The sequence below is a fragment of the Thiofaba sp. EF100 genome (assembly GCF_039822285.1).
In the GTDB taxonomy this organism is placed as follows: domain Bacteria; phylum Pseudomonadota; class Gammaproteobacteria; order Halothiobacillales; family Halothiobacillaceae; genus Thiofaba.
Genome location: NZ_JBAJEY010000005.1, coordinates 164,366 through 216,735, shown reverse-complemented (window position 1 = coordinate 216,735; position 52,370 = coordinate 164,366). Strand labels below are relative to the sequence as shown.

59 protein-coding genes (1 of these 59 cut by a window edge) are annotated in these 52,370 nt (G+C 66.5%); 26 read left to right on the top strand and 33 right to left on the bottom strand.

Annotated features, from left to right (window positions below; genetic code table 11):
• Positions 1 to 283: Uma2 family endonuclease (locus V6D91_RS10075; protein WP_347320127.1), on the top strand; the 283-nt coding region annotated here is incomplete at its 5' end.
• A 37-nt stretch (positions 284 to 320) separates the two neighbouring features.
• Here V6D91_RS10075 and V6D91_RS10070 read toward each other — a convergent pair.
• The 5 genes from V6D91_RS10070 to V6D91_RS10050 all read right to left on the bottom strand — a co-directional run bounded on the left by V6D91_RS10070 (position 321) and on the right by V6D91_RS10050 (position 5,566).
• Positions 321 to 1,841 carry a hypothetical protein gene (locus tag V6D91_RS10070; RefSeq protein ID WP_347320125.1) on the bottom strand — a complete coding sequence of 507 codons (1,521 nt, stop codon included), beginning with the start codon at positions 1,839 to 1,841 and terminating at the stop codon, positions 321 to 323.
• Between the two features lie 2 nt (positions 1,842 to 1,843).
• Positions 1,844 to 2,473 carry a fused MFS/spermidine synthase gene (locus V6D91_RS10065; protein ID WP_347320123.1) on the bottom strand — a complete coding sequence of 210 codons (630 nt, stop codon included), beginning with the start codon at positions 2,471 to 2,473 and terminating at the stop codon, positions 1,844 to 1,846.
• Entirely contained in the window at positions 2,449 to 4,146 is a 1,698-nt protein-coding gene (locus tag V6D91_RS10060; protein ID WP_347320121.1) for a phosphoethanolamine transferase, read from the bottom strand. The genes V6D91_RS10065 and V6D91_RS10060 overlap by 25 nt, the downstream gene beginning before the upstream one ends.
• Positions 4,147 to 4,214: 68 nt before the next feature.
• Positions 4,215 to 4,652 (bottom strand): pilin, encoded by a 438-nt coding sequence (locus V6D91_RS10055; protein WP_347320120.1) that lies wholly within the window; start codon positions 4,650 to 4,652, stop codon positions 4,215 to 4,217.
• Positions 4,653 to 5,029: 377 nt separating this feature from the next.
• The gene (locus V6D91_RS10050; RefSeq protein ID WP_347320118.1) at positions 5,030 to 5,566 is read right to left on the bottom strand and encodes a hypothetical protein; all 537 of its coding nucleotides are present in this window, start codon (positions 5,564 to 5,566) and stop codon (positions 5,030 to 5,032) included.
• Here V6D91_RS10050 and V6D91_RS10045 point away from each other — a divergent pair.
• Positions 5,566 to 5,769 (top strand): hypothetical protein, encoded by a 204-nt coding sequence (locus V6D91_RS10045; RefSeq protein ID WP_347320117.1) that lies wholly within the window; start codon positions 5,566 to 5,568, stop codon positions 5,767 to 5,769. The two genes, V6D91_RS10050 and V6D91_RS10045, sit on opposite strands and share 1 nt — an antisense overlap.
• A 241-nt stretch (positions 5,770 to 6,010) precedes the next feature.
• On the opposite strand, the gene V6D91_RS10040 is transcribed toward V6D91_RS10045, so the two are convergent.
• From V6D91_RS10040 to hemC, 12 genes are all read right to left on the bottom strand, one after another.
• Entirely contained in the window at positions 6,011 to 6,439 is a 429-nt protein-coding gene (locus V6D91_RS10040; RefSeq protein ID WP_347320115.1) for a DUF86 domain-containing protein, read from the bottom strand.
• Positions 6,429 to 6,827, bottom strand: a complete 399-nt coding sequence (locus V6D91_RS10035) for a nucleotidyltransferase domain-containing protein (RefSeq protein WP_347320114.1) — start codon at positions 6,825 to 6,827, stop codon at positions 6,429 to 6,431. The genes V6D91_RS10040 and V6D91_RS10035 overlap by 11 nt, the downstream gene beginning before the upstream one ends.
• Before the next feature lie 18 nt (positions 6,828 to 6,845).
• Positions 6,846 to 7,055 carry a DUF2283 domain-containing protein gene (locus tag V6D91_RS10030; RefSeq protein WP_347320113.1) on the bottom strand — a complete coding sequence of 70 codons (210 nt, stop codon included), beginning with the start codon at positions 7,053 to 7,055 and terminating at the stop codon, positions 6,846 to 6,848.
• A 2-nt stretch (positions 7,056 to 7,057) separates the two neighbouring features.
• Positions 7,058 to 7,312: a DUF4258 domain-containing protein gene (locus V6D91_RS10025; protein WP_347320112.1), complete on the bottom strand. Its 255-nt coding sequence runs from the start codon at positions 7,310 to 7,312 to the stop codon at positions 7,058 to 7,060.
• A gap of 210 nt (positions 7,313 to 7,522) precedes the next feature.
• The gene (locus tag V6D91_RS10020) at positions 7,523 to 7,825 is read right to left on the bottom strand and encodes a HigA family addiction module antitoxin (protein ID WP_347320110.1); all 303 of its coding nucleotides are present in this window, start codon (positions 7,823 to 7,825) and stop codon (positions 7,523 to 7,525) included.
• A 20-nt stretch (positions 7,826 to 7,845) separates the two neighbouring features.
• Positions 7,846 to 8,124, bottom strand: a complete 279-nt coding sequence (locus tag V6D91_RS10015) for a type II toxin-antitoxin system RelE/ParE family toxin (protein WP_347320109.1) — start codon at positions 8,122 to 8,124, stop codon at positions 7,846 to 7,848.
• Positions 8,125 to 8,170: 46 nt separating this feature from the next.
• Positions 8,171 to 9,634 (bottom strand): 4-hydroxy-3-polyprenylbenzoate decarboxylase, encoded by a 1,464-nt coding sequence (gene ubiD, locus V6D91_RS10010; protein ID WP_347320107.1) that lies wholly within the window; start codon positions 9,632 to 9,634, stop codon positions 8,171 to 8,173.
• Positions 9,634 to 10,269, bottom strand: coding sequence for a Uma2 family endonuclease (locus V6D91_RS10005; RefSeq protein WP_347320105.1), 636 nt, complete (start codon positions 10,267 to 10,269; stop codon positions 9,634 to 9,636). The genes ubiD and V6D91_RS10005 overlap by 1 nt, the downstream gene beginning before the upstream one ends.
• 156 nt (positions 10,270 to 10,425) lie before the next feature.
• Entirely contained in the window at positions 10,426 to 11,619 is a 1,194-nt protein-coding gene (locus V6D91_RS10000; protein WP_347320103.1) for a heme biosynthesis HemY N-terminal domain-containing protein, read from the bottom strand.
• Between the two features lie 3 nt (positions 11,620 to 11,622).
• Positions 11,623 to 12,690, bottom strand: a complete 1,068-nt coding sequence (locus tag V6D91_RS09995; RefSeq protein ID WP_347320101.1) for a uroporphyrinogen-III C-methyltransferase — start codon at positions 12,688 to 12,690, stop codon at positions 11,623 to 11,625.
• A gap of 152 nt (positions 12,691 to 12,842) precedes the next feature.
• Positions 12,843 to 13,664 carry a uroporphyrinogen-III synthase gene (locus V6D91_RS09990; protein WP_347320100.1) on the bottom strand — a complete coding sequence of 274 codons (822 nt, stop codon included), beginning with the start codon at positions 13,662 to 13,664 and terminating at the stop codon, positions 12,843 to 12,845.
• A 17-nt stretch (positions 13,665 to 13,681) separates the two neighbouring features.
• Entirely contained in the window at positions 13,682 to 14,635 is a 954-nt protein-coding gene (gene hemC / locus V6D91_RS09985; RefSeq protein WP_347320097.1) for a hydroxymethylbilane synthase, read from the bottom strand.
• Between the two features lie 34 nt (positions 14,636 to 14,669).
• Here hemC and V6D91_RS09980 point away from each other — a divergent pair, with 34 nt between their 5' ends.
• From V6D91_RS09980 to mtgA, 3 genes are all read left to right on the top strand, one after another.
• A complete protein-coding gene (locus V6D91_RS09980; protein WP_347320095.1) occupies positions 14,670 to 15,134 on the top strand; it encodes a thioredoxin fold domain-containing protein in 465 nt (154 codons plus the stop codon).
• A 134-nt stretch (positions 15,135 to 15,268) separates the two neighbouring features.
• Positions 15,269 to 16,678 carry an argininosuccinate lyase gene (gene argH / locus V6D91_RS09975; RefSeq protein WP_347320094.1) on the top strand — a complete coding sequence of 470 codons (1,410 nt, stop codon included), beginning with the start codon at positions 15,269 to 15,271 and terminating at the stop codon, positions 16,676 to 16,678.
• A 64-nt stretch (positions 16,679 to 16,742) separates the two neighbouring features.
• Positions 16,743 to 17,450, top strand: a complete 708-nt coding sequence (gene mtgA, locus V6D91_RS09970; RefSeq protein ID WP_347320092.1) for a monofunctional biosynthetic peptidoglycan transglycosylase — start codon at positions 16,743 to 16,745, stop codon at positions 17,448 to 17,450.
• Between the two features lie 15 nt (positions 17,451 to 17,465).
• Here the strand turns inward: mtgA and V6D91_RS09965 are convergent, their stop codons facing one another.
• The 7 genes from V6D91_RS09965 to V6D91_RS09935 all read right to left on the bottom strand — a co-directional run bounded on the left by V6D91_RS09965 (position 17,466) and on the right by V6D91_RS09935 (position 23,029).
• Positions 17,466 to 18,386 (bottom strand): 5'-3' exonuclease, encoded by a 921-nt coding sequence (locus V6D91_RS09965; RefSeq protein ID WP_347320091.1) that lies wholly within the window; start codon positions 18,384 to 18,386, stop codon positions 17,466 to 17,468.
• On the bottom strand, positions 18,379 to 19,620 hold the full coding sequence (locus tag V6D91_RS09960) for a malic enzyme-like NAD(P)-binding protein (protein ID WP_347320090.1): 1,242 nt from the start codon (positions 19,618 to 19,620) through the stop codon (positions 18,379 to 18,381). Before V6D91_RS09960 ends, V6D91_RS09965 begins: the two co-directional genes overlap by 8 nt.
• A 6-nt stretch (positions 19,621 to 19,626) precedes the next feature.
• The gene (locus tag V6D91_RS09955; protein WP_347320088.1) at positions 19,627 to 20,415 is read right to left on the bottom strand and encodes a thermonuclease family protein; all 789 of its coding nucleotides are present in this window, start codon (positions 20,413 to 20,415) and stop codon (positions 19,627 to 19,629) included.
• Positions 20,415 to 20,657 (bottom strand): type B 50S ribosomal protein L31, encoded by a 243-nt coding sequence (locus V6D91_RS09950; protein WP_347320086.1) that lies wholly within the window; start codon positions 20,655 to 20,657, stop codon positions 20,415 to 20,417. Before V6D91_RS09950 ends, V6D91_RS09955 begins: the two co-directional genes overlap by 1 nt.
• A 110-nt stretch (positions 20,658 to 20,767) precedes the next feature.
• Positions 20,768 to 21,052 carry a hypothetical protein gene (locus tag V6D91_RS09945; RefSeq protein ID WP_347320084.1) on the bottom strand — a complete coding sequence of 95 codons (285 nt, stop codon included), beginning with the start codon at positions 21,050 to 21,052 and terminating at the stop codon, positions 20,768 to 20,770.
• Between the two features lie 113 nt (positions 21,053 to 21,165).
• The gene (hemW, locus tag V6D91_RS09940) at positions 21,166 to 22,332 is read right to left on the bottom strand and encodes a radical SAM family heme chaperone HemW (protein WP_347320082.1); all 1,167 of its coding nucleotides are present in this window, start codon (positions 22,330 to 22,332) and stop codon (positions 21,166 to 21,168) included.
• A gap of 97 nt (positions 22,333 to 22,429) precedes the next feature.
• On the bottom strand, positions 22,430 to 23,029 hold the full coding sequence (locus V6D91_RS09935) for an XTP/dITP diphosphatase (RefSeq protein ID WP_347320080.1): 600 nt from the start codon (positions 23,027 to 23,029) through the stop codon (positions 22,430 to 22,432).
• Between the two features lie 373 nt (positions 23,030 to 23,402).
• On the opposite strand from V6D91_RS09935, the gene ykgO reads away from it, so the two are divergent.
• Complete coding sequence (ykgO, locus tag V6D91_RS09930) at positions 23,403 to 23,528, top strand: type B 50S ribosomal protein L36 (protein ID WP_347320078.1); 126 nt, start codon at positions 23,403 to 23,405, stop codon at positions 23,526 to 23,528.
• Between the two features lie 148 nt (positions 23,529 to 23,676).
• Positions 23,677 to 24,606 (top strand): DnaJ C-terminal domain-containing protein, encoded by a 930-nt coding sequence (locus V6D91_RS09925; protein WP_347320076.1) that lies wholly within the window; start codon positions 23,677 to 23,679, stop codon positions 24,604 to 24,606.
• Here the strand turns inward: V6D91_RS09925 and V6D91_RS09920 are convergent.
• Positions 24,581 to 26,698 carry an EAL domain-containing protein gene (locus tag V6D91_RS09920; protein ID WP_347320074.1) on the bottom strand — a complete coding sequence of 706 codons (2,118 nt, stop codon included), beginning with the start codon at positions 26,696 to 26,698 and terminating at the stop codon, positions 24,581 to 24,583. The genes V6D91_RS09925 and V6D91_RS09920 overlap by 26 nt on opposite strands.
• Positions 26,695 to 27,036 carry a hypothetical protein gene (locus V6D91_RS09915; protein ID WP_347320072.1) on the bottom strand — a complete coding sequence of 114 codons (342 nt, stop codon included), beginning with the start codon at positions 27,034 to 27,036 and terminating at the stop codon, positions 26,695 to 26,697. The genes V6D91_RS09920 and V6D91_RS09915 overlap by 4 nt, the downstream gene beginning before the upstream one ends.
• A 180-nt stretch (positions 27,037 to 27,216) precedes the next feature.
• Here V6D91_RS09915 and V6D91_RS09910 point away from each other — a divergent pair, with 180 nt between their 5' ends.
• Entirely contained in the window at positions 27,217 to 27,921 is a 705-nt protein-coding gene (locus V6D91_RS09910) for a flagellar regulator YcgR PilZN domain-containing protein (protein ID WP_347320070.1), read from the top strand.
• Between the two features lie 105 nt (positions 27,922 to 28,026).
• Here the strand turns inward: V6D91_RS09910 and V6D91_RS09905 are convergent, their stop codons facing one another.
• From V6D91_RS09905 to V6D91_RS09885, 5 genes are all read right to left on the bottom strand, one after another.
• Positions 28,027 to 28,929 carry a D-hexose-6-phosphate mutarotase gene (locus V6D91_RS09905; RefSeq protein WP_347320068.1) on the bottom strand — a complete coding sequence of 301 codons (903 nt, stop codon included), beginning with the start codon at positions 28,927 to 28,929 and terminating at the stop codon, positions 28,027 to 28,029.
• A 60-nt stretch (positions 28,930 to 28,989) separates the two neighbouring features.
• Positions 28,990 to 29,298, bottom strand: coding sequence for an isoamylase early set domain-containing protein (locus tag V6D91_RS09900; RefSeq protein WP_347320066.1), 309 nt, complete (start codon positions 29,296 to 29,298; stop codon positions 28,990 to 28,992).
• A gap of 271 nt (positions 29,299 to 29,569) precedes the next feature.
• Positions 29,570 to 29,902 carry a hypothetical protein gene (locus tag V6D91_RS09895; protein ID WP_347320064.1) on the bottom strand — a complete coding sequence of 111 codons (333 nt, stop codon included), beginning with the start codon at positions 29,900 to 29,902 and terminating at the stop codon, positions 29,570 to 29,572.
• A gap of 2 nt (positions 29,903 to 29,904) precedes the next feature.
• On the bottom strand, positions 29,905 to 30,132 hold the full coding sequence (locus tag V6D91_RS09890) for a MoaD/ThiS family protein (protein WP_347320062.1): 228 nt from the start codon (positions 30,130 to 30,132) through the stop codon (positions 29,905 to 29,907).
• A 309-nt stretch (positions 30,133 to 30,441) separates the two neighbouring features.
• On the bottom strand, positions 30,442 to 31,509 hold the full coding sequence (locus tag V6D91_RS09885) for a DUF2333 family protein (RefSeq protein WP_347320060.1): 1,068 nt from the start codon (positions 31,507 to 31,509) through the stop codon (positions 30,442 to 30,444).
• Positions 31,510 to 31,587: 78 nt separating this feature from the next.
• Between V6D91_RS09885 and V6D91_RS09880 the strand changes: the two genes are divergently transcribed.
• From V6D91_RS09880 to gspD, 18 genes are all read left to right on the top strand, one after another.
• Complete coding sequence (locus V6D91_RS09880; RefSeq protein WP_347320058.1) at positions 31,588 to 33,969, top strand: AsmA family protein; 2,382 nt, start codon at positions 31,588 to 31,590, stop codon at positions 33,967 to 33,969.
• The gene (mutY, locus tag V6D91_RS09875) at positions 33,969 to 35,006 is read left to right on the top strand and encodes an A/G-specific adenine glycosylase (RefSeq protein ID WP_347320056.1); all 1,038 of its coding nucleotides are present in this window, start codon (positions 33,969 to 33,971) and stop codon (positions 35,004 to 35,006) included. The genes V6D91_RS09880 and mutY overlap by 1 nt, the downstream gene beginning before the upstream one ends.
• Positions 35,003 to 35,272 carry an oxidative damage protection protein gene (locus V6D91_RS09870; RefSeq protein ID WP_347320054.1) on the top strand — a complete coding sequence of 90 codons (270 nt, stop codon included), beginning with the start codon at positions 35,003 to 35,005 and terminating at the stop codon, positions 35,270 to 35,272. The genes mutY and V6D91_RS09870 overlap by 4 nt, the downstream gene beginning before the upstream one ends.
• A gap of 125 nt (positions 35,273 to 35,397) precedes the next feature.
• Entirely contained in the window at positions 35,398 to 36,624 is a 1,227-nt protein-coding gene (locus V6D91_RS09865; RefSeq protein ID WP_347320052.1) for a SpoIIE family protein phosphatase, read from the top strand.
• 36 nt (positions 36,625 to 36,660) lie between these two features.
• Complete coding sequence (locus V6D91_RS09860) at positions 36,661 to 37,215, top strand: SiaB family protein kinase (protein ID WP_347320050.1); 555 nt, start codon at positions 36,661 to 36,663, stop codon at positions 37,213 to 37,215.
• A 15-nt stretch (positions 37,216 to 37,230) separates the two neighbouring features.
• Positions 37,231 to 37,611: a DUF1987 domain-containing protein gene (locus V6D91_RS09855; protein WP_347320048.1), complete on the top strand. Its 381-nt coding sequence runs from the start codon at positions 37,231 to 37,233 to the stop codon at positions 37,609 to 37,611.
• 12 nt (positions 37,612 to 37,623) lie between these two features.
• Positions 37,624 to 38,340, top strand: a complete 717-nt coding sequence (locus V6D91_RS09850; protein WP_347320046.1) for a GGDEF domain-containing protein — start codon at positions 37,624 to 37,626, stop codon at positions 38,338 to 38,340.
• A 106-nt stretch (positions 38,341 to 38,446) separates the two neighbouring features.
• A complete protein-coding gene (gene gspE / locus V6D91_RS09845; protein WP_347320044.1) occupies positions 38,447 to 40,177 on the top strand; it encodes a type II secretion system ATPase GspE in 1,731 nt (576 codons plus the stop codon).
• 1 nt (position 40,178) lies between these two features.
• Positions 40,179 to 41,375, top strand: a complete 1,197-nt coding sequence (locus tag V6D91_RS09840) for a type II secretion system F family protein (protein WP_347320042.1) — start codon at positions 40,179 to 40,181, stop codon at positions 41,373 to 41,375.
• 19 nt (positions 41,376 to 41,394) lie between these two features.
• Positions 41,395 to 41,853 (top strand): type II secretion system major pseudopilin GspG, encoded by a 459-nt coding sequence (gene gspG / locus V6D91_RS09835; RefSeq protein WP_347320040.1) that lies wholly within the window; start codon positions 41,395 to 41,397, stop codon positions 41,851 to 41,853.
• 3 nt (positions 41,854 to 41,856) lie between these two features.
• A complete protein-coding gene (locus tag V6D91_RS09830) occupies positions 41,857 to 42,309 on the top strand; it encodes a GspH/FimT family pseudopilin (protein WP_347320038.1) in 453 nt (150 codons plus the stop codon).
• Positions 42,296 to 42,688, top strand: coding sequence for a prepilin-type N-terminal cleavage/methylation domain-containing protein (locus V6D91_RS09825; RefSeq protein WP_347320036.1), 393 nt, complete (start codon positions 42,296 to 42,298; stop codon positions 42,686 to 42,688). The genes V6D91_RS09830 and V6D91_RS09825 overlap by 14 nt, the downstream gene beginning before the upstream one ends.
• A complete protein-coding gene (locus V6D91_RS09820; protein WP_347320034.1) occupies positions 42,685 to 43,278 on the top strand; it encodes a prepilin-type N-terminal cleavage/methylation domain-containing protein in 594 nt (197 codons plus the stop codon). The genes V6D91_RS09825 and V6D91_RS09820 overlap by 4 nt, the downstream gene beginning before the upstream one ends.
• Positions 43,275 to 44,201, top strand: a complete 927-nt coding sequence (locus V6D91_RS09815; protein ID WP_347320032.1) for a hypothetical protein — start codon at positions 43,275 to 43,277, stop codon at positions 44,199 to 44,201. Before V6D91_RS09820 ends, V6D91_RS09815 begins: the two co-directional genes overlap by 4 nt.
• Positions 44,198 to 45,301, top strand: coding sequence for a PilN domain-containing protein (locus V6D91_RS09810; RefSeq protein ID WP_347320030.1), 1,104 nt, complete (start codon positions 44,198 to 44,200; stop codon positions 45,299 to 45,301). The genes V6D91_RS09815 and V6D91_RS09810 overlap by 4 nt, the downstream gene beginning before the upstream one ends.
• Positions 45,301 to 45,885: a type II secretion system protein GspM gene (gspM, locus tag V6D91_RS09805; RefSeq protein ID WP_347320028.1), complete on the top strand. Its 585-nt coding sequence runs from the start codon at positions 45,301 to 45,303 to the stop codon at positions 45,883 to 45,885. Before V6D91_RS09810 ends, gspM begins: the two co-directional genes overlap by 1 nt.
• On the top strand, positions 45,882 to 46,430 hold the full coding sequence (locus V6D91_RS09800) for a hypothetical protein (protein WP_347320026.1): 549 nt from the start codon (positions 45,882 to 45,884) through the stop codon (positions 46,428 to 46,430). Before gspM ends, V6D91_RS09800 begins: the two co-directional genes overlap by 4 nt.
• A 72-nt stretch (positions 46,431 to 46,502) precedes the next feature.
• Complete coding sequence (gspD, locus tag V6D91_RS09795) at positions 46,503 to 48,710, top strand: type II secretion system secretin GspD (protein WP_347320024.1); 2,208 nt, start codon at positions 46,503 to 46,505, stop codon at positions 48,708 to 48,710.
• Positions 48,711 to 48,915: 205 nt separating this feature from the next.
• Here gspD and V6D91_RS09790 read toward each other — a convergent pair whose 3' ends face one another.
• On the bottom strand, positions 48,916 to 50,943 hold the full coding sequence (locus tag V6D91_RS09790) for a hypothetical protein (protein ID WP_347320022.1): 2,028 nt from the start codon (positions 50,941 to 50,943) through the stop codon (positions 48,916 to 48,918).
• A gap of 259 nt (positions 50,944 to 51,202) precedes the next feature.
• Positions 51,203 to 52,370, bottom strand: partial view of a hypothetical protein gene (locus V6D91_RS09785; RefSeq protein ID WP_347320020.1) — the end only. Its footprint extends 1,673 nt past the window's final position; 1,168 of the gene's 2,841 nt are visible here — the last part of the coding sequence; its start codon lies beyond the right edge, outside the window; the stop codon is at positions 51,203 to 51,205.

Here is a 52,370-nt window from a genome sequence, read left to right as displayed (position 1 = left end):
AGGATCAGAAATTCTTGAGCCTTTTACAACCGTCCGTGAAAACGGGGTAGAACCCTCCCCCTCCACTGCGCGCATTGACCTGTTCGAGAAACGGTTCAACTACGCCCGCCTCTCAGGGCTGAAAGAGTACCTCGTGATCAATCCCGACCGCCGCAGGGTCGAGGTCTTCCGCTACCCCGGAGCGACCCATGAGCTCTACCTTCAGGGGCGGTTTTATCTCGCCTGTCTTGAGATGGAGCTTGAGGTCGAAAGTCTCTTTGCTGACTTGAGCGAAACACCGTAGCCCGGATAGAGCGCGAGCGGAATACGGGATGTGACAATTACCACCACACCACGCGACCATAGCGGTACTCAGTGATCATGTTTTGATCGGTAATCACCTCAAGCGGCCGCCCTGCAAGTCTCTCCTCATCCTCGACGTCAATCCACCCCTTGGACAGCAAGGTGCTGACCGCTTCTGATGCGTGCGCGCTGTCATGCGCGCGATTGATCTGAAGGTTGGAAAGCACCTCGCTCAGACGATTCCGTGCAAGGATAGGATCGGGGGTGGTGAAGTTATGGTCGCTAGCGTAGACGAAATTGCTGTCTTTCCACCGATAGGCAAACGAAAACACTGCGGCAGCTGTTTTAAGTGCGTCGGGTGAGCCGGTAGCATTGAATGCGAGAATACCGCCAGGTTCGAGGTGGGTGCGAGCTAAATTGAGGAAGTCTGATGAAAGTAGGTTTGTTATCAAGGCGCGCCAGTGAAATGTTGTATTCATGACGATAAGGTCGAAACGCTCGGCTTCGTTTCGGCGCAGCCAGCGGCGACCGTCATCGATGTGAATATGCACACGCGAGTCACGCAAAATGGGTGCCACTTCTGGGCGTCCGCGTATGAGTGTGATATAGCCTGGATTGATTTCGATGACATCGATACGCTCGACGGACGGAAAGGCCGCGAGCACACGCGTCCACGAGCCGCCGGATAAACCAATAACCAGTATCTTGCGTGGTTGTGGGTGCAAGGCGGCTAGCAGGTATACGCGGTCGATTCTGTTGCTGTTATCGATAAGGCCGATATTGATCTTGCCGTCGTAAATGTTGCCGCCATAGACGGCCTCATCGGTGTCAGGGCGGACTAGGGTATGAATGATGCCGTGCCTGTTCTCAAGTAAGAATCCGATTGACTGTCCGGGCGAGGGGGCGGCAAGAGCTTCCAGCAGTGCGGTCTGCCGGGGCATCAGGACCGTTGTGGACAGCACGGCTAGCCCCGACAGGGCCAGCGTTAGGCGCCATGAGAATTGGGGGGCCATCATGCCCCCAGTAGCGAGCATGATGGCCCCAAGTGCGAGCATCAGTGACTGGCTCGTCATCAGATCAAGCCACCAGAATCCAATAAGCAAAGGGGCTAGGGTTGCGCCGACGATGTTGGCGAAATAGACCCGCGCGATGGAGCGGCCAGTGTCCGCGCTACCGAGGTGCCCCCCCAAGTGGTGAACGACTGGAAAGAGGGCAGCTTTGCTGGCGGCTGTGGCAATAATGAGGCAGCTCATGAGTGGCGTGAGAAAAAGCCCGCCAGCCGCCTGCATGACCAACCAGGGGGTGGCGAGGTCGATGATTCCAGAGAGAACCAGACTGCGTGCACCAAAGGTGCGGATGGCTGTCAGCAAACGGTTTTCGCAGGCGCGCTTCCCGGCGAGCGACCCAAGAACGATGCCGAAGAGAAAGAGACTCAAGACGAGGGCGAAGGTCTGTGGCGAATTGCCATTGGCGAATCCGGCAATCCGCACCCAAAGAATCTCCTGACCGAGGCTGGCAAAACCGACCAAAGCCGACGTCAGCCAGGCAAGCGTAGTCATCCTCATGGGGCTACCTTGCTTTGATTTGGATAGGTGAGGAGAAGTACGGATACCCCAGCGGCGACGGAGAGATTGCCCAACGCAGCGAGGCGAATGGCCGTGTCCAGCGTGAGCCAGTAGAACAGGGCGAAGCCGGCGAGCAGTGCCCCAATGGTCGCACCAAGAGTATTGCTCGCATAAAGTGCGCCGGTTGCCTTGCCGATGTTCGTCCAGCGCCGGGCGAGGTCGGTCACCAGGATCGGCAGCGTGGCTCCCATCAGTAGCGTCGGGAGCAAAACAAGGGCAAAGTTCACTGCTGCGATGGCAGGCAGCGGGGCGTGAATCATGGCCTCCCCTGCCCAGCGCAGCAACTCTGGACTGAGGAATCCGAATACCCCCACGCCCCCCTCGGCAAGGGCGAAGAGCAGCAATGTGCGGGAGGGGTGACGGTCGGACAGCCAACCTCCCGCCAGCGCGCCGACGCCAAGGCCAAGCATGAAGGCGGCGACCACGATGGTTACAGACTCCAGGTCGGCGCCGAATGATGCAAACAGGATGCGCTGCCAGGCGACCTGATAGACCAGCGCGCAAGCGCCAGAAATCAGGAACAACGCGCCCATGGCTGCGATCAGGGCATCTTGAGTTTGCCGCATGGCTCCATCCTCATGGCATGGTCAAAATCAGGTACCGCCAAGGTCCAGCGTGGGCCTGGTGCGAAAGCCTCCGAGACCCAGCTCAGTCTATGATCATGAGCTGGATGCTCGATGTGCGCGATATCCGCCAAGGCGTGGAACACGCCCGCTGAATAAAGTGGTGCATCGATCCGCTCCTGCAGGCGCTTCATGATATCCGGGTGCGCGTTCCTATAGCTGTTGGAAAACCATGCGAGAGCGCTGACCCGGAAATCGGCTTCATTGTCGTGGCCATGTCCGCTCGTCGTGCATGCGCCTTGAGGAATGTTCTCTCCATGGTCGGAGACATAGGTCAGCGCTGCGTAGCTGTTGGGACGTGCTTGCAGCTGCTGGATGAGCTTCGAAAGGATGTGATCGGTAAATAAGATCGTGTTGTCGTAAGTATTGGTCACTGTTTCCGCGCGCTCATCGGAAGGATCCTGCTTCTGCGAGGGGCGGAACTGGTCATAAGTTTCCGGATAACGCTGGGCATAGGCCTTATGACTGCCGAGGAGATGGACGACGAAAAACTTGCGCTGTTCCGGCTCCTGAAGGAAACGCTCGAAAATGGGCAACAAGGCATCGTCGTGGTTCCCCTGTTGCGTGTAGTCGACACCGTTGGTGTAGAGCACTTTGTCGGCCTCGTAGGCGTGCACGGCGATGATGGAGTCATGCAGCCCAAGTGGGGCTTGATTGGAGATCCAGTAGGTTTTGAATCCTGCTTGCTTAAAAAGGCTCACCACAGAGGCCTGGCCGAGGGGGGCGCGATGGGTGAAAGGATCCTGCTTGCCGGTCAGAATGATGGGTACGGCGAGGCGGGTGGCGGAGAAGGGTGATACCACATTGCGGAAGCTCACCAGGTTTTCTGTTGCCGCAAGCTTGGGGGTGGTATTGCGCTCATACCCATTGATGCCCCAATGCGCGGGGCTGGATGATTCACCGATCACCAGTACGTAAACCTCGTCAGCATCCACTTCAAGGGTGCGCTGGGGATGGAAGTCCCAGTACTTGATCTGCTCGCCGGCTGCGCGCAGCCGGACGCGCTCGGCAAGGTAATCGCGAACGCGGAAAATTACCCCCAACGGGTAGCTATCACTCAAGGTGGCGCCGAGCGGTGAGGCCAGCTCGGTGGTCATGAGCGACTCCAGGGAGGTTTGCGCAGCCTGTGCGTCGAAGACTGGCTTCTTCTGGGCCCAGTCCCACTCCAGCCAGGCGTACTGGACCATGGGCACCAGGCTTGCAAGCGCAAGCCATCGCAAATAACGGGAGGGAGGGATGGTCGGTGTTTTACTCGCTAGCCTCAGCGTGGTGAAGAACAGGACGAAACCGCTGGCTGAGCAGGCAAGCATGGGCAGTAGGCCCAGGTATTCGATGGCCTCAATGGGATTCGACTCACTAACCACGGCGAGAATATGCGGTGTCGTGGGTTGTCCGAATTCGATGATGTAGGAAAGCTCGAAGGGCAGAAGGAGGTAGAAGGGGCTGAGTAGCCTTAAGACCCAGGCCGGGCGCCGAGTCCAGGCAAGCAGCGCTGTAACGAGGGCGAGGGAGGCCGGCAAGCTGCGGATGATTGCATCGACAGGGTCATCGGCGATCGCACAGAACACCAGGTTGGGGGTTAAAAGCAACGCCAACCAGAGCAGTGCCGTTTTCATGGCATCTCAATCACGAAAAAACCCCGCCGAAGCGGGGTTGTCGAAGGTTAAAGCTGCATCGACAGGGGTTAGACGCGGCACTCGGCCGGAACGTACTTGTTGTTTGCGGCGGAACTCACGGCGCACGTCCAGTTGACCACTCCGTTCGCGGTCAGGGTGGGGGTAAGGGTAAGGACTACGCCTTTTGCAGCAGTTGTGCCAGTGAGTGTGATTGCACCAGTAGTGTCATTGCAAGCAAGGGACAGGAGGCTCTTCAGACCATCTCCTGATCCAATGGTGGTAACCCCCCGGCAGCTTCCTGCCTGAATTGCGCCGAGGTTGGCAATATTCTCACCTACAGTGGCTTTAGCAGCTGCGCCGCCAGCCATAAGCTCGGATACACGAGCACGCACGGTGTAATCCTGATAAGCCGGCAGGGCGATGGCCGCCAAAATACCAATGATCGCAACCACGATCATCAGTTCGATCAGGGTGAAGCCTTGTTGGGCCTTTTTCATCATGTTCATGGTGTGCCTCCGTTGGGATGGTTTGGGTTGGCATGAGGAATCATGCACAAGCCATGCCAAGTGTGGTGGTTCTGTTTGACGGTTTGATGAAGGGTGCATGGGACTGGGGTTTGGAGCGCTGGGGCGTGTGCGCTGTGTAGGTGCGCGGTGAGGTGGATGTGACAGGGTTTGTCAGAATTTGACCATGACTTTGTCATGGTTTGACGGAGCGCCGTGAGCGGGCCTTGGCCGACGCGCCTGATTCGCCCTTGTAGGAGAGGCGTGTCGCCGCGACAGGCGTGCCACACAGGTGTCGGCCCGAGGGCGGGCCTCCTACGGGGGGCGTGTCCGTGCGAGGGTTCCCGGATTCCGGCCTGTGGCTTTTCCTTCGAGTGACGTTAGGTGTTGCTCAGGGTGATGGTGTTGAACTCGGAGGCAAAATCGCCCCGTGCTGGGGTGAGGTGGAGGTGTTGCTGGCACATACGGACGAGTCTTCCGGCCGTGGCGTAAAGGACAGGGGCCAAGGCGTGTAAGGCGTTGAAGTGTTCAGCAATCTGTTCGTAATCGGTTTCGTAGTCGTGGGCGGCGAGATTACGCGCGGTGCGAAGGAGTTGCCACTGTTCAATCGAATCAATGACCCGCTGTTTTTCGAACCAGGCGAGCACTTGAAGGAAGGTGTCGGTGGGCTCGCCCATGAGCAAAGCGGTATGGCGCATGGCGGAGGCAAGGATGTCCTGAAGCTTGGCGAAGCGCTCGTTCATGGCGGCCAGAGTCTCAAACCATTCGGCGTTTTTCTTTTGGGCTTCCAGGAGGGGTGCGGTCAAAGGCCAGGGAAGCCGTTGCTCCGTGGCATGAAGGTAATAGGTGCTGCGTTGGATGGCGTCGAGCAGTTGGGCAAGGTGGGTGCGTTGAGCCTGGAGGATGGCTTGGGTCATTGCAGTTCAACCCCTTGGAGTCTGGCGAGCTGCTGAAAAGGCGTGGCGGGACGATCAAGCGGGTGAATGACAAGATCGACCGGTCGGCCCAGGGCGCTTTCGAGAGCGAGCTTGAGTTGTGCGCGTTGGAGGAGCGGGGGCATGGTGGGGGGTTCGAGCAGGAGGTCGATATCCCCACCGTGCCGCTGGTCGTCAAGCTGTGAGCCGAAGAGGATGGTGCGGGTTTCCGGTCCAAGGCGGCTATGGACGGATTGGAGAATGAGTTCGCGTTGCTGTTGGGTCAGGCGCATGGGGGGATGGCCTTTGATGGAGTGAGCTCGGCGGCATGAATGATGGGTGATTACAAGTGTAGCCCGGATGGAGCGCAGCAAAATCTGGGGAAGGCGTGGTCCAAGGGAAGATGCCCCCGGACCCGGCCTTTGGCCTTCATCCGGGCTACGCTGGCTAGGGATGGGGTGATGTGTTTGGGGGCTTGCGCATGAGAAAGTCGACGACGAACCGAAACTCGCCGCGCTGGATGAGGCCGTGCAGGCGCGCCAGGTCAATGTTCATGTAGTCGTGGACGATGCGGTTGCGCAGACCCACGAGCGCGTTCCAGGTGTTCAGGTCTTCAGCGGGAATCATCCCGGCCTCGGCAAGGGCGGCAAATGCATCGTAGGCGGACACAGGCACGGCGCGTCCTGATGCCTTGAGCCATTGCTTGGCCTTGCCGATGGCGTTTTCGATCAGCACTTGCAGGGCGTGCAGGATGCCGCTTTCCTCCAGCAGCGTGAGTTGGCGCCCAGAGTTCAGCAGGGCTCGGGCCTGTTCGAGGATGGTGGCCTGGCGCTCGGCCTGGCGTTCGGTCTCGGCTTGGTAGAGGTCAAGCCGCATGCTCGCGCTCCCAGTAGAAGTCTTCCAGCTCTCGCCAGGTACGGCGCAGGAAACGGGCCCAGGCGGGGTGGTCTTCGCCCCATAGGGGGATGCCTTCCTCGGCCACGGCCGCCCGCATGGCAAGGTTGGCCTGGGCCAGGTCAATGAGGTCGATGCGATCCTCGGGCAGGCTCAAGGCCTGGGCCAGGGCGCGGCGCAGGGTTTCGGTGCGGGCGATGCGCGTGAGCCAGTCAAGACCTGGCGCCCAGCTTAAAGCGATATCCCAGTCGCTGTCGGGGCGCGCACGCCCTTGAGCACGGCTGCCCACCAGGACGGCGAAGTCCAGTCCCTCGTGCTGGGCGAGGACCTGTTGGATGGCTTCCAGAGGAATGTCGTGATGTGCTGTCACGCCGTACGCTCCCTTCCATCAAGCGGCTTGGCACCGGGGTGTGTCGGGGCCGGCCTGAAAGGGGATCAGTCCGGAGGCGACGGCATCCAGGATGACGATCTCGACCACGGAGCCGTCCTCGGCATAGCTGATATGGATATTCCAGTCTTGGGATGTTTCGCGCACGATGGGTTTGTCGGAAAAGTGCAGAACAAGGATGTCATCCTGCGGATGGTAAACGGCTTGCATGCTTAGGGCTCCCAGGTGAAGTGGTGCATGACGGTCTTGACGATCAGGGCGTTTTCAAGCGCGACGGCGGCACAGATTAGATTGTCCGTCCGGCCTGGAATGCTTTTGGCAATCCAAAGGCGCCTCTCATCCTTGTAACGCTCTTCACCCGTTTCGATCAGCTCCAACAAGAGTGCGTCGCTGATGCATCTCTCCTGCATGCGTTGGCGAGCATGCAGGGTGACGATGATGATGCGACCGAAGCGTAAGCTGAGCATGGTGGGATTTGACGGCCCGGATAAAACAAGTGTAGGGCACCTCGAAAAACCTACTGAGTGCGAAGCTGGCAAAGCCCGCTCACCCCTCGCCTATCGATCGGATAGGTGTCGGGGGTTCGCTGCGGGGCGCCTTGCACTCCGCCCGCTCGTGACGATTTTTCGAGGTGCCCAATGGCCTATTCTGGTCTTGATGTGTGCCACGCGAGGTGATCAGGCAGCGACCTTGACGGGCTCTATTTTGGCGGAAGGCTTCTGCGAAGCCATCCATAGATCGTAGTCCATTTGCTGTCCAAGCCAGAGCTCGGCGCGGCCGCCATGCTCTGGGGTGAGCCAAGCTTCAAGGCGTAGGGCCAGTTCAGGGGTGATGCCGGCACGGCCGTGCAATACCCGTGAAAGCTGCACACGGGAGATGCCGAGCTGTCGCGCGGCTTCGGTCACGCTCAGGCCAAGCGCAGGCAGGATGTCTTCACGCAGAGTTTCTCCCGGATGAGGGGGGGCATGCATGCGCGACATGGTGTTGGCCTCGTGCTAAGTCAATGATAGTCCTGATAATCGATCAAGATGACGTCCTCTCCTTCGAAGGCAAAGGTGAGTCTCCAGTTGCCACTTACCCAGACCGACCAGTGCCCATCGAGGTCCCCGCTCAGGGGGTGGAGCTTCCAGCCGGGGACGTTCATGTCTTCAGGGCGACAGGCGCGTTGCAGGCGGGCCAGTTGCCGGGCGAGCTTGGGCGCATGCGCCGGCTGGATGCCCGCCTTGGAGCCGGTTTCAAAGAACTGCTGCAATCCCTTGTGGCGGAAGCTCTTGATCATGAAGTGAGTGTATCGTTCGAAGATACATCCCGCAATCAAGTGGGCCTCAAAGCCCCAACGTCTCCCACAGCGCATCCACCCGCCGCTTCACCGCTTCATCCATGACGATCGGCCGCCCCCATTCGCGCATGGTTTCGCCCGGCCATTTGCTGGTGGCATCCAGGCCCATCTTGCCGCCAAGTCCCGAGGTGGGGGAGGCGAAGTCGAGGTAGTCGATGGGGGTGTGGTCGATGAGTACGGTGTCGCGCACCGGATCCATGCGGGTGGTGATGGCCCAGATCACATCCTGCCAGTTGCGCGCGTCGATGTCCTCGTCCACCACGATGACGAACTTGGTGTACATGAACTGGCGCAAGAAGCTCCACACCCCGAGCATGACGCGCTTGGCATGGCCAGGGTACTGCTTTTTGATGCTGACCACCGCGAGGCGGTAGGAGCAGCCTTCGGGCGGCAGGTAGAAGTCCACGATCTCCGGAAACTGCTTCTGGATCAGCGGCACGAATACCTCGTTGAGGGCAAGGCCCAAAATCGCTGGCTCATCCGGCGGGCGGCCGGTGTACGTGCTGTGATAGATCGGCTCGCGGCGGTGGGTGATGCGCTCGATGGTGAAGACGGGGAAGTCGTCCACCTCGTTGTAGTAGCCGGTGTGGTCGCCAAAGGGGCCTTCAGGGGCCATCTCGCTGGGGTGGATCACGCCCTCGAGCACGATCTCGCTGCTGGCCGGGACGGTGAGCTCGCTGCCGAGGCACTTGACCAGCTCGGTGCGCGCGCCGCGCAAGAGCCCCGCGAAGGCGTGTTCGGAGAGGGTGTCCGGCACCGGGGTGACGGCGCCGAGGATGGTGGCGGGGTCGGCGCCGATGGCCACGGCGACGGGGAAGGACTGGCCGGGGTGAGTGCGCTGCCAGTCTTGATAGTCCAGTGCCCCGCCGCGGTGGGCGAGCCAGCGCATGATGACCTTGTTGGGGCCGATGACCTGCATGCGGTAGATGCCCATGTTCTGCCTGGGCTTGTTCGGGCCCTGGGTGTGCACCAGGCCCCAGGTGATCAAGGGCCCCGCGTCCTCCGGCCAGCAGGTCTGGATGGGAAAGCGCCCAAGATCGACCTCCTTTCCTTCGAGCACGACGTCCTGACAGGGGGCGCGGCGCACGGTCTTGGGCGCCATGTCCAGCACCTTCTTGAAGATCGGCAGCTGCTGCCAGGCGTCCTTGAGCCCCTTGGGCGGCTCGGGCTCCTTGAGGAAGGCGAGCAGACGGCCGATCTCGCGCAGGTCCTCAAGCGACTGCCCCCCCATGCCCAGCGCCACACGCTCGACGGTGCCAAACAGGTTGGCGAGCACGGGGATGCTGTGCCCCTTGGGGTTTTCAAACAGCAGGGCCGGGCCGCCCTGGCGCAGCACGCGGTCAGCGATCTCGGTCATTTCAAGCCGGGGGTCGACCTCGGCCTGGATGCGTCTGAGCAGGCCGCGGGTTTCGAGGTCGGCGATAAAGGCGCGCAGGTCGGAGTGGGGCATCAGCTTGGGAGGACGTCTTCGTAAAGGGTTTCGATGGGCAGTCTAAGCCCCACTGAGGCCAATTCGACCTCCTCGCCAGGCCCAAAGGGGTAGAGCACCCAGTGATCCGTGGCGTCCTTGCGGAAGACGTCCACCGAGTAACGCTCAGAATCAATGAGCACGTATTCCTGAAGGCTGGGAAGACGGCGGTAGGCAGCAAATTTCTGGCCGCGATCATAGGCGGCGGTGGAGGGGGAGAGGACCTCGATCACGAGAATCGGCGAGGTTTTATAGTCCTTGCGCGCGGCGTCTTCGGGCGCACAGGTGACGAACACGTCGGGGTAGAAGAAGGTGTCCGCCGCCTCGACCTTGAGCTTCATGTCGCTGATGAAGGTGCGGCAGGGGGTGCCGCGCAGGTGAGTGCGCAGCAATGCAAAGGCATTGCTATTGACCAGGACATGACTTTCTCCTGCGGCAGAGTCCATCCCTGGCCTCTGCCCTACGGGGAACGCTTCGCGTTCCAACAGCGCTCCCGGCGCTGTTGTTCCCGCCATGGCGTAGGCAATGCCATCCGCAAATTCATGTTTGATGTCCTGGGTTGCCTCCCAGGCCAGGAAGTCTTCGGCACTAAAGTGCAGCTTTTCGGCGGCGGTCATGGAAGGCTCCTTGCATGGTCTATGTTGCCCCGGATTTCGCTTGCGTTCCATCCGTACTACGTGGGTTTCACCCTCTCCCCCAGCCCCCTCCCCCTTCGAGGGGGAGGGGAGTGCGCCGCGATCGAGCGCGGGGACATCGGCCCGGGGGCGGGCCTCCTACACTGTGCCCTGGTCGAGCCCCTTGAGGGCGTGCTCCAGGGCTTGCTCCCGGTGGCCTTCCCGTTCCAGCGCCCGGGCGAGCAGGGCGTGGGCCTCGGTGCTGGGGGCCCGGGCCAGCGCGGCCTCGGCGTGGCTGCGGGCTTTGCCCCAGAGGTCGAGTGTCCAGGCCTGGCGGGCGGCGAAGAGGTGCAGTGGGGCGGCGAGGGGTGAGTCTTCGCCGTGGCGCTGGAGGAGGGCCTCGGTGGCCTCCAGGGCGGACTTGGGTTGGGTTGGTTGCAGCTGGGGCAGCACGCTTGCCAGGCGTGTGCTCGGGCGCTCGCGCAGGGCCTTGAGCAGAAGCTCGCAGGCGGCCTGGGGGTGGCCCGCGGCGGCGAGGGCCAGAGCGTAGGCGGCAAACAGGCGCTCGCGGCCGCGCAGGCTGCGGCGGATGTCGTGCCAGAAGGCGTCGATGGCCTCGCGCCCTTGGGGGATGAGTTGGGCCAGGCGGCCCTCGACGGCCTCTTCCTCGAGTTCCAGCAGGCGCTCCTCCGGCAGGGCGCGCAGGCGGGTGAGTTCGGGCAGGCGTTGCAGCACGGCGTCCCATTCGCCCCGGCGGCGGTGCAGTTCGGTCAACAGGCGCAGTACATGTGGTTGACGCGGGGCCTCGGCGTGCAGGGCCTGCAACAGGCTCAAGGCGCCCTCGTCACGTCCTTCGTGCAGCAGCATCTCGGCCTGGAGCAGGCGCAGCGCCGCGGTGGCCTCGGGGTAACGCTGTTCGGCCAGGCGCAGGGTGTCGTCGCGGCGCGCGCTGGCACCCTGCCGGTGGGCGGCGAGGGCGGTGCCGATGAGCCAGACGAGTCCGCCCTGGGCATCCTCACCATGACGCTTGAACAGCTGTTCTGCGTCGCGCCACGCCCCTTCAATCAGGCTGATGACGCCTTGGGTGAGGTCGCGCAGGGCACGTTCCTGGCGGCGGCGGGCCTGGCGCTGGCGAAGTAGCGTGGGGGCGCGCAGGAGCAGGCTCAGCAGGCGCAGGATGAGTCCGATCAACAGCATGACCATGACCGCGATGCCGAGCAGGGCAATGAGCGAGGTCTGCACCTGCCAGTCGCCCCAGTGGAGGGTGGCCTGGCCAGGGTCGCGCCAGGCCAGCAGGGCGATGGCGCCGGCGCCGAGGACGACGAGCAGGAGGGCGATGAACAGGCGGCGCATGGGTCAGTTCCCCTGGAGGGTGGTGGCCTCGCCGGCCGCGCGCAGGGCGCGCAGGGCGGTGAAGGCCGGGGTCAGGTCGACCATGGTCGGGGCGGGGCGGGCCAGCTCGGTGGTGATGTCGGCCAGCTCGTCCAGCGCGCCGAGGGCGCGGGTGTCGTGCCCATCGAGGCGGGCGCTGGCAGCCTCCGCTGCCTGACGCACGAGCTCGAGGGCCTGGGGGGTGTCACGCGCAAGCAGGGCGCGGCGGGCCTGGAGCAGTTTGTTCGCGGCCTCGAGCAGGGCCTGATCGCGCTCGGCGGCCGGAGCGGTCTTGCGCTCGATGTGCAGCCAGCCGCCCACCCAGGCCTTGGCGCGCGGCCACCAGCCTTCGGCGGGGGCGTTTTCGGCGTGCTCGGCCGAAGGCTTGATGCGCGGTAGTTCGGGCAGGGTCTCGGCCAACTGGGTGAGGCGCAGGGCGAGGCCTTCGCGATCCAGATGCGCACCGTTCAGGCCGGAGGCGATCTGTTGCAGCGCCTCGCGCAGGGGCAGGACCTCGCCGCCGAGCGGGGCGGCGGTGCGGTCAGCCTCCTGCAGCAGCAGGCGGGCGGTGGCGGTGTCGTCGAGCAGGCGCAGGCGGGTCTGTGCGGCGGTGAGCAGGCGCTCGATCTCGCCCAGACGCCACAGCCGCTCGTCGCGTCCGGTGAGGGCGCGCAGGGCGTCGAGGGCCTGCTGCTGGGTGGCAAGTTCGGCACGCAGGGCCTCGAGGCGCTGGGTGGTGTCCTGGGTGAGGCTCTGCTGCTGGGCCTCGAGCGACTGGCGGAGGCTGTCCAGCTCCTTGCGTAAGAGGCCTAAGGCGTCGAGTGAGGCGCGTTGGGCCAGTTGCTCGTTCATGCCTCGCTCGAGGTCGGCGATGCGGGCTTCGAGCGTCTGGTGCTGTTGCCAGGCGTAGAACCCCGCACCGCCTGCGCCGGCCAGGGCGAGGAGGGCGACCAGCAGGGCGAGGCCCGCGCCGCGGGGGCGGGGCGGTTTTTCCGCACCGGGCGACGCGGGTGTGGCGGTGTCGGTGTCCGGGGTGCTGGGTTGCTCCATCATGGCGGGACGCTCCGGGGGTGGCGAGTATGGAAAAGCCTGCGATAGGGCAGGTTTCCCCCCCTAGTGGGGGAGGGTTAGGGAGAGGGGGTAACGACTTATCACCCTCTCCCCCCAGCCCCTCCCCCTCGAGGGGGAGGGGAGAATCATGATGTTCAGCGCTTGTTTTGGGCAAGGCCGAGGAGCGCGGTGAGGAGCGCGTCGTCGGCAGGGCTGTCTACGATGATGCCACGAAGCAGGCCGAACGCGCGCCCCGTCTCGGCGATACGGGGGTGGCCGAAGACGAAAATCTGCTCTCGCAGCCAGTCCAAGGAGGCTTGGTCACGGGCGGCGTTCACCAGCACCTGCAAAGCCTCCGAAGAGGTGATGACGAAGGTGACGGCCCCCCTCCGGCGCAAGGCGGTCAGGTCCGGCGGAAGGGGGAGGCGGCGGTAAACCACGGCGTGGTCTACCTGGGCGCCGCGCGCGGCGAGGGTGTCGGCCAACAGCGTGCGCCCCCCCTCGCCGCGCACGATCAGGATGCGTTGGCCGCGTACCGCGCACAGCTCGGGGAGGGCGAGCAGGGCCTCGCTGTTCGCCCCGTCGCTGGGTACGAGGACATCGCCAAAGCCCGCTGCGTGCAGGGCACGCGCCGTGCCCTGACCGACGCAGGCCAGGCGCACGCCGGGCGGCCAGTGGGCCCGGGAGAGGATCTGCAGCGCCATGCGCGCGGCATTGGGGCTGATGAAGGCGATGAGGTCAGCCGCCTGGCATTGGCGTTTCAGCGCATCGGGGCTGATGGGGGTGGCCGGCGGGGCGATCTTGAGCAGGGGCAGGGGGATGGCCTCGCCACCCAGGGCCTGGATGCGCTTGAGCAGGGGCGCGGCCTGGCCGACCGGGCGGGTGATGGCGATGTGCTGGCCGGCGAGTGTCACCCCCTCTCCCCGGCCCTCCCCCACCAGGGGGGAGGGGGGCTGGCCGAGCGTTTGACCGGACATCACGCTCCAGCCCGTGCCTAACCCGCGTCGATCCCCACCGCGGCCAGGATCGCATCCGCCCCCTGGGCAAGCAGATCCTCCGCCACCCGAACGCCCAGGGCCTGGGCCTCGGATCGGTGGGCGCGGCCCTCGGCGCGCAGCAGCTGCTGGCCATCCAGCGAGCCGACCAGCCCGCGCAGCCAGAGCATGTCGCCCTCCAGCACGGCGAAGCCCCCGATCGGCACCTGGCAGCCGCCGTTGAGGCGGGTGTTCATGGCGCGCTCGGCCATCACGCAATCAAAGGTGTCCGGGCAGTTGAGCGGGGCGATGAGGGCCTCGATGGCCGCATCACCCTGGCGGCACTCGATGCCGACCGCGCCCTGGCCGATGGCGGGCAGGCTGACCTCTGGCGGCAGGGCTAGGCGGATGCGCTCGGCAAAGCCGAGCCGCTTGAGGCCGGCGCAGGCGAGGATGATGGCGTCGTACTGTCCCGCATCCAGCTTGGCGAGGCGGGAGTTGACGTTGCCGCGCAGGACCTCGACCTTGAGGTGCGGGAAGCGCTGCAACAGCTGCATCTGCCGGCGCAGGCTGGAGGTGCCTACCACCGCGCCCGCGGGCAGCTCCTCGGGGCTTGCGTAAACATTGGATACAAAGGCATCGCGCGGGTCCTCGCGCGCAAGGATCACCGACAGGTGCAGCCCCTCCGGGAAGGCCATGGGCACATCCTTCATCGAGTGCACGGCGATGTCCGCCCGACCCTCCAGCATGCCGACCTCCAGCTCCTTGACGAACAGGCCCTTGCCGCCGATCTTGGCGAGCGGGCTGTCGAGCAGCTGGTCGCCCTGGGTGGTGAGCTTCAGGTACTCGACCGCAAGGCCCGGGTGCAGCGCCGTCAGGCGGCGCGCCACGTCTTCGGTCTGCCACATGGCGAGCGGGCTCTTGCGGGTGGCGATGCGGAGGGTTTGCATGGTCATGTCGAAATCGGGTCTCATGGAAGCCTGTCATCCTATGCCGGAGCCTTTGCGCGTGCCAAGCATCCTCCTCCGTCTGTGCCTCGTCCTGCTGCTGGGGCTGGCCCCTCTGGCCCATGCCGTCGAGGTCCCCCCGCTGACGAACCTGCGCGCCGACCTCGCCGAGGCGGGGCAGCACAGGCTGCCCGTCCTCCTGCTGTTTCACACCCATGGCTGCGGCTATTGCCATTATGTGATCGAGGATCATCTCAAGCCCATGATCATGAGCGGGCAGTACCGGCAGCGGGTGCTGATCCGTCAGCTGGAGGCCCATGGTGGCGAGCTTGTGGATGCGGATGGGCGGATGATCGAGCCCGCCGCGCTCATGCGCCGCTACAAGGTGCGTTTCTTTCCCACCCTGATGCTGCTGGGGCCGGAGGGGGAGGTGCTGGCCGAGCCCCTGGTGGGCGTGGCCAACATCGACCTGTACGGCACCCAGCTTGAGAGCGCGCTACAGAAGGCCGAGGCGCGGCTTCGGTAGGAGGCCCGCCCCCGGGTCGATGAACCTGCGCTCATTCGCGCCGGGGGCGGCGCTCCTACATGGGTGGCCGCTCCATCCAGGCTATCCGCGCGGGTATACTTGCCGCCATCCTCAAGCCTTCCGGGAAACCAGTCATGAGCCTTGCCGACGATCTGACCAACGACACCACCAAGGAGATGTGGGGCGGCCGTTTCACCGAGCCGGTGGACGAGTTCGTCAAGGCCTTCACCGCCTCCGTGACCTTCGATGCGCGCATGTACCGGCAGGACATCGCCGGTTCCAAGGCGCACGCCCGCATGCTGGCCAAGGTGGGGGTGCTGACGGCCGAGGAGTGCGAGCGCATCGTCAAGGGGCTGGACGACATCCTGTTCGACATCGAGCGGGGTGACTTCGCCTGGTCGGTGGACCTCGAAGACGTGCACATGAACATCGAAGCCCGCCTGACCGAGCGCATCGGCGAGGCGGGCAAGAAGCTGCACACCGGCCGTTCGCGCAACGACCAGGTGGCGACCGACATGCGCCTCTACCTGCGCGACGAGATCGACGGTCTCACCGGGCAGATCCGTGCGGTGCAGAAGGCGCTGGTGGAGCTGGCCGAGCGCGAGGCGGACACCATCCTGCCGGGCTTCACCCACCTTCAGGTGGCACAGCCGATCAGCTTCGGCCACCACATGCTGGCCTGGTTCGAGATGCTCGACCGCGACCACGACCGCCTGCTCGACTGCCGCAAGCGGGTGAACGTGATGCCGCTCGGCTCCGCCGCCCTCGCCGGCACCAGCTATCCGCTGGATCGGGCCTACACCGCTGAACTGCTGGGCTTCGAGCGCCCCTCGCGCAACTCGCTCGATGCTGTCTCCGACCGCGACTTCATCATCGAATTCCTGTCCGCGGCGAGCCTGATCATGGTCCACCTCTCGCGCATGGCGGAGGAGCTGATCCTCTGGTCGTCCGCCCAGTTCGGCTTTGTGGACCTGCCGGATCGCTTCTGCACCGGCAGCTCGATCATGCCGCAGAAGAAGAACCCGGACGTGCCGGAACTGGTGCGCGGCAAGAGCGGGCGCGTGGTCGGTGCCCTGGTCAGCCTCCTGATGCTGATGAAGAGCCAGCCGTTGGCCTACAACAAGGACAACCAGGAGGACAAGGAGCCGCTGTTCGATGCCGTGGATACCCTGAAGGGCTCCCTGCGGGCCTTTGCCGACATGCTCCCGCACCTGATCGTGGACCGCGCGCGCATGCGCGCCGCCGCCCTGCGCGGCTTCTCCACCGCCACGGATCTTGCCGACTATCTGGTGCGTAAGGGGCTGCCCTTCCGCGATGCCCATGAAGTGGTGGGCAAGGCCGTGCGCTTCGGCGTGGAGACTGGGCGCGACCTGTCCGAGATGTCGCTCGATGAGCTCCAGCGCTTCGATGCCCGCATCGAGGCGGACGTGTTCGAGGTGCTGACCCTGGAAGGCTCGGTGGCGGCGCGCGACATCGAGGGCGGCACCGCGCCGAACCAGGTGCGCCGCCAGGTGGCGGCGGCGCGGGCGCGTCTGGGGTTCTGATCGTCTGGGTCGAGCCACACCGCCCCTGCCGCGCGGTGCGGGGTGCCCACGCCGGGATTAACGCATGGCGAGGAAGCCGTCTGTCTTCCGGCGCTGGCTGCTGCGCGGCCTGCTGGTCCTGTTCTTGCTGTTCCTGCTGCTGCAGGGCTGGTATTTCGCCCACATCGTGGCCTGGCGCTGGGTCGATCCCGGCTCCACGGCCTTCATGGACGCCCGTCTCGCACAACTTCGCGAGACCACGCCCGAGGCCCGCCTGCGCCAGCAGTGGGTGGACGATGCGGCCATCTCGCCCCACCTCAAGCGCGCCGTCCTCGCCGCCGAGGATGCGAAGTTCCTCGAACATGAGGGGTTCGACTGGGAAGGCATGCAGAACGCGCTGGAGAAGAACCTGCGTCGGGGGCGGGTGGTGGCGGGCGGCTCCACCATCAGCCAGCAGCTCGCCAAAAACCTCTTTCTCTCGAGCGAGCGCTCCTTCGTCCGCAAGGGCCAGGAGGCCCTCATCACCCTCATGCTGGAGGGCGTGCTGCCCAAGCGGCGCATCCTCGAGCTGTATCTGAACCTGATCGAGTGGGGCGATGGCGTGTTTGGCGCGGAGGCGGCGGCGCGGCACTACTTCGGGGTGCCGGCCGCGCAGCTCTCGCCTTCGCAGGCGGCCTGGCTGGCCGCCATCGTGCCCAATCCGCGCTACTACGATGGTGGGCCCGCCACGGCCGCGCTGAAGAGGCGCCTTGAGCGTATCCAGCGGGACATGGGGGCGGTGAAGGTGCCTTAGGCGGCGACGAGCCCCCTACGACGGATCCAGCAGCCTGATCCAGCGTTGCCGGAGGTTGAGCGGCAGTCTCATCGCCTCGAACAGAGGCTCCACCTGCCCCGGCCTGGGCCGCTGCCAGTGGGTGCGCACCGCGCTCCCCAGCGGCACGTCACACACGATGCCGGTCAGCCGGCGCGCCAGGCGTACGGTCTCCTCGTGCTCAAGCATCAGCCGTTGCGCCCGCGGCGCGCCGCGGAATTTCTGCGCGCCGATGGCGTGCAGGTTGGTGAGTACCCCGTCCAGGCTGCCCCATTTGCGCAGCATGCGCGCGGCGGTGGTGCGGCCGATGCCGGGCACGCCGGGGATGTTGTCGACCGCATCGCCGGTGATGGCGAGCAGGTCGGCGATGAGTCTGGGCGGCACGCCCCACACACGCTCCACGCCGCGCGCATCCAGCACCTCGGTGCGGCCGTGGTTCCACCAGCGATCTTGCCCCTCGAGCAGCTGGGCGAGGTCCTTGTCGGCGGTGAGCAGGGTGATGGCCAGGCCTTCCGCGCGAAGCCTCGCGGCCAGGGTGCCGATCACATCGTCCGCTTCAAAGCGGTCGGAGGTATGCACCGGCAGGCCGATGCCCTCGGCCAGGGCTCGGCACAATTCGAACTGCGGGCGCAGATCCTCGGGCGGGGGCGGGCGGTGGGCTTTGTAGTGCGGGTAGATCTCGCGCCGGTAGGGGCGCTCCTGGGGGACGTCGAAGGCGAGCACGACCCGGTCGGTGCCCACGTCCTCCAGCACCCGCAGCAGGAATTCCGCGTAGCCGTGCACCGCGTTGAGCGCCCGGCCCTCGGCATCGCGCAGGCCCACGGGCTGCGCATGCCAGGCGCGGAAGACGTAGATATTGCTGTCGATCAGGTAGGCCCGGCCGCCCGGCCGGGTCGTGGGAGGGACGGCGTCAGGCACGGGGATAAGGCGTGTAGGGCCGGCGGGCCACCCCCTCGCGTGCGGCGGCCTCGGCCACGGCGCGCGGCAGGCGCTCGATCAGGCGCGGGTCGAAGGGCTTGGGCAGGATGTAGTCCGGGCCGAAGCTCATCGACTCGACGCCGTAGGCGGCCAGCACCTCCTCCGGCACCGGCTCACGCGCAAGCTCGGCCAGGGCCTGCACGCAGGCGATCTTCATGCCCTCGGTGATGCGGCTGGCGCGGCAGTCCAGCGCGCCGCGGAAGATGTAGGGGAAGGCCAGCACGTTGTTGACCTGGTTGGGGTAGTCGCTGCGGCCGGTGGCCATGATCAGGTCGCCGCGCACATGGTGGGCCAGTTCGGGCTTGATCTCAGGGTCCGGGTTGGCGAGGGCGAACACCACCGGGTTTTCGGCCATGCTGGCGAGCATCTCGGGGGTGAGCAGGTTCGGTGCGGACAGGCCGATGAACACGTCCGCCCCGCGACAGGCGTCGACCAGGGTGCGGTCGTCGGTCTCGACCGCGAACTGGGCGTGGTGTGGTGGCAGGTCGACAAGACCCGTGTGCAGTACGCCCACGCGGTCCACGGCACGGATGTTCTCGCGCTTCGCCCCCATGGCGATGAGCAGCTTGAGGGCCGCGGTGCCCGCCGCGCCCACGCCGACCAGCACGATGCGGGCGTTGGCGAGGTGCTTGCCCTGGATGTCGAGGGCATTGAGCAGGGCGGCGGCGATGATGATGGCGGTGCCGTGCTGGTCGTCGTGGAACACCGGGATGTCGAGCGCCTCGATCAGCGCCTCCTCGATGGCGAAGCAGTGCGGCGCGGCGATGTCCTCGAGGTTGATGCCGCCGAAGGTCGGGGCGATGGCCTTGACCACGTCGATGAAGTGCTCGGGGGAGTGCTTCTCGACCTCGATGTCGAACACGTCGATGTTGGCGAAGCGCTTGAACAGCACGCCCTTGCCCTCCATCACCGGCTTGGAGGCCAGCGGGCCGAGGTTGCCAAGGCCGAGGATGGCGGTGCCGTCCGAGATGACCGCCACGAGGTTGCCCTTGCCGGTATAGGCGTAGGCATCGTCGGCGTCCTGCGCGATGGCGCGCACCGGCTCGGCCACGCCGGGCGAGTAGGCCAGGGCGAGGTCGCGGGCGGTGGCGGTGGGCTTGGTGATCGCGGTGGCGATCTTGCCAGGCTGCGGGGTGCGGTGATAGTCGAGGGCGGCTTGTTTGAGGTCGGACATGGGGGTTCAGTCGAGAATGCGTAGCATGGACGGATGGGTGAGGCGGATGCGTGGCTCCTTGTCGCCGGGGCGGGTCAGCCAGCCGCGCACCTCGACACGCTTGCCCTGCAGGCGCTGGATGTCGAGCCCTTCGAACCAGGGCAGCAGGTCATGGTCGACGCGCAGGGCGACCCCACCCTCGAGGTTGATCCATTGGGCGTGGCGACTGCCGCCGACGCGCTCGACCCGGCCCTGCAGCAACATGTAGCCCTGCGCATCGGCGGGAAGTCTGCGTGAGTCGATCGGCGTGCGGTAGGGCGGAAGGGCCCACAGGCCGCGCCCGGCCGCGCGTGCCGTATTCTCCACCCGGGCCAGGCAGGCCTGGTCCCAGAGGTTGGGGGGGATCGCGACGCGTGTGGCGAGTCCTTCGGCCAGCAGGCGCGCCTCGATGCTCTCCCCGTCGGGCAGGTAGACATGGGCGAGGAGGCGGCCGTAGTGGTCGCGGGGCTCCTCGCCCAGGCGCAGGCCGAGGCGTCCGTCGGCCTCCCGCACCAGCCTCTGCAGCAGCGCGTGTGCCTCCTCGGCCAGGGGCTCGGCGGGGCGGCCGTCATGCGCCACTTCCGGGGTGTTGATGCCGATCAGGCGCACCCGGCGGCCATCGGACAGGCGCAGGGTGTCGCCATCCGGCATGCTGGCCACGCGCACCTGCTCGTCGATGTGGTCGGCCGGGCAGAGTGGAGCGGCGAGGCTAGGGATGGCGCAAAGCAAAAGGGCGCCCGCGAGGGACGCCCTTAGGAGGCCGGTCAGCCCGGTCATTACATGCCGTAGCGCTTGCGGAACTTGTCCACCTGCTTGGCGGTGGCGATGTTCTGCTGCTGGCCGGTGAAGAACGGATGGGACTTGTAGGAGACCTCCACTTTCACCAGCGGGTACTCATTGCCGTCTTCCCACTTGATCGTCTCTTTGGTGGCGATGGTGGAACGGGTGATGAAGCTGAAGCCGCTGGCCAGGTCTTGGAAGACCACCGGGCGATAATTCGGATGGATATCGGGTTTCATGGTGTCTAACCTTGCAGTTCACCGACCCGGCACGGTGCCAGGACTGGTGGGAAAACGTGCATTATTCATGCACCCGCCAGGCTTGGCAAGTAGGAGGGCGCGGGGCGCCCTCAGGCCGCCACGCAGGCGGGGGGCTCGAGGGCCAGGGTGAGCCGCCGTGCCGCCTCGGCCTCGCCCAGGGTCTTCACCAGATAGCGGACTTGCTCGCGGGCGTCGCTGCGGAGCAGCTTCAGGGTCTCCTCCAGATGCAGTTCCGAGAGCTCGTGGGCAATGGTCTCGGGGAGATCATGGGTCAGGCGCGCGCAGGCCTGATGGGCGGCGTCCCATACCAGCTCGGCAAGGCCTTGGGCGTTGTATTCGGCGTGAGCGATGAAACGGGCGAGGGTGTCGTTCATGGTCGTATCCACTCCACGGTGAATGGGTGTCTGGGCGACTCCTGTCACGGGAAACGCGATGCGCTTGTTACAAGAATATTACCTGAGCGAAAAAAAATGCTACTGCTTTGGGATCATTTTTTTCTATCGGGCAGAAAGTGCTGCATCAGGTCGTTGAGATAGCGCCAGCCGTGGGCGCTCGGCGCGATGCGCTGCACGTCCCAGTCGATCAGCCCTGCCGCCTCGGCTTGCTGGAGCGCATTCTGGATCAGGCCGAGCGGGATGCCGGCCCGCTCCTGGAACAGGTGCGGGGCGAAGCCCTCCTTCAGGCGCAGGGCGTTGAGCATGAATTCGAAGGCGGCCTCACGCGGCTTGATGGCCTCCTCCTCGAAGGCGGCCGGGGTGCCGGCCAGGGCCTGGTAGTCACGTGGGTTCTTCACCCGGGCGCGGCGCAGGATGCGCTGTTCGGCCGGCAGGGTCAGCTTGCCGTGCGCGCCCGCGCCGATACCGACGTAGTCGCCGAACTCCCAGTAGTTGAGGTTGTGCGCGCAGCGGAAGCCTTCCTTGGCATAGGCCGAAACCTCGTACTGGAGGTAGCCCCCCTGCGCGAGCAGGGCTTGGCCGGCCTCCTCGATGTCGGCCAGCAGTTCGTCGTCCGGCAGTTGCGGCGGGCGGGCGTGGAACAGGGTATTGGGTTCGAGGGTGAGCTGGTAGTAGGAGATGTGGCTGGGGGCGAGGGCGATGGCCTGGGCGACGTCCGCCCTGCCGACCTCGACCGTCTGCCCTGGCAGGCCGTGCATCAGATCGAGGTTGAAGTCGGAAAAGCCTGCGGCATGCGCGGCCTCGGCGGCGGCGATGGCCTCGCGCCCGCCGTGGATGCGGCCCAGGGCCGCAAGCTGGGCGTCCTGGAAGCTCTGCACGCCAATCGACAGGCGGTTGATGCCGAGCGCGCGGAACTCGCGGAATTTGCCGGCCTCGACCGTGCCGGGGTTGGCCTCCAGGGTGATCTCGATCTCGGGCAGGAGTTTGAGGCGCGCGCGTAGGCCTGAGAACAGCGCATCGAGGGCTTCGGGCGAGAATAGGCTGGGCGTGCCGCCGCCGATGAAAATGCTGACGATGGGGCGGCCCCAGATCAGCGGCAGCTCCTGTTCGAGGTCGCGCAGCAGGGCCTCCACGTACTCGGTCTCGGGCAGCGCGCCAGGCACCTGGTGCGAATTGAAATCGCAGTAGGGGCACTTGCGCACGCACCAGGGGAGGTGGATGTAGAGCGCGAGGGGGGGGAGGCTGGTGAAGTTGTACATCGCTGGGTGGGGTCGAGCTCGTCTTCGCGCGCCTCGCGGATGGTGCGCGCTGCATGGGCCTTGGATGGGGAGGGGCGCGTTTCGTTCGCGGGTGGGGTCAGCGACGTCGGCCGAGCTGTTCCAGCAGGGCACGCATGGCCTGGCCGCGGTGGCTGAGGGTGTTCTTGGTGGCGGCGTCCAGCTCGGCCGAGCTGCATTCGTGGGTCGGCACCCAGAACAGCGGGTCGTAGCCGAAGCCCCGCTCGCCGCGCGGGGCCTCGAGGATCCTGCCCTCCCAGGTCCCCTGGGCGACCAGCGGGGTTGGATCCTCGGCGTGACGAAGGTAGGCGATCACGCACTGGAAGCGTGCGGTGCGCGCCTCCCAGGGGATGCCTTGCAAGGCGTCGAGCAGTTTGTCGTTGTTCGCTGCATCGCCCTTGCCCAGGCCCGCGTAGCGTGCGGAGTAGATGCCGGGGGCGCCGTTCAGGACGTCGACCTCAAGGCCTGAGTCGTCGGCGATGGCCGCAAGGCCCGTGTGCCGTGCGGCGTTGCGTGCCTTGAGGATGGCGTTCTCGATGAAGGAGAGGCCGGTCTCTTCGGCCTCCGGCACGGCGAAGTCCGACTGCGGGCGGATCTGCAGGCCGAGCCCCTCGAGCAGGCCGGCGAATTCGCGAACCTTGCCGGCGTTGCCGGTGGCCAATACGATCGTCTGGGTCATGCTGGAAATCATGCGTTAAACCGCGGATAAATCATAGATTGAGCGCACAGAGGCCCCGCTGTCGCGGTGGCGGCCCTTCAGGGCAATCGCATGAAGGCGTGGAGCGATCGCGCAAGGTGAGGATCCAGCGTGCGAAGGGGGGCACCCTTGCTCTCGTTGGCTGTAGGAGGCCCGCCCTCGGGCCGATAGCCCGTTCAGGGCTGCCTTATCGCGGCGGGGGCGCCGCTCCTACGCGAGCGGCCAGATCGATGAAATAGGTTCATGCAATTGCCACGGGCGGCCCTTGAAGGCTTACGCATTCTCCGCTAACATGCGCGACCTTATTTTGTTCCGCCACGCCGTCGCTCGCGACGTTGTTCAGAGATTTCGTACCATGAAAATTCTGTCCTCTCTCAAGTCCGCCAAGACCCGTCACAAGGATTGCCAGGTTGTGCGCCGTCGCGGCAAGGTCTACGTGATCTGCAAGAGCAACCCGCGCTTCAAGGCGCGCCAGCGCTGATCGTTGCGGCGCGCTGCCCCAAGCCGGGCGTGGCGCGCAGAGTGCACCGACGGTGCGCTCCAGGCAAAGTTCTTCCTTGACCCGCCCACGGGGGCATCCGTCCGGATGTCGTGGGCGGGTTTTGTCGTTTTTGTTTAGCCCCTGAGCCGTGGCTTTCAAGGACTATTACGCCCTCCTGGGCATTCCCCCGGGGGCCTCGCACGAGGCGGTGCGTCTGGCCTATCGCAGGCTCGCGCGTCAGTATCACCCGGACCTCAACCGGGAGGCGGGCGCCGAGGAGCGCTTCAAGGCCATCAATGAGGCCCACGATGTGCTGTCCGACCCTGCGAAACGGGCCGCCTATGACCAGATGCGCCAGCAGGTGCAGGCGCGCTCCGACCTCGGCTCCGCCTCGCGGCGCGGCTTCGAGGATCTGCTTGCCAGCTTCGCGTCACTCAAGGACAAGGCCCTCGATCCGGGGTGGCGGGAGATGCTGCGCGGGTTCTTCACCGACGCCGGCCTGGCTGGACGGGGAGGGCGGTCAGGGCGGGGCGAGGATCAGCATGCCACCCTGCGGCTGACGCTTGTCGACATGGCGCGTGGTGCGCACCGGGAATGCACGGTGCGCATCGAGGGGCGGGCCGAGGATGGTACGCCGTGCCCGCTGGAAAAACGGGTGAAGGTGCGCATCCCGGCCGGCATCACCCCCGGCAAGCGCATCCGCCTGGCGGGCATGGGGGGGGAGGGCGAGCCGGCGGGCGACCTGTTCCTTACGGTCGAACTTGAACCGGACCCCCATTTCACCCTGGACGGACGCAACGTCATCCTGCGCCTGCCCCTGGCGCCGTGGGAGGCTGCGCTGGGGGCGACGCTGCGGGTGCCGACCCCGCACGGGGCGGTCCAGCTCAAGGTGCCGGCCGGCAGCCAGTCCGGTCGGCGCCTGCGGCTGGCGGGCAAGGGGCTGCCGGGACAGCCGGCGGGCGACCTCCTAGTGGAGTTGCAGATCCATGTCCCCCCCGCCCATACACCGGAGGCGCGGGCCTTGTATGAGGACATGGCGGCGAGTCTGCCCTTCAATCCGCGTGCGGGGATGGAGTAGGGGGCTGGGCCAGAAGCGCGGCGAACGCATCGAACGGCATGGGGCGGGCGAAGAGGAAGCCTTGCCCCTCGTCGCAGCCAAGCTCCAGCAGGAGGCGACGTTGCGCTTCGGTCTCCACGCCCTCGGCGATGACCTTCAACCCCAAGGCGTGCCCCATGCTCACGATGGCCGTGACGATCTGTCGGTCCGCCTCGTCCTCGACCATGTCGCGGACGAAGGCCTGGTCGATCTTGAGGCGATGCACAGCGAAGCGCTTGAGGTAGGCCAGGTTGGAATAGCCTGTGCCGAAATCGTCCACCGCGAAATGAACGCCTTGGGCCCCGAGTTTCCGCAGGGCGTCCTCGGCCGAATGCTTCTCGCTCATGAGGGCGCTTTCGGTGATCTCCAGTTCGACGCATTCCGCACGCAGTCCCTGGCGCTCGATGATGGAAACGAGGTCCTCCATGGTCTCGTGGCCCATCTGGCGCGGGGAGACGTTGACGCTGATCCGGAAGCGGCCCGGTTCGATGCGTCCGCACAGGCGCATGGCATGACGCGCGGCCTCCTCCAGCACCCAGCGTCCAAGCTCCATGATCAGGCCACTTTCCTCGGCCACGGGGATGAACCGGGCCGGGGGAATGTCGCCAAGTTCCGGGTGGCGCCAGCGGGCCAGGACCTCGACGCCGATGATCGCCCCGTCGGCGAGGCGGACCTGGGGCTGCCAGGCGAGGTGCAGGCCGCCTTCGCCTGGGGGCGCGGCCAGGCTCGTGCGCAGGGCGTTCTCCACGCGCAGCCTTTCGGTGAGGCGACGGTTGAGCTCGGGGCTGAAGAAGGAGTAGCGGCCGCCGCCCTCCTTCTTGGCCGCGTACATGGCGGCGTCGGCGTGGCTCACCAGCGCCTCCGCGTTCTCCCCATCGAGCGGGAAGCGGGTGATGCCGACGGAGGCCGAGAGGTGGACGTCCTGTCCGTCCACATGGAGGGGGGCCTGGAAGGCGTGGACGATCTTGCGCGCGGCCACGGCGGCCTCCCAGTCCTCCGTGGTCTCGTGCAGGATGAGGGTGAATTCGTCGCCTCCCCAGCGCGCCACCGTGTCCGAGGCGCGAACCAGATTCTGCAGTCGCCGCGCGGCCTCGGTCAGGAGGCGGTCGCCGAAGCCGTGGCCCTGGGTGTCGTTGATCACCTTGAAGCGGTCCAGGTCGAGGACCAGCAAGGTGAACCCGCCCTGCTCGCGACGGGCGTGGGCGATGGTCTGCTCAAGGCGGTCATAGAACAGCTGGCGGTTGGGCAGGTGGGTCAGGGCATCGTGGTAGGCCAGGTCATGCAGGCGTTTCTGTACTTCCTTGTGCTGGCTGATGTCGGAGAACACGCCGACATAGTGGGTGATCTTGCCTGAGTCGTCGCGGATGGCGTTGATGTGCAGCCATTCGGGATAGGTTTCCCCGTTCTTGCGCCGGTTCCAGATCTCGCCGCTCCAACCGCCCGTATCCTGGATGGTATGCCACATGGCGGTGTAGAAGTCCCGGTCGTGGTGACCGGAGGCGAGCAGGTGCGGCGTCTTGCCGATCACCTCGTCCAGGGCGTAGCCGGTGGTGGCACTGAAGGCGCGGTTGACTAGGATGATGTGCGTTTGCGCATCGGTGACCATGATGCCTTCGCTGGTGGCGTCGAACACCGCCGTGGCGATACGCCGGTTTTCGAGCTCGACCTCCAGGCGCTGGATGAGCGAGGCGCGCTCCTCGTTCAGTCGGTGCTCGGCGGCGGACAGGGCCGCGAACAGGCTTGCCCGGGAGACGGCCCCGAGGAAGCCCCCTGCCTTGTCCTGCACGGGAAGAAAATCGTCCTTGACCTCCTGCAGCCGTGCAATGGCGGTTTCGAGGTCGGTTTCTTCATCCAGGGGGCGCGCCTGACGCAGGACGACGAGGTCGGCGAAGATGCGCCCCGGGAAGAGGGCGGCCTGCTTGGCCGAAACGAGACCCTGGTAGCGGGTTTCGTCGAAGACGGCAAAGACCTCCGCCGGGCTGTCCGCCTGGATGACGTCGCGGTAGCGCTGGTCGGACTCGACGCACAGCAATCGCGGGGTCAGGGCGTCACGCAGGGGCAGCTTGGAGCTCATGGGGTCTTGCTCTCGATCTGCACCTCCAGGTCAAGCTGCAGGTGAAGGATCTCCTCGGGGCCCATCAGGGGGCGAATCTCGCGCAACACGAAGGCCACCAGGTCGCGCGGCTGAATCTTGCGCAGGATCGCGGTTCGGATCAAAAGGTCGCCGATGATTTCGTCATCTTCGACCGGGACGTGTTCGAACGGGGTGCTGCTGAGCAGCGACAGCGCCTTCCCCACCGCGACCGGGCCGATGGGGGATTCGCGCCCAAGGACCAGCCCATCCTCGATGGGGGGCAGGATGAACTCGCCAAGACGGACCCGCAGGATGTGGGAATGGCTGTGCTTGATCATGATGCTGGCCCTCCTGGGCGTCGGGGCGCCGGTATGTTTGTTGCTCTCGGCGGGGCGCTGGACCGCCTTGCTGGGGTGACTTCCGAAATCTTGAGCGAGTCAGGATCAACGCGCAAGAAAGCTGGTTCCCTCGGGGGGGATTCGCTATCTTTGCCCGATTCCGTATCAGCGATGACCGACATGAGTTCAGAGGACGTCCAAACCCTGCGCCAGCCGCGCCAGATAGCCCGCCTGCTCGAGCAGTTGCATGCCGAGCGCGGCCAGCTCACGCTGGTGGCGGATGGTGGGCGGCTGGAGAAGGTGGCGAACCTGCTCTTGGTCGATCCCGGGCGCCGGGTCTTGGTGATCGATGCCTTCAATGGCGCCGAGGCGGCGGTCTTCGAGCGTGCGGGCGACATTCTGGTGAAGGCCGTGATTGAGCGCATCCAGACGTGGTTCAACCTGCCCGGGGTGACGCGCCTGCATGAGCGCGGCGACTATTACTATCACCTGCCCTTCCCGGATGTGATCCACCGCCTGCAGCGCCGGGGGGCGTTCCGCGTGCGTCCCCCCGCCGGGGTCCAGGCGCAGGCGCTGATGCAGGCCCCGGGCCGGGGGCGCGCCCTGCGCGGACTCATCCACGATATCTCGGCGACCGGTGTCTGCTTCCGCTTCCCGCGGGAGGAGATGGAGCACTTCGCGGTGGGGGTGTGCTTCGATCATGTGCAGATCGTCTGCGACTGCCGGCTCGATGTGCATGTGCGGGTGGAGGTGATCAATCTCCGTGAGGATGGTGAGCAGAGCATCCTGGTCGGCATGCGCTTCGTCGACCTGCCCCCGGACGCGGAGCGTGCCATCGACCGGGCGGTTCAGGCCATCCAGCGGGAGATGCTGGTCATGCCCTGAGGCCCAGGGGCGGCGCGATGGGCTGTAGGAGGCCCGCCCCCGGGCCGATGCCCCGGCCTCCGATCGCGGCGGGGGCGCCGCTCCTACGCAGGATGTGCCCCGGGGTCACCCCAGTGGCGAGGCGAAGATCTCGCTGACCAGGCGATGCACCCCGCCCGGCGGAAGCAGCACGCGATCCTCCCCGGCATTGGTGGTCTCCACGCACAGCATGTGACGGTACTCGTCCGCGCGCATGTCCGGGAATGCGCCGGCCTTCGTCTCCCACGGGTTCCACACCACCGTCGAACGGCTGCCCTCCTTGCGCACGTGCAGGCGGCGGTGCAGCACCGGGTCTTCGACGATGACCTCGGCCAAGGTGTCGAGGTAGATGCGGTCGGTTTCGCCCGTCAGGCGCAGGGCCTGTTCGTGCTGGACGTCGCGGATCATGTCGCGGGTCTTGTCGAGGAAGGGGGTGTCGACCAGGCCCAGGATGGCCGCCTCGCGGATGTCGCCCACCCGCAGGTAGGTGTGCAGCCCCTGGGTGATCTCGCACGGCGCATCGCCGCGATGCTCGGTGGTGAGGGTCAGGCGCAGGCTCGCCCCCAAACGGACCTCGAGGCTCAGGCGAAAGTCCTGCGGCCAGAAGCTCCGAGTGGCCTCCGAGGGCAAAAGCTCGAGTGTCAGCCAGACCTCGCCGGTCTCGAGCCCGCCGTTCGCCACCTGCCACATGAGGTTGCGGGCGAAACCGTGCGCCGGCCGGCCATCGGTCGTGGCGCCGAACCACGGCCAGCAGACCGGCACGCCGCCGCGCACGCTCTTGCCGGTGAGAAAGGTCGCCTCATCGCTCACCCAGATCACCGGGCCGAAGCCGGCGGGCTGATAGTGGACGACCTGCGCCCCCTGCAGCAGCACGCGCGCCTCCGCCCCCTCGGCGCGCAGCACCGCCTGGGTCAGGCCGCCAGGACCGGTGATGAAGTGCAGGGCATCGCCCTGGCCGAAGGATGCGTTCAGGGCGTCGATGGTGCTCATGGCGGTCTCCTGGTGAAGCTTGCCCTCATCTTACAGGAGGGCGAGCCGCCGGGAGAGCGGTCAGACGCGGATGACGGAGTTCTCGCCGGTGCCGAAGGGGTTGGGGATGTAGGCATCGGCGGCATCGTCGTTGGCGTACCGCTCGCCGCCGAGCTGGTAGAGGAACTGGTACTCGCGCCCCGGTTCGAGCTCGACCTCGACGCTCCAGCTGCCGTCCTTGCGCTGCTTCATGGGCATGGCGTCGGCATCCCAGCCGTTGAAGTCGCCGATCAGGCTGACCTTCTCTGCGCCATCGTGGCGCAGGGGGGGAAGGGTGAAGGTGGCTTTGCAGATGGGGCGGGTCTTGAGGTACTTCTTGGCAAGGCTCATGGCGAATCCTCCAGGTCGATCGGGCGACCTTACTCAAACCCAAGTCTGTGACAGGGGCATGAACAGGGTACCTCGAGAAACCTACTGCGCGGGCAGATTGCTGCGTCGCATCCTAACGCGAAGCTGGCGAAGCCCGCTCACCCCTCGCCTATCTATGTTGATATGTCTCGGGGATTCGCTGCGGGGCTCCTTGCACTCTGTCCGCTCGTGACGGTTTCTCGAGGTACCCAACGGTCGCAAAATATCCCTATAGACCATGGGCCCGGTGTTGTCAGCCTCGATCCTTCTCCCGCAGCAAGCCGAGCAACCGCCCCTCCTGGATCATGCAGCCGAGGCCGAACAGCAGGAGGATGAGCAGCAGCAGGGCGATGAGGCCGAACATCAGTGGCGTCAGCATGGCCAGCACTGACAGGGTGGAGGAATCGACTGCATTCTGTTCGAGCTGGCGCAGCAGGTGCAGCGGGTTGGTCATCAGCGGGTGCTGCACCACCAGCCACACCAGGGCGGCAAGCCACACCACGAGGCCGCCCAGGATCAGCTTGCGGCCGAGGGCGACCTGGCGCAGGCGGCGTTCGATCCAGTCCGGCGGGCATTGCTGGCTCACGCTCAGCCCCCCGTGACTGGTGGGAAGAAGGCGACCTCGTCCCCGTCCCTGACCGTGGCATCACGGGCCACGTACTCGTGGTTGACCGCCACCAGGGTATTGGCCGGCATGTCGAAGTCGGTGGCGGCGGCCCACACGTCGGCAATCGTGGCGAGGCCCGCGGCTGGAAGGGTCATGTCGGCCTTGCCCACGCGCTCGCGCAGGCTGGCAAAGAATTTCACCGAAATCATGCTTCAGAGGTCCTAATTTGACTGTGTCACAGGTTGAGGGGAGAGAAGGCAAACCCGAGGTTGTTCCATATCCCTTGCGGCGTACCGCCGCGATCCGAGGTGCCCCCTCTCCCTAACCCTCCCCCCGAGGGGGGAGGGGACATGCGATCTTCGGGCTGCGTACCCGGTTGGGGCATGTCTTTCTCCCCTCCCCCTCGAGGGGGGAGGGGCTGGGGGAGAGGGTGAAACCCACATCGCCCGGATCAGGCTCCATCACCTCGAGGCCAAGTCAGAGTCACCCCTCACTTATGACGCAGTCAAAACTAAATATCAGCCCTGCGCCAAAAGGTTGCGCAGGTCGATGACCGCGGCATTGGCGCGCGAGACATAGGATGCCATCACCAGCGAGTGGTTGGCGACAAAGCCGAAGCCGCTGCCGTTGAGGATGACGGGGCTCCAGACCGTGGCCTGGCTGGCCTCCAGTTCGCGGATGATCTGCCTGAGGCTGACCAGCGCGTTCTTCTTCTCCAGCACCGTGGCGAAATCGACCTCCGCCGCGCGCAGAAAGTGCAGCAGGGCCCAGGTGGCGCCGCGCGCCTCGAAGAACACGTCATCCACCTGGTACCAGGGGGTGCGCACCATCAGCTGGCCGGGGGTGGCGGTGGACTGGCGCGCGGCCTCATCGCCCGAGAGGTCGGTGTTCACCCGCACCTGGCCGACGCTGGCGGAGAGACGTTGCGACAGGGAGCCGAGGCGCTTCTCCACCATCCCCAGCCAGTCGCGCAGGTTGTCCGCGCGGGCGTAGAACTGGGCGTCCGTGGCATCCCCATCGCCCAGGCGCAGGTCGTAACGCTCCAGGGCGCGGATGGCCTTGCGGTACTCGCCCTCGGTCGAGGGCAGCATCCACGAGGCGTTGTCGAAGTTGAACAGCGGCTCGGCGATGATCAGGTCCCGATCCTCCACCGACTGCGACTGCGAACGGGAGAAGTCGTTACGCAGCGCGCGCGCGAGGTCGCGCACCTGCACCAGCACGCCGAATTCCCAGTTGGGCATGTTGTCGATCAGCACGCCGGGCGGGGTGATGTCGTTGGAGAGGTAGCCGCCCGGCTTGTCGAGCAGGGTGCGGGCGACCTCGATCAGGGTGCCGGTCATGACCTGGCCGGTGACCGGCGCCTGCTGGCTCGAGGCCATGTGCGCGCGGGCGGCCTCGTTTACGTCGAATTCCGCCGGGGCCATGCTCCAGCGGATGGCGAGCACGGTCACCACCACCACGTAGGTCGCCCCAAGCAGACCGGCGCTCCACAGCAAGCCGCGCTCACGCATGGTGCGCGGGTGGTAGAGGCGGGCGGTGGTCTTGGCCCCGTGCAGCAGGCGGTCAAAGAGGTCGCGCAGATTCATGGCCGTGTCCGTCAGCGGCGAAGGATGCAGCTATCATGAGGGGAGAAATATGCCGTCCGCAAGGGCAGGGGAGGGGGGATGATCAAGCGCGTGTTACTGGGGGTGTTGGGCGTGGTGGTGCTCGCCATCGCGGGACTCGCCGTGTTCGTCGCCACCTTCGATGCCAACCGCTACAAGCCCGAGATCGAGGCGCTCGCCAAGCAGCATCTTGGCCGCGAGCTGCATCTCGGCGGCGAGCTGAGCCTCAGCCTGTGGCCGGTGCTCGGCCTGCACGCCGAGAGGGTGAGTCTTGGCAACGCGGAAGGCTTCACCGATCCCTGGTTCGCCGAGGCCGAGAGCCTGGTGCTCGGCGTCCAGCCGCTGCCCTTGCTCGAGCGGCGGCTGGAGGTGAATGAGGTGGCCGTAAACGGCCTAAAACTGTTCCTCGAGCGCCGCAAGGATGGCCGCACCAACTGGCAGCTGGTCCCGCAGGCCCCCGCGCCGCAGCCTGCGGCCGCAACGCCGGCCCCGGCCGGTGGCACGCCGACCGGCTTCGGCCTGCTGCTGGGCGGGCTTAGCCTGAAACAGGCCGAGGTCAGCTTCCGCGATGGCACCACCGGCGAGGTCTGGCGCATCGCCCCGCTCGAGCTGACCACTGGCCGCCTTGAGCCGGGCAAGCCCTTCGACCTGAGCCTTGAGGCGGGCATTCGCCAGGTGGATAAAAAACTTGAAGGACAGCTGCGCCTTGCCGGGCGGATGAAGGTCGATCCTGACCAGCCTGCCCTCGAGGTGAGCGGCCTTCGCCTCGAGGGCGAGGGGGCGCACCTGCCGGGGGGGATCGGCCGGCTGGTGTTCAAGGCCCGCTCCGAGCGGCTGGGCGTCGCGGATGAAAACCTTGCGCTGACCGGCGAGCCCCTCGCGCTCGAGGTGCGCCTGACCAACGGCCCGGCCCCGCTCGAGCTTTTGGATGCGAAACTGAACCTGGGGCTTTCGGGCGAACTCGCGCCCCTACGCCTCACGCTGGCGTCGCTTGCGGGCGAGCTGCACGCTGAAGGCGCGGGCCTCGGCGGCAAGGGTGTGAATGCCCGGCTGACAGGCGAGGGGGCGCTGGATGGGGCCGCGGGCACCGCTCAGCTCACGCGCCTTGCCGTCGACGCCGAGGGCCTGCGCGCAAGCCTTGCCGGCCGGCTCGAGGGGCTCAAGGCCACCCCGCACTTTGCCGGCCATCTGGATGTGGCCGACTTCAATCCGCGTGCCTGGCTCGCCGCGCATGGGCGCCCCCTCGCCGGGCTGCCTGAGGGTACCCTGGTCCAGGCCGGGGCGAAGGCGGACGTGGTCTTCAGCGACGGCAGCCTGCGCCTGAACGCACTGGAAGCGCGGGTGGATGAGACCCGCGCCCAGGGCAGCGTCGGGGCAGGCAAGGGCGGGCTCAGCGCCGATCTCGCCCTCGACCGGCTGAATGTCGACCGCTACCTGCCGCCCAAGCCGCAGGCCGCCCCGACCCCGCCCAAGGAGGGCGGTGGCAGCCCCGCGCCGGGGCCGGGGGCCGATACGCCGATTGATCTGCCGGTAGCTTGGCTTCGCGACTTGAGCGGCCAGGCGAACCTGCGCGTGGCGCACCTGACCGTGCAGCGCGTCGACGTGCGCGAGCTGCGGCTGGCCGGCAAGGCCCGGGGCGGAGATCTTGCCATCGACACCTTGAGCGGGCGGGCCTTCGATGGTCAGTTCGAGACCCGCGGTGGGCTGGACGTGCGCGGTCAGACCCCGCTGTGGCGGGCGGCGGGTCGGGCCTCGGGGGTGGATGTGGGCGCTATCCTGCGCCAGTTTGCCGAAAGCGATCGCCTGAGTGGCCACGGCGAACTGAACTTCGACCTGCGCACGCGCGGCGCTTCGGTGAACGCCCTCAAGGCCGGGCTCGACGGCACGGCGCGCGCGCGTTTCTTTGACGGGGCCCTCAAGGGGGTGAACATCGGCCAGCTGTTGCGCCGCGCGGATGCCGCCCTCAAGGGCCAGCCCGCCCCGCCGCCCGAGCCTGCGCAGACCGATTTCACCGAACTCTCCGGCAGCGCGACCATCGCCAACGGGGTGATCCACAACCCGGACCTCGACGGCAAGTCGCCGCTCTTACGCGTGCAGGGCGCCGGGGTCATCGACCTGCCCAAAAACGGCATCGACTACGGCCTGACCGTGACCGTGGTGCAGACCGCCACCGGGCAGGGGGGCAAGGAGTTGGCCAACCTGCGCGGGGTGCCCATTCCGCTCAAGATCAGCGGCTCGCTCAGCGACCCCTCCTACAGCGTGGATCTTGGCAAGGTGGTGGAAGAGCGGGCGAAGAAGGAGGTTGAGAAGCGCGTGGGCGAGGAGCTGCAGAAGCGACTCGGCGTACCGGCCCCGTCCGGTTCGACACCGCAGGAGCCAGCCCAGCCGGCCCCCGCGGTCCCGCCCGTGCAGGACCTGCTGAAGGGGTTGATCGGGCGCTGATGGATACCTTTGCCAGCCGCCTTCTCAGCTGGTGGGATACGCACGGCCGTCATGACCTGCCCTGGCAGCATCCGCGCGAGCCTTGGCGGGTGTGGGTGGCCGAGGTGATGCTGCAGCAGACCCAGGTGGCGACGGTCATCCCCTATTTCGCCCGCTTCATGGCGCGCTTTCCGGACATCGCCACGCTGGCCGCGGCCGATGAGGATGAGGTGCTGGCCCACTGGGCCGGGCTGGGCTACTACCGCCGCGCCCGTTTCCTGCACGCCGCCGCGCGCCATGTGGTCGAGCACCATGGGGGCCGGTTCCCGCAGAATCTCGAGGCCGCCATGGCCCTGCCGGGGCTCGGCCGCTCCACCGCCGCGGCCATCCTCGCCCAGGCCTATGGCCTGCCGCATGCCATCCTCGATGGCAACGTGAAGCGGGTGCTGGCGCGCTATCACGGCATCGAGGGTTGGCCGGGCGAGGGGCTTGTGGAGCGCGCGCTCTGGCACAAGGCCGAGGCGCACACCCCGCGTGAGCGGGTGGCCGACTACACCCAGGCGATCATGGACCTCGGCGCCACCGTCTGCAGCCCGAAGAACCCGGCCTGTGGACGCTGCCCGCAGCAGGTGGACTGCGCTGCCCTGCAAGCAGGACGGGTGGATGAGCTGCCCACCCCGCGCCCGCGCAAGGTCCTGCCGGTGCGGCGCACGGTGATGCTGCTGATCGAGGGCGAGGCGGGCGTACTGCTCGAACGCCGCCCGCCGGTCGGCGTCTGGCCCGGACTGTACAGCCTGCCCGAGTGTTCGGCGGAGGATGCCGCGGACTGCCCAGAGCGGCTCGGGCTCGTGTTTGGCGAGTCGCTGCCGGTGCTGCGCCACACCTTCAGCCACTATCACCTGGACATCGAGCCGCGCCGGGCGCGCCTGAAAGACCCTGTCGTCCGGGTCATGGATGAGGGGGGGCGGCTCTGGTATAACCCCGCTCATCCCCCGCCCGGCCTCCCCGCGCCGGTGCAGCGAATCATCCAGCAATACTGCAAGAGGAAACCCACATGACCCGCATGGTGCATTGCGCCCGTCTGAAGCAGGAGGCCGAGGGCCTCGACCGCCCGCCGTACTTCGGTGAACTCGGGCAGCGCATCTTCGACAACGTCAGCAAGCAGGCCTGGCAGGAATGGCTGCGTCACCAGACCATGCTGATCAACGAGTACCGTCTCACCCCGGTCGATCCCAAGGCGCGCAAATTCCTCGAGCAGGAGATGGAGAAGTTCTTCTTCGGCGAGGGCTCGGCCAAGCCGGAAGGGTATGTCGCACCCGAGTAACCCCTCTCTGGGTGTCATCGAGGCGTAACGCAAACTTCATCATTGACGCCTAGCCTTGGCGGCTCAGTTTTCCATGCGGGGGCGCATAGCCATCCCCGCCATCCTCCACGGAGAGCGAGACCGCCATGCTGCACGCCAGCACCCCTCCGCCGATCACGCGCCCGGCGTCCCTGCCGCGCTGCGCGCTGGACCTCAAGCTGGACGTCCCCACGGCCTGCCCCGCGCAGCATAACGAGGACGTCATGCATCTCTTCCACGAGCATGCCGAACTCATCGGACTGCCGGTGGTGGAGGCGGACCAGCCGCTTGGCATCATCAATCGCAACATCTTCATGAACGAGATGGCGCGGCCCTTCGTGCGCGAGATCTACGGGCGCAAGAGCTGCATCGCGTTCATGGACAAGCGCCCGCTCACCGTCGAGGCGCATACGCCGATTCAAGAGCTCAGCTTCCAGGTCCTGGCGGCCGGCAGCAAGGCGCTCTCCGACGGCTTCATCATCGTCGATAACGGACGCTACCTCGGCGCCGCGACAGGTTTCGACCTGGTGAGTGCGGTGACCAACCTGCAGGCGGAGAAGAACCGCCTGGTGATGGAGAGCATCGACTACGCGAGCGTGATCCAGAAATCCTTCCTGCGCCCCTCGCGCCTGGAACTGGCCGCCACCCTGCCCGACCATCTGCTGCACTGGGAGCCGCGCGACGTGGTCGGGGGGGACTTCTTCGTCTTCCGCAGCTTTGCGGACGGCTTCTTCGCCGCGGTCATCGACTGCACCGGCCATGGCGTGCCGGGGGCCTTCATGACCCTGATCACGGCCTCCTATCTTGACCGCCTGCTGGCGCACGGCGATCCGCGCGATCCGGCGCGGGTGCTGGGCGAGATGAACCGCATGGTCAAGGCATCCCTGGCCCAGGATGGCGAAGATGGGGAGGGGTCGGACGATGGCATGGACGCCGCCTTCCTCTGGTTCGACCATGCCACTCGCAGCCTGACCTGGGCGGGGGCCAAGACCCCCCTGTTCGTGCTGGCGCCCGGGGCCGTGGATGTGGCGCAGCTCGATGGCGATCGCATGGGGGTCGGCTACCGCACTACGCCGATGGCGCACGCCTGGACCAACCGGGCCCAGGTGCTCGAGCCCGGGACTGGTGTGTTCATCACCACCGATGGCGTGATCGACCAGGTAGGCGGCCCCAAGCGCATCGCCTTCGGCAAGAGGCGCCTGCGCGGGATGCTGCTCGAGCACCGCGCGCTACCGCTCGCTGAGCAGGGCGAACGCATCATGCGGGCCTTCCGCGACTACCAGGGTGAACAGCCACGGCGCGACGACGTCACCTTGTTCGGTTTCCGGATCTGACTCCGGTTTTAACGCTGATTTTCGAGCTTCAGGGTCATGCAATTGGACGTCTTTAACGCATTTCGCGACTGTGCCCTGCGCGAAGGGGTGCAGTTCTATTTCAACGGCTATCTCTCACATAACGTCATCGGCGCGATGGGTGACACCCTGCGCCATCGTCTCGAGGCCCAGGGGACCAAGGGCACGGTCACCCGCCGGGTGTTTTCCACCTTCGTCGAGATGGCGCAGAACATCCTCAACTATGGTGCCGATGCCGCGCCCGTGGCAGGGAATGGCAGGATCGGGCAAGGCGCGGTGGCGATCGGCCAGCTCGGGGATCACTTCTACATCATCTGCGGCAATCACATCGAGCGCGAGCATGTCGAGCGGGTGCGGGAGAAGCTCGATGCCATCCGCGCCATGTCGGCCGACGAGATCAAGCAGGCCTACCGGCAGCAGCTGCGCAACGAGGAGGAGGATCACCTCAGCAAGGGGGCCGGGCTCGGTTTCCTGACCGTGGCGCGCGACTCGAGCGCCCCCATCGAATATTGCTTCGTCGAGGATGAGGACGGCCAGGGTCAGGTCGGCTTCTACCTTAAGGCCACCATCTGACGGAGGAGGATTCCCATGCAAGACCTGTATATCCCCGCCACCGCCACCTCGCCCGAGGTGGACTTCCGCTTTTCCGCAGACCGCCTGTCGTTGGTCGGCGAGTCCTATCCCGAGAACGCCGCCGCCTTCTACGGGCCGGTGCTTGATGCCCTGCGCGCCTACCTCGCGCAGGCCTGCGGGCGGGACATCGAGGTCAATGTCGAGCTCAAGTACTTCAACAGCAGCAGTACCAAGGTGTTGTTCAACATCTTCGAACTGCTGCACGCGGCGACCGGCGCCAACGACGTGCGGCTGCACTGGTACTACGACGAGGAGGACGACACCATCCTCGAGTTCGGCAATGACCTGCACGAGGATTTCCCGGAGATCCGCTATATCCCGATGGCCGTGGCTTGAGTCTGCGCGCCCATGCAGAGGGAAGGCTTCAGCCTGTTCGAGTCCGAGGAGGACCTGCTGGACCGCGTCCTGCACGTGCTCGGCGAGGGCTCGGCCTCGGCCGAGACCCTGCGCGCAGAACTCGCCCTGCTCGCCCAAGGCTACCGCCGGCTGTTCCGCGAGACCCAGCGCCTGATCAAGCTGAGTGACCGCAAGGAAGAGGAGCTCAACCGGCTCAACCGCGAGCTGGCCGCTCTAAGCGCAAGACTGGAGCATCAGGCGACCCACGATGCGCTGACCGGCATCCTCAACAAGGGGGCCCTCACCCGCTATCTGGTCGAGGAGCAGGAAGCGGTGGCCTACGGTCTGCTCCTGTTCGACATCGACCACTTCAAGCAGGTCAACGACCGCCACGGGCACCCGGTGGGCGATGCCGTCCTGCAGTCCTTGGTCGCGCGTATCCAGGGTAAGCTCCCTGCGGAGGTGCGCTTCGGCCGCTTCGGTGGCGAGGAGTTCGCCATCGTCCTGCCCCATGGCATGTCCGACACCCTGCATCCGCTGGCCGAGCGCCTGCGTGAGGTCGTCGCGGCCGAACCCTTCGTGGCGGAAGGTCGGACGATCCCCGTCACCATCAGCCTCGGCGCCACGCTCGCCGCGCCCGGCGAGCCCTTCTCCTCGGTCTATTCGCGGGCCGATGACGCCCTCTACCGCGCCAAACAGGGCGGCCGCAACCGGGTCGAGATCGCCTGATCCCGGCGTGTCGCGCAGCGCGGCGGCGGGCCATGTCCTATAACAACTCTTGAGCCTTCATGGCCCGTCCAGGGGTGGGGTGAGGGCGCATCGTGGAGGACAGGGCATGGTGGGGACTGCGCTGACGGCAAAGGTCCGGGGCGATGCGGTACGCGCCCTGGAGGAGCGCCTGCTGGCGCAGGGCAAGCTTTCACGCGCCGATCTCGAGCGAGCCAGGATGCTGGCCGAGGAGGGGGAGGGGGGACTGGTCCCCGCTCTGCTCAGGCTGGGGCTCGTCTCCGAGCAGGGCGTGGCCGAGGCTCTGGCCGAAGTGCTGGGCCTGCCCATGGCGAATCCGGTCGACTATCCCGCCGCGCCTGTCATGGAGGAGCAGCTCTCCCCGCGCTTTTTGCGCCAGTACAAGGTGGTGCCGCTGGCGGCCGGGGCCGAGCGCGTCGAGGTGGCCTTGGCCAATCCGCTGGACGACTATGTCATCCGGGCCATCGAGCTCTTCTCCGGCAAGGCCGTGTCCTGCCGGATCGGCCTGCCGGCCGAGATCGACGCGGCGCTCGACCGGCTCTATGCCGGTGGGCGGACTGAGATGGATCAGATCGTCGGCGATATTGTCCCCGCCAGTGACGGCGAGCGGGAGGAGGACGTCGCCCACCTCAAGGATATGGCCAGCGAGGCCCCGGTCATCCGCTTGGTCAGCCTGATCATCCAGCGGGCCGTGGAACAGGGGGCCTCGGACATCCACATCGAGCCGTTCGAGAACGAGCTCAAGGTGCGCTATCGGGTGGATGGCCTGCTGCACGAGGTGGAGGCCCCCCCGCCCCGCCTCTTCCCGGCCGTGGTATCGCGCATCAAGATCATGGCCCGGCTGGACATCGCTGAGCGCCGCCTGCCGCAGGACGGCCGTATCCGCATGCGGGTGCAGGGGAGGGAGCTCGACCTGCGTGTCTCCACCTTCCCGACCATGCACGGTGAGAGCGTGGTCATGCGCCTGCTCTACAAGGACGGTGCGGTGGGCGATTTCGCCGAGCTCGGCTTCAGCGAGCGTACGTTGGCCGACTTCATGGCCTGCCTGAAGCAGCCCTACGGCATCCTGCTGGTCACTGGACCGACCGGCTCGGGCAAAACCACCACCCTTTACGCCGCCCTGCGCGTGCTCAACGATCCGACGCGCAAGATCCTCACCGTTGAGGACCCGGTCGAGTACCAGATCCCCGGCGTGAACCAGATGCAGGTCAAGCCGCAGATCGGCCTCACCTTCGCCCGTGCCCTGCGCTCCATGGTGCGGCAGGATCCGGACGTCATCATGATCGGCGAGATGCGCGACCTGGAAACCGCCGAGATCGGCGTGCAGTCCGCCCTCACCGGCCATCTGGTGCTCTCCACCCTGCACACCAACGATGCCCCGAGCAGCATCACCCGCCTGCTGGACATGGGCGTGGCGGGCTATCTCGTGACGTCCGTGGTCAATGGCGTGCTGGCGCAGCGCCTGGTGCGCCGCTTGTGTCCCGCGTGCCGCGAGGCCTACCGCCCCCTGCCCGAACTGGTGCGCCGCACCCGGCTGGACAAGGTGGCGGGACGGGAGGACGTGACCCTCTACCGCCCGGTGGGCTGCGAGGCCTGCATGGGCACCGGCTACCACGGCCGGATCGCGATCATGGAGATGCTGGTGATGACCGATCCCCTGCGCCGCCTGGTGCTGGAGGAGGCCGATGCGCGGAGGCTTGCGCAGGCGGCCATCGAGGGCGGCATGACCTCGCTCTACGAGGATGGATTGGCCAAGGCCCTGGCCGGCGTCACCAGCATCGAGGAGGTGCTGCGGGTGAGCCAGGATCAGGGGGACTGACATGCCGGCCTTCCGCTACAAGGCGGTGAGCGCCTCCGGCGAGGTGCTGGAGGGCGAGATGGCCGCCGCCTCGCGCGAGGCGGCCATCGCTCGCCTGCAGGGGCTTGGCCACATACCCTTGCACGTCGAGGAGGCCGTTGGGACGCGGCGCTGGGCGTGGGGACGCCGTCGTCGGCTCGACACTGCCCGCTTCACCCGTGACCTGTCCACCCTGCTCCGCGCCGGGGTGCCACTGGACCGTGCGCTGGAGATGCTGATGGAGCTGGCCGAGGATGAGCCGGGGCGGCGGCTGCTCGCTGGCTTGCTCGACGACGTGCGCGGTGGAAGCGCCCTGGCGGATGCGATGGAGGCGCGGCCGGAGGTATTCGGTCGTTTCCAGGTCAGCATGGTGCGCGCCGCCGAGGCGGGCGGAGCGCTGGAGACGGTGCTCGAGCGCCTGGCTGACTTCATCGAGCAGTTCCAGGAGCTCAAGGCCAGCGTCCAGGCGGCCCTGATCTATCCGGCGATCCTGGTGGCCGTGACCCTGCTCTCCCTGCTGGTCCTGCTGGTCTATGTCATCCCGCAATTCGCCACGCTGTTCGAAGGGGTTGGCCGGTCCCTCCCCCTGCCGACGCGGGTGGTGATGGGCGTGGCCGGGTTTGTGCGCGATTGGGGCTGGCTGCTGTTGGCGCTGCCGCTGCTGGCCATCCCGTGGCTGCGGGCGGCGCTGCGGGGCACGGCCTTCCGCCGGCGATGGGACGGCTGGCTGCTAGGTATGCCGCTGCTGGGTGAGCTGGTGCTCAAGATCCAGACCTCGGTCTTCGCCCGCACCCTGGGCACTCTCATCTCCAGCGGCGTGCCATTGCTGTCCGCGCTGCGCATCGTGCGCGACACCCTGACCAACAGCGTGCTCGCAGAGGCCGTGGACCGGGTGATCGACAGCGCGCGCGAGGGCGGCGGCCTGGCGGCCCCCATCCGCGCTTCCCACCGTTTCCCGCCGCTGGTTGCGCACCTCATCGGCGTGGGGGAGGAGAGCGGCCGGCTGGATGCCATGCTGGTCCAACTGGCCGAGGTCTACGATCGCGAGACCCGCCTGGCCATCCGGCGTCTGCTCGCCCTGCTGGAGCCTGTTCTCATCATCGGTCTGGGGTTGGTCGTGGGCGGGATCATCATGTCCATCCTGGTCGCCATCCTGGGCATCAACGAGCTGGCCTTCTAGGCCGGCAGAGGGAAAAGACATGTTCATCACAAGAGATCAGGCAGCGCATCACCAAGTCCCCCGGGCGAGGCGCTGGGCGGGCTTCACCCTGATCGAGCTGCTGGTCGTGCTCGTGATCCTGGGCCTGCTGGCGGGGCTGGTTGGGCCGCAGGTGCTGAAGTACGTGGGGCGCTCGAAGTCGGATACCGCCCGCCTGCAGATCGCCCAACTGGGGGCGGCGCTGGATCTCTACCTGGTGGACATCGGCCGCTACCCGACCACCGACGAAGGGCTCGGAGCCCTGGTGTCCGCCCCTAGCGGCGTGCGCAACTGGAACGGGCCTTACCTCAAGAAAGGTTTTGTGCCCAAGGACCCCTGGGGGCACGACTACACCTACCGTGCCCCCGGCCAGCACGGCCCCTACGACCTGTTCAGCCTGGGGGCGGATAACCGCCAGGGCGGCACGGGCGAGGATGCCGACGTGAACAGCTGGGAGTAGCTCATGCGCACTTCTCCGGCAGGGAAGGGGTTTACCCTGATCGAGCTGCTCGTGGTCATGCTCATCGCCGGCCTCGTCCTTACCGTGACGCCCCCCCTGCTCACCGCTGCGTTGCCCGGGCTCCAGGCACGCTCCTCAGCGCAGCAGCTCGCGGCCGGACTGCGCATGGCGCGCGGCCAGGCCATGGCTGGAGGCGGTGAGGCCGTGCTCGTGCTCGACCTCGCGCGTCACAGCTTCCGCGTTGGTAGCCGCCCCGAGGTGCGCCTGGGGCGGTCGCTGGAGTTGCGTCTGGACACCGCCGCGTCGGAGCTGGAGGGCGAGCAGCGCGGAGGCATCCGCTTCTTCGGCGACGGCAGCTCCACCGGCGGACGCATCACCCTGCGCGCCGGCAAGCATGCCTGGCAGGTGGATGTGGATTGGCTGACCGGGCGGGTGACGGTCGATGAGGCGGTCTAGCCATGGTCCTGGCCCTGGCCCGGTGCGGGGATTCTCCCTGCTCGAGGTGGTCGTGGCTTTCTCCATCCTTGCCCTGGCCATGGGCGTGCTGATGGCCCTGTTTTCCCAAGGGCTGAGCAACGCGCGGGTGGCGCGGGACTACAGTCGCGCGCTCCAGCTTGCCCAGTCGCGCCTGGCCGAGGTCGGCGTGACCTCGCCCTTGCGTTCCGGTGCGGAAGACGGGGTCTCCGGCGGCCTGGCCTGGCGGGTGGAGGCAGTCGAGCGGCCCCGCGAGGGCAAGTCCCCCGTGCGGGCCTATGAGGTGACGGTGGAGGTCGAGGCGGACGCGGGGCGCCGCGTGACGCTACGCTCCCTGCGCCTGGTCGGGAGCGGGCGATGAAGGTGTCGGGCTTCACCCTGATCGAGATGCTCATCGCCGTGAGCCTGACCGCGGTGATCGCCCTCCTGGCCTATTCCGGCCTGAACCTGGGCAGCATGGGGTGGTCGCGGGCAGCGCGGGTGACGGCCGAAAGCGACGAGGCGCGTGTGGCTTGGGCCTTCGTCCGCGCCCATGTGTCCGAGGCCCGCCCCCTGCGCGGGGTGGACGATGACGAGGGGGGCATCGAGTTCGAGGGGCTGCCCGACCGCCTGCGCTTCGTTGCCCCCGCCCCGAGGCAGCGGGCCGCTCCCGGCGGGCTGTATACCTATGTGCTGGAACTGCGCGATGGCGCCCTGTGGCTGGACTGGGGCTTGTATCTTCCCGACCGCGAAGGTCCGCGCCTGGAGCCGCCGCGACGGCTGGTCGATGGGGTGGAGAGCCTGCGCGGTTTCGCCTACTTCGGCGTGCGGCGCGAGGGCGAGGGTGCGGCCTGGCACGCGCGCTGGGATCGTTCTGACGCCCTGCCTGAGCTTGTGCGCATCGAGCTCTCGGTGGCGGGTGTCGACTGGCCGGAGTGGGTGATCCCCCTGCAAGGGGGACGCGGGCCATGAGGCGGCGCCGTGGCATGGCCCTGATCCTGGTGCTGTGGGTGCTCGCCCTGCTCGGTACCCTGGCGATGGGAACGACGGCGCTCAACCAATCCGAGATCCTGCTGACGCGCAATGCCCTGGACGCCGCCCGCCTGCGAGCGGCCGCCGAGGCCGGTGTGGCCCTCGCCGTGCAGGGGCTGCTCCAGCCGGACCCAGTCTTGCGCTGGCGGGCGGATGGCACGCCCTACGAGGGCCGCTTCGATGGCGTGCACCTGCGGCTGGCCGTGCTGGACGAAACCGGTCGCATCGATCTCAACGAGGCCGATGAAGACCTCCTCGGCGCCGCCCTGAGCCGGGCGGGTGTGGAGCCCGGCCAGCGGGATGCTCTGCTGGCTGCTATCTTGGATTTCAAGGACGAGGACGGCGAGCGGCGGCCCGGCGGCCTTGAGGACGACGACTACCGTGCCTTGGGGCTGCCCTACGGGGCCAAGGACGCCCCCTTCGAGGATCTGGACGAGCTGTTGCTGGTGCCTGGCATGACGCAGGAGCTCGCCCAGCGTCTGCGGTCCCTGCTGACGGTCCATCCCGGGCATGGGGGGGTGAACCTGTGGGTGGCAGAGCCGGAGGTCTTGTTCGCCTTGCCCGGCGCTACGGTGGAGGAGATGGATGCCTTTCTCCGCGCCCGGGCGCTGGCGGCCCTCGACCCCGCGCTTCCGCCGCCGCCCGCGCCCCTGGGCATTGACCGGCGTTTCCTGACTCAGCGGACCAGCGAATTTTTCGTCGTCCGTGTCGAGGCCGCCCTGGCGGAAGGGCCGCTGATGCGCGTCGAGGCCGTGATCCGGCTGCACGCCCTCTCGGGTGGGGGGGCGGGACGTCTCTACGAGGTCCTGGGGTGGGAGGAGGGGGCGCATTTCGTACTGGCCCGGTGGGAGGCCGAAACATGATGACCGCAGTCGTCAAGAGCAGGGGGGCACTCGGTGCTGTGCGCCAGGTCCTGCACTGGTGGGGCCGGGAACTGAGATCCCTCCTCACCGTGCCCCCCTTCAGCCTGCTGTTCGGCCATGACGACCGGGTCATCATCGATCTGGAGGCCGAGCGGCTAGCCCTCACCAAGTGCCACGGCGGTGAGGACACCCCGCTCGGCGTCTTCCCTTTTCAGGGCCGCCTGGATGCAGCGGCGCTGGACGTGCTGCGTGGTCAGGTGAGGCGCGGCACGGAGGCGGTGATCCGCCTGCCGCGCGAACAACTCCTTTGCCGCAATCTCAGTCTGCCGCTGGAGGCGGAGCCCAATCTGCGCGAGGTGTTGGGGTACGAGATGGACCGGCAGACCCCCTTCCGCGCCGATCAGGTGTACTACGACTACCAGGTGCTGGAGCGGCGGGATGGCGATCGCCGCCTGGTGGTGCAGATGCTGGTCGCGCCCCAGGCCTCGCTGGCCCCCCTGCTGCACACCCTCGAGGGGCAGGGCCTCGTGCCGTCGATGATCACCGTGGCTGAACAAGGGGCGCCATACTGCGACATCGCCGCCATCAACCTGCTGCCCGCATCCCTGCGCAGGCGGCCCGCCGGGGTGTGGGGGCGCGTCAATGGCGCCCTTGCCCTGTCCGCCCTTGTCCTGCTGGCCCTTGCCGCCGTGCTCCCCCTCCAGCGCCAGCAGGTCGTCATCGAAGATTTGGAGGGGCGCCTCGCGGCCCTCGCCCCGCAGGTGCAGTCTGCGGGCACGATGCGCGCTGCCATCGACGAGATGCGTGAGGAGCTGGCGCTGTTCGTGACGCAGAAGCGGCAATCCCCGGTCGCCATCGACGTGCTCGAGGAGGTCAGTCGCATCCTGCCGGACGATACCTGGCTGGTACGCCTGGAGCTCCATGGTCGCCGGCTGCGCCTGCAGGGTTTCACTGTCGAGGCACCGGCCCTCATCGGCCTGCTCGAGGCCTCGCCGCTCCTGGCCAACGTCACCTTCACCTCGCCGGTGGTGCGCGATCCCCGTTATGGCCGTTTCCAGTTCAGCATCGAGGCCGACGTGGTCGGCGGGAGGGGCGGCTGATGCGTACCCTCCGTCCCGCCGAGAGCCGCGCCCTGGCCCTCGTCCTGCTGGCGCTCGTGCTGGCCGGTCTTTACGTCGTGCTCGTCCAGCCCTTGGTCGCTGCCTACCGGGACAATCGCGAACGCATCGACGAGCTTGCCCTGCGTCTTGCCCACAGCCAACGGCTGGCCATGGAGCAACCCGCGCTCGAGGCCGAGCATGCCCGTCTGCTCCGCAGCCGGCCCGCCGGAGGGTATTACCTCACCAGCCAGAGCGAGGCCCTGGCGACAGCCGAGCTGCAGGGCTACGTGAAGCGGCTCATCGAATCCTCCGGCGGCGGCCTGGTCAGCATCCAGCTCATCCCCCCGTCCTCCGCCGATGCCCGCCGCAGGATCAAGGCCCAGGTGCGCATGCAGGGCAACATGGCGGTCGTGCGTGCAGTGCTGCACGGTCTGGAGTCGGGCAGTCCGTGGCTGCTGGTGGACGATGTCGATCTGATGCAGGGGCGCGTCCAAGGGGTTCGCCGGACTGCAGCGACCGAAGGCGCCGGCCAGCTGGAGGTGAGCTTCAACCTGACCGGATTCATGCGGGGGGCCGGGTCATGAATCTTTTTCGCCGACGCCAGGACCTGCTCGGCCCCCTCCTGCTCATGCTCAATGCGGGACTGGCCTTCGTCCTGTGGTGGGAGTGGGGGGCCACCGCCCCGGACATCCCCGCCCCGCTCGGCAGGCCATCCCCGGCGCGCGAGGACCCACCCGCGGCCCAGTTCGCCCTGCCGCCGCTGGAGAGCTACGCCCAGACGGTCGCGCGCCCCCTGTTCAACATGAGCCGGCGCCCCGAGGAGGAGGATGCGGGCGTGAAGACAGCGGAGGGGGTCTTCACCCTGACCGGGGTGGTCATCACCGCATCCGGAAGGCGCGAGGCCCTGCTGGTGCCCCGCGGTGGCCGGGGAGTGACGCGCGGAGGGGTGGGGGACTGGGTGGATGGCTGGCGGATCGAGCTCATCGAGCCCGAACGGGTGGTGCTCAGGCGAGGGCCGAAGGAAATGCCGCTGGTACTGGAACGCCCCTCCAAGGGGGGGGCGCAACCCGGCTCGACGGCCCCACTCCCTCCGCCCAAAACACCGTTGGCCGCGCCGGCGGGCGGATAGAAGATCCAACGATGAGGCGCCAGGAACATTCGGGCGTTGCGGAACACGATCAAGGCACTGGGAGAGGACATCATGCATCACCTGGAAACCCGTCGCCCCCTGCTGGGGCTGGCCATTGCCCTTGCGCTGGGAGGGTGCAGCACCGCTTCTAGGCAACTTCACCTGCCGGAGTCGCTCGTCTCCTCCGCGCCCCCCCTCGAGGCACCCGCGCCCGTGCTCGAGGATCGCCCAGCAAGCCCCCCGCCCAAGGATGGGGTCTACAAAGGCACGGGGCAGTTCGTGCGCAGCCCGGTGACCCGCGTGCCGGATGCCGGCGCGCCGGGCGTGGGCGAGGTCACCCTGAACTTCGAGAACACCGACGTGCACGAGGTGGTCAAGGTCGTCATTGGCGACCTGCTCAAGCAGAACTATGCCATCGATCCGGCGGTGAAGGGCAGCATCTCGGTGCAGACCAGCCGTCCCATCCGCACCGAGGCCCTGCTGCCGTTGATGGAGAACCTCCTGCGCATGAATGGCGCCGCGCTGGTGCGCAACGGCGAGGGCTACCGTATCGTCCCCCTGACCGGGGCCATGCGCGGGGCCACGCCCTCGATGGACAGGCGTCTGCCAACGGGCTTCCGGGTGCAGGTGGTGCCACTGCGTTACATCGCGGTGCAGGAGATGCAGAAGATCCTCGAACCCTTCGTCAGCGACGGCGGGCTGATGAAAGTGGACGAGCGGCGCAACCTGATCATCCTGGCCGGCTCCAGCGGCGAGCTCCAAGGCTGGCTGGACACCATCGACACCTTCGACGTGGATTGGCTCAAGGGCTATTCGGTCGGGATCTTCCCGCTGGAGAACGCCGACGCCAAGACCGTGGCCGCCGAGCTGCAGAAGATCATCGGCGGGGAAGGCAAGGACAGCATGATCCGCCTGGAACCGATGGAGCGCCTCAACGCCATCCTCGTGGTCACGCCCCAGCCCGCCTACCTGGATCAGATGAAGACCTGGGTGGATCGCCTGGACCGCGCCGGAGGCGGCCCCGGCAGCCGCCTCTACGTCTACCAGGCGAAGAACCGCAAGGCCTCCGAACTGGCCGACGTGCTCGGCGAGCTGTTCTTCGGCCGCAAGCGCGCCAGGACCGAGCCGGTCCGCCTCGCCCCAGGCCTTGAGCCCGCGCGTCTCACCACCGCCCAGTTCCTCCAGCCACCTGGTCTGCGGGATACGGCTCGGCGGGAGATACTCCCGTCGCCTTACAGCACGCCTGGCCTGAGCGGCGCGGGGCAGACCCCGGCCACGTCGCAGCAGCCCCTGAATCCGCCAGGCGGGGGGGAGAATGCGTTGACCGTGGTGGAGGGCGCGGGGGTGCGGGTGGTGGCCGACGAGGCCAACAATTCCATCCTCGTTTATGCCTCGGCTGAGGACTACCGGGTCATCGAACAGGCCCTCAAACGCCTGGATGTCGAGCCCCAGCAGGTGCTGGTGGAGGCCTCCATCATCGAGGTCAGCCTGACCGACGAGCTCAAGTACGGGCTCGAGTGGTTCTTCAAGAACCGGGGGATCGTCAATAACCGCACCGGGCAGGCCCTGCTCGACCTGAACAAGGCCGCCAGCGGCCCCGAATCCCTCGCCACCATCATTCCCGGCTTTTCCTACAGCCTGGTCAATGCGGCCGGGGAGATCACCGCCGTGCTCAACGCCCTGGCCCAGGAATCCAAGGTCAACGTGCTCTCCAGTCCTTCGCTGATGGTGCTCGACAACCGCACGGCGGAGATCAGGGTGGGAGACCAGGTGCCGGTCATCCTCTCCAACCAGGAGAGCTACAGCGGTCTGAGCCTGTTGCAGGCCTACCAGTACCGCGACACCGGGGTGCGGCTCAAGGTGACGCCACGGGTCAACAGTGGTGGCCTGGTGACCCTGGACATCGTGCAGGAGGTCACCGACATCGGTGGCAAGGACCCCGACACCAAGCAATACACCTTCCTCCAGCGCTCCATTGAGAGCGTGGTGGCGGTGCAGGGCGGGCAGACCATCGTGCTCGGCGGCCTGATCCTGGAGAACCGCACCGATGCCGAACGGGGCATCCCGGGCGTGTACAAGGTGCCGGTGTTCGGCAAGCTGTTCGGGGCCACGGAGGAGAGCACCAAGCGCACCGAGCTTTTGGTCATGCTCACCCCGCGCGTGGTGCGCAACCAGAAGGAGGCCGCCGAGGTGACCGAGGAGTTCCGCCAGCGTCTGAGGAGCCTGCAGCCTGCGCCCAAGCCTGCCACCACCAGCGAAAAGGCGCCGGAAGGCAGCTGATCCGTCCTGATCTTCGCATCCCGCTCAAGCCGCTCCGTGAATCTCACGGGGCTTTCCATTGGGTACGACTCGGGATCACCCGGCGAACCTTTGAAACCGCCTGGAAGGGGACTGCATTTTTCTGGACAAACACAAGAGAAGGGCGATGGTTGCCCATCGCCCTCGGGTGGCCGGCCCCTGCAGGCCGGCTTGATGTGCCCGCCGGTTATGGCGTTGTCGGGCAGGCGTTGGTCGAGGTCTGCTTGACGTTGACGATGTCGCAGGTCACCTCATCGCCGGGCTGGAGGTTGCCGAGATTGAGGGACGGCGTGGTGTTGGCGTCATAGACCCCGCGGGTGCCGTTGTTGCACATGATGGTGGTGAGGTAGGTGCCCGCACCACGCTCTTCGCTCACCGTGGCCGGGAAGTTGCCGTTCACCGGTTCAATGTTTACGGCCGTGCCCGCGCTGACCGGGCTTCCGTTCACCTTCAGGGTGAAGCCGGTGGAGGACGGGGTGCAGCTGGTGCCGTCGCAGATGGCCTTGTTGACCTTCACGCGCGGCTTGCGGACGTTGCTGATCGAGCACTCGTAGTCCTGAATGGCACTGGTGGTCACCTGGCCACTCGCGTTGCAGCTGCCGCCGATGGCAGTGACCCAGTCGGAGGCGCTGCTGCCGCTGATGGCCTCGCTCACCGTATGGCTGGCGCCCAGGGCGACGTAGTGCTGGCCGGTATTGCCACCGGGCTGGCTGACGGTGGCCTTGGTGTCCCCGTCGATCTTCAGGGCGAAGGTGCTCGCCTCGGTCTTGCAACTGTTCACCGTTTTGCTGACCTTCAGCTTGGGCTGGGTGTTGTAGAAGGTGCAGGTGACGTCGTCGCTGATGCCGAGCTCCAGGCTGACGGAGTTGGGCAGGTAAGTCCCCGTTACCGGCGCGCCCCCGGCGTACACACAGCTGGCGTCGATGCTCGAGCCGAAGCCGGCGGCATCCGTTTCGGTGATGGTGATCGGGCCGGTGCTGATGTCCTCGAAGGTCTTGGAGGCCGATCCGGAACCACCGCTGATCGTCGGACTGAGGGTGAAGTTGCCAAGCGCCCCGCTGGCATAGCTGAAGGTCGGGGTGCCGTCCTGGCCGGTGGCCTGCTTGACGACGGTGAGCTGGCCGCAGACCTCGAACGAACCGAGCACGAAGTCCTTCAACTCGGCGGTGAACGACTGCGATGAACGGGTCTTGACCGTCACGCTGCTGATGCAGGGGATGACGCCGGTACCGCCGAGCAGCTGCGAGACATTCATCCCCCCCTCGGTGAAGCCATTGCGGAGGATGAGGTTGGTCGGCTGCCCCAGTTTGTCGAAGTTCTGCCATGGACCGCCATCGATCGTGCCATTGTTGTTGAAGGCGCAGATCGTGCCGGCCGGGTAGCTGCCCGCGGGGTTGCAGCCCTCGCCGTCCAGGGCGTGCACGGTGGTCCACGAGCCGGTCAGGGCATCGCCTTTCCAGACGTGGATCTCGACCGAGCCCACGTCACCCCCCTTGGTGAAGTCCATGCTGACCAGGATATCCCCCTCCGTTCGCCCGCCGCTGAATTTGCAGGTGGCGTTCTTCGGGCAGCCCTGCCAGGTCGGGTCTTCCAGCATGGCAGGAGGGACGGGCATGCCATTGATGGTCAAGGCGATGTCCGACTGGTTGAATTCGATGTCGATGTGGCTGTCGCCGTCGTTGGCGATGCGCTCGAAGCCGCCGTAGATCAGCAGTTCGTTCGCCGCGTTGCGCCTGGCCATGAAGTAGCCGTTGGAGACGTCGTCCTTGGAAGGGACGCTGCCACCTTTCCAGGCGTAGCTGCTGATCGGATCGCTGTTCTTGTTGGTGCCGGCGAAGACGGTCCGGTCGCCAATGATCTTCGGGGTGAGGTTGATGTTCTCGCCGGCGAGGTCGTCGCGGACGAAGGTGGCGATGATCGCGCCGTAATCCTTGTAATCGGGAATGCCGTTGGCGGGGTTAACGTCCAGGTAACCGTGGTTCGCGCCGAACAGGTCGGCCCAGTCGGGGCCGGCTTTGCTCGAGTCGCCGAGGATGTTCGCACGGCCGAAGTCAGCCCCATCGTTGACCGTATCCTCGTTGGCGCCGAGCTCCAGCATGCCAGCGGTGGGGTCATCGACAGGGATAGGTGGGGCGGCTTGGGCTCCCCAGGGCGAAAATGCCCCCATGAGGCCTGCCGCCAGGGCGAGTGCCCGTTTCATTGTCAGGATGTTCATCTTCGTTCCCTCCGTTGGTAGGGCTTGAGTCCGGCGTGTTGACTGGACGACGCCGGGCAGTTGGGAGCAAGGGCCGGCGGCGCTTTTTACGCCACCTTCGTGAAGATGTATTAGGTGGCGATGGGGGAATCGGCCATGGTTCATTCGTACTACCCGAGGGGCGGCGCGAATGGTGTGGAAAGAAAATGGCGCCGTTGCCGGCGCCATTGGATGATTGTCCGCGGTCCAGGTGGCTGAGGCGAACCCCAGCCAGCGGGCCTTAGTAGGGGCAACCCAGCTCGTTGGCGTCGGACAACTTCTTGAGGGCCGACGATACCGTTTCAGGCCCTGGAATCAGGCCCACCGCATCCCAGTAAAGCTCTTTCACGCCCTGTACCGAATAGGGGTAGTTGATCGAGTCGGCGCTAGCCAAGGCGGCTGCCGTGTGGCGGTTGAGGGCCTTGAGGCCGCCACCGCCGAGGTTCACCGCATCCATCAGGGTGACGCTGTCCTCGAGGCCGGACTGGGCCGAGGTCACGTTGACGGGATTGCCCATGTGGGTGCCGTCGAGGGCTACGTTGAAGGCCATCGGGTACTTGATGGTGGCGGTCTTGTCATCCGAGCCCATGCCATCCCAGTACTCGGGGTGGTTCTTCCAGAAGCCCGGGGTGCAACCCTGGTCGCCCGAGTAGGCCTCGCAGGTGGCGCTGGCGGTGCGGGTGATCTGGTTCGGGAAGCCGGCCACCTGGTAGGTTGCGCTCACATTGTTGGTGACCGGGCCCGCAGCCATGGGGTAATAGGTCGCATTGACCACCGTGGCCGCGGCCCCCGTGACCAGTGTGGCCGGGAAGGCGGCGCCAGCGGTGGGCGCCTTGTCGTCGGTCACGCTCACCTTGTTCAGGTTCGGGCTGTCGCTCGAGCCGGTATTCTGCAGGGTGTAGGTGAAGGTCAGTGGATCACCCACTTTGACCCGTGCGGGGGCACAGCTCTTGCTCAAGCTGAAGTCCGGCTGGAACAGGTTTACCGAGTGGCCAGCCTGGTGGCTGATGTCGTTCGGGAAGCCGTCCGGATGGTAGTGCACGGTCACCGTATTGTTGTACGGGTCGGATGCGCCGGCCGGGATGGTGTGCTTCACGCTGAAACTGCAACTTGCGCCGCTCGCCAACGTGCCACAGTTATTGGCCGAGGCCGTCGCGGTCAGGGTGCCCAGTTTGTCGTCGCTGACACTGTCCAATTTGAGCGCCGGGCTGTCCGATGAGCCGCTGTTGGTGATGGTGAAGTTGTAGGTCACCTGATCGCCGACCTTGGAGAGGGCATTGCCGGTCTTACTGACGGTGACGGCTGGCTGGAACAGGTTCACCGAATGATCGTCGCTGGCGATGATGTCGTTCGGGAAGCCGTCCGGGTGGTAGTGCACGGTCACCGTGTTGTTGTACGGGTCGGAGGCC

Coding starts and splice junctions, on each gene's coding strand:
- V6D91_RS10070 (WP_347320125.1), bottom strand. CDS start 1,841: ATGACTACGCTTGCCTGGCTGACGTCGGCTTTGGTCGGTTTTGCCAGC.
- V6D91_RS10065 (WP_347320123.1), bottom strand. CDS start 2,473: ATGCGGCAAACTCAAGATGCCCTGATCGCAGCCATGGGCGCGTTGTTC.
- V6D91_RS10060 (WP_347320121.1), bottom strand. CDS start 4,146: ATGAAAACGGCACTGCTCTGGTTGGCGTTGCTTTTAACCCCCAACCTG.
- V6D91_RS10055 (WP_347320120.1), bottom strand. CDS start 4,652: ATGAACATGATGAAAAAGGCCCAACAAGGCTTCACCCTGATCGAACTG.
- V6D91_RS10050 (WP_347320118.1), bottom strand. CDS start 5,566: ATGACCCAAGCCATCCTCCAGGCTCAACGCACCCACCTTGCCCAACTG.
- V6D91_RS10040 (WP_347320115.1), bottom strand. CDS start 6,439: ATGCGGCTTGACCTCTACCAAGCCGAGACCGAACGCCAGGCCGAGCGC.
- V6D91_RS10030 (WP_347320113.1), bottom strand. CDS start 7,055: ATGCAAGCCGTTTACCATCCGCAGGATGACATCCTTGTTCTGCACTTT.
- V6D91_RS10025 (WP_347320112.1), bottom strand. CDS start 7,312: ATGCTCAGCTTACGCTTCGGTCGCATCATCATCGTCACCCTGCATGCT.
- V6D91_RS10020 (WP_347320110.1), bottom strand. CDS start 7,825: ATGTCGCGCATGCATGCCCCCCCTCATCCGGGAGAAACTCTGCGTGAA.
- V6D91_RS10015 (WP_347320109.1), bottom strand. CDS start 8,124: ATGATCAAGAGCTTCCGCCACAAGGGATTGCAGCAGTTCTTTGAAACC.
- ubiD (WP_347320107.1), bottom strand. CDS start 9,634: ATGCCCCACTCCGACCTGCGCGCCTTTATCGCCGACCTCGAAACCCGC.
- V6D91_RS10005 (WP_347320105.1), bottom strand. CDS start 10,269: ATGACCGCCGCCGAAAAGCTGCACTTTAGTGCCGAAGACTTCCTGGCC.
- V6D91_RS10000 (WP_347320103.1), bottom strand. CDS start 11,619: ATGCGCCGCCTGTTCATCGCCCTCCTGCTCGTCGTCCTCGGCGCCGGC.
- V6D91_RS09995 (WP_347320101.1), bottom strand. CDS start 12,690: ATGATGGAGCAACCCAGCACCCCGGACACCGACACCGCCACACCCGCG.
- V6D91_RS09990 (WP_347320100.1), bottom strand. CDS start 13,664: ATGTCCGGTCAAACGCTCGGCCAGCCCCCCTCCCCCCTGGTGGGGGAG.
- hemC (WP_347320097.1), bottom strand. CDS start 14,635: ATGAGACCCGATTTCGACATGACCATGCAAACCCTCCGCATCGCCACC.
- argH (WP_347320094.1), top strand. CDS start 15,269: ATGAGCCTTGCCGACGATCTGACCAACGACACCACCAAGGAGATGTGG.
- mtgA (WP_347320092.1), top strand. CDS start 16,743: ATGGCGAGGAAGCCGTCTGTCTTCCGGCGCTGGCTGCTGCGCGGCCTG.
- V6D91_RS09960 (WP_347320090.1), bottom strand. CDS start 19,620: ATGTCCGACCTCAAACAAGCCGCCCTCGACTATCACCGCACCCCGCAG.
- V6D91_RS09955 (WP_347320088.1), bottom strand. CDS start 20,415: ATGACCGGGCTGACCGGCCTCCTAAGGGCGTCCCTCGCGGGCGCCCTT.
- V6D91_RS09950 (WP_347320086.1), bottom strand. CDS start 20,657: ATGAAACCCGATATCCATCCGAATTATCGCCCGGTGGTCTTCCAAGAC.
- V6D91_RS09945 (WP_347320084.1), bottom strand. CDS start 21,052: ATGAACGACACCCTCGCCCGTTTCATCGCTCACGCCGAATACAACGCC.
- hemW (WP_347320082.1), bottom strand. CDS start 22,332: ATGTACAACTTCACCAGCCTCCCCCCCCTCGCGCTCTACATCCACCTC.
- V6D91_RS09935 (WP_347320080.1), bottom strand. CDS start 23,029: ATGACCCAGACGATCGTATTGGCCACCGGCAACGCCGGCAAGGTTCGC.
- ykgO (WP_347320078.1), top strand. CDS start 23,403: ATGAAAATTCTGTCCTCTCTCAAGTCCGCCAAGACCCGTCACAAGGAT.
- V6D91_RS09920 (WP_347320074.1), bottom strand. CDS start 26,698: ATGAGCTCCAAGCTGCCCCTGCGTGACGCCCTGACCCCGCGATTGCTG.
- V6D91_RS09915 (WP_347320072.1), bottom strand. CDS start 27,036: ATGATCAAGCACAGCCATTCCCACATCCTGCGGGTCCGTCTTGGCGAG.
- V6D91_RS09910 (WP_347320070.1), top strand. CDS start 27,217: ATGAGTTCAGAGGACGTCCAAACCCTGCGCCAGCCGCGCCAGATAGCC.
- V6D91_RS09905 (WP_347320068.1), bottom strand. CDS start 28,929: ATGAGCACCATCGACGCCCTGAACGCATCCTTCGGCCAGGGCGATGCC.
- V6D91_RS09900 (WP_347320066.1), bottom strand. CDS start 29,298: ATGAGCCTTGCCAAGAAGTACCTCAAGACCCGCCCCATCTGCAAAGCC.
- V6D91_RS09890 (WP_347320062.1), bottom strand. CDS start 30,132: ATGATTTCGGTGAAATTCTTTGCCAGCCTGCGCGAGCGCGTGGGCAAG.
- V6D91_RS09885 (WP_347320060.1), bottom strand. CDS start 31,509: ATGAATCTGCGCGACCTCTTTGACCGCCTGCTGCACGGGGCCAAGACC.
- V6D91_RS09880 (WP_347320058.1), top strand. CDS start 31,588: ATGATCAAGCGCGTGTTACTGGGGGTGTTGGGCGTGGTGGTGCTCGCC.
- mutY (WP_347320056.1), top strand. CDS start 33,969: ATGGATACCTTTGCCAGCCGCCTTCTCAGCTGGTGGGATACGCACGGC.
- V6D91_RS09870 (WP_347320054.1), top strand. CDS start 35,003: ATGACCCGCATGGTGCATTGCGCCCGTCTGAAGCAGGAGGCCGAGGGC.
- V6D91_RS09865 (WP_347320052.1), top strand. CDS start 35,398: ATGCTGCACGCCAGCACCCCTCCGCCGATCACGCGCCCGGCGTCCCTG.
- V6D91_RS09860 (WP_347320050.1), top strand. CDS start 36,661: ATGCAATTGGACGTCTTTAACGCATTTCGCGACTGTGCCCTGCGCGAA.
- V6D91_RS09855 (WP_347320048.1), top strand. CDS start 37,231: ATGCAAGACCTGTATATCCCCGCCACCGCCACCTCGCCCGAGGTGGAC.
- V6D91_RS09850 (WP_347320046.1), top strand. CDS start 37,624: ATGCAGAGGGAAGGCTTCAGCCTGTTCGAGTCCGAGGAGGACCTGCTG.
- gspE (WP_347320044.1), top strand. CDS start 38,447: ATGGTGGGGACTGCGCTGACGGCAAAGGTCCGGGGCGATGCGGTACGC.
- V6D91_RS09840 (WP_347320042.1), top strand. CDS start 40,179: ATGCCGGCCTTCCGCTACAAGGCGGTGAGCGCCTCCGGCGAGGTGCTG.
- gspG (WP_347320040.1), top strand. CDS start 41,395: ATGTTCATCACAAGAGATCAGGCAGCGCATCACCAAGTCCCCCGGGCG.
- V6D91_RS09830 (WP_347320038.1), top strand. CDS start 41,857: ATGCGCACTTCTCCGGCAGGGAAGGGGTTTACCCTGATCGAGCTGCTC.
- V6D91_RS09825 (WP_347320036.1), top strand. CDS start 42,296: ATGAGGCGGTCTAGCCATGGTCCTGGCCCTGGCCCGGTGCGGGGATTC.
- V6D91_RS09820 (WP_347320034.1), top strand. CDS start 42,685: ATGAAGGTGTCGGGCTTCACCCTGATCGAGATGCTCATCGCCGTGAGC.
- V6D91_RS09815 (WP_347320032.1), top strand. CDS start 43,275: ATGAGGCGGCGCCGTGGCATGGCCCTGATCCTGGTGCTGTGGGTGCTC.
- V6D91_RS09810 (WP_347320030.1), top strand. CDS start 44,198: ATGATGACCGCAGTCGTCAAGAGCAGGGGGGCACTCGGTGCTGTGCGC.
- gspM (WP_347320028.1), top strand. CDS start 45,301: ATGCGTACCCTCCGTCCCGCCGAGAGCCGCGCCCTGGCCCTCGTCCTG.
- V6D91_RS09800 (WP_347320026.1), top strand. CDS start 45,882: ATGAATCTTTTTCGCCGACGCCAGGACCTGCTCGGCCCCCTCCTGCTC.
- gspD (WP_347320024.1), top strand. CDS start 46,503: ATGCATCACCTGGAAACCCGTCGCCCCCTGCTGGGGCTGGCCATTGCC.
- V6D91_RS09790 (WP_347320022.1), bottom strand. CDS start 50,943: ATGAACATCCTGACAATGAAACGGGCACTCGCCCTGGCGGCAGGCCTC.